Annotated in this window: 51 protein-coding genes, 1 tRNA gene and 1 other RNA gene (2 of these 53 cut by a window edge); 23 read left to right on the top strand and 30 right to left on the bottom strand. The window is 60.1% G+C overall.

The genetic code is table 11. The features are described 5' to 3' along the window. The 7 genes from C7378_RS10820 to hpnI all read left to right on the top strand — a co-directional run. Nucleotides 1-145, top strand: the final stretch of a protein-coding gene (locus tag C7378_RS10820; RefSeq protein ID WP_131996188.1) for a 30S ribosomal protein S1. Its footprint begins 1,727 nt before the window's first position; 145 of the gene's 1,872 nt are visible here — the last part of the coding sequence; its start codon lies off the left edge, out of view; its stop codon occupies nt 143-145. 98 nt (nt 146-243) lie between these two features. Continuing rightward, entirely contained in the window at nt 244-714 is a 471-nt protein-coding gene (msrA, locus tag C7378_RS10825) for a peptide-methionine (S)-S-oxide reductase MsrA (protein WP_131996191.1), read from the top strand. 119 nt (nt 715-833) lie between these two features. After that, nucleotides 834-2,252, top strand: a complete 1,419-nt coding sequence (lpdA, locus tag C7378_RS10830; protein WP_131996194.1) for a dihydrolipoyl dehydrogenase — start codon at nt 834-836, stop codon at nt 2,250-2,252. Nucleotides 2,253-2,321: 69 nt separating this feature from the next. Further along, nucleotides 2,322-2,546 carry a hypothetical protein gene (locus C7378_RS10835; RefSeq protein WP_131996197.1) on the top strand — a complete coding sequence of 75 codons (225 nt, stop codon included), beginning with the start codon at nt 2,322-2,324 and terminating at the stop codon, nt 2,544-2,546. A gap of 89 nt (nt 2,547-2,635) precedes the next feature. Next, nucleotides 2,636-3,934, top strand: a complete 1,299-nt coding sequence (locus C7378_RS10840; RefSeq protein WP_131996200.1) for a DNA polymerase Y family protein — start codon at nt 2,636-2,638, stop codon at nt 3,932-3,934. Nucleotides 3,935-3,954: 20 nt separating this feature from the next. Next, nucleotides 3,955-4,803: a tRNA glutamyl-Q(34) synthetase GluQRS gene (gluQRS, locus tag C7378_RS10845; RefSeq protein ID WP_131996203.1), complete on the top strand. Its 849-nt coding sequence runs from the start codon at nt 3,955-3,957 to the stop codon at nt 4,801-4,803. After that, nucleotides 4,803-5,960, top strand: coding sequence for a bacteriohopanetetrol glucosamine biosynthesis glycosyltransferase HpnI (gene hpnI, locus C7378_RS10850; protein ID WP_131996206.1), 1,158 nt, complete (start codon nt 4,803-4,805; stop codon nt 5,958-5,960). The genes gluQRS and hpnI overlap by 1 nt, the downstream gene beginning before the upstream one ends. A 19-nt stretch (nt 5,961-5,979) precedes the next feature. On the opposite strand, the gene C7378_RS10855 is transcribed toward hpnI, so the two are convergent. Further along, nucleotides 5,980-7,386, bottom strand: coding sequence for a glycoside hydrolase family 30 protein (locus C7378_RS10855; RefSeq protein ID WP_131996209.1), 1,407 nt, complete (start codon nt 7,384-7,386; stop codon nt 5,980-5,982). 120 nt (nt 7,387-7,506) lie between these two features. On the opposite strand from C7378_RS10855, the gene pheS reads away from it, so the two are divergent. From pheS to C7378_RS10875, 4 genes are all read left to right on the top strand, one after another. Continuing rightward, nucleotides 7,507-8,610 carry a phenylalanine--tRNA ligase subunit alpha gene (gene pheS, locus C7378_RS10860; RefSeq protein ID WP_131996212.1) on the top strand — a complete coding sequence of 368 codons (1,104 nt, stop codon included), beginning with the start codon at nt 7,507-7,509 and terminating at the stop codon, nt 8,608-8,610. Then, a complete protein-coding gene (pheT, locus tag C7378_RS10865) occupies nt 8,607-10,706 on the top strand; it encodes a phenylalanine--tRNA ligase subunit beta (RefSeq protein WP_131996215.1) in 2,100 nt (699 codons plus the stop codon). The genes pheS and pheT overlap by 4 nt, the downstream gene beginning before the upstream one ends. 185 nt (nt 10,707-10,891) lie before the next feature. Then, nucleotides 10,892-11,173: a hypothetical protein gene (locus C7378_RS10870; protein WP_131996218.1), complete on the top strand. Its 282-nt coding sequence runs from the start codon at nt 10,892-10,894 to the stop codon at nt 11,171-11,173. A gap of 26 nt (nt 11,174-11,199) precedes the next feature. Continuing rightward, the gene (locus C7378_RS10875) at nt 11,200-11,547 is read left to right on the top strand and encodes a cell division protein ZapA (RefSeq protein WP_131996221.1); all 348 of its coding nucleotides are present in this window, start codon (nt 11,200-11,202) and stop codon (nt 11,545-11,547) included. 90 nt (nt 11,548-11,637) lie between these two features. Here the strand turns inward: C7378_RS10875 and C7378_RS10880 are convergent, their stop codons facing one another. The 5 genes from C7378_RS10880 to folK all read right to left on the bottom strand — a co-directional run bounded on the left by C7378_RS10880 (nt 11,638) and on the right by folK (nt 17,471). Continuing rightward, nucleotides 11,638-12,897, bottom strand: a complete 1,260-nt coding sequence (locus C7378_RS10880) for an ABC transporter permease (RefSeq protein WP_131996224.1) — start codon at nt 12,895-12,897, stop codon at nt 11,638-11,640. A 9-nt stretch (nt 12,898-12,906) separates the two neighbouring features. Beyond that, a complete protein-coding gene (locus C7378_RS10885; protein WP_131996227.1) occupies nt 12,907-14,133 on the bottom strand; it encodes an ABC transporter permease in 1,227 nt (408 codons plus the stop codon). A 103-nt stretch (nt 14,134-14,236) separates the two neighbouring features. Further along, nucleotides 14,237-14,689, bottom strand: an RNA gene (rnpB, locus tag C7378_RS10890) — RNase P RNA component class A. A gap of 36 nt (nt 14,690-14,725) precedes the next feature. Continuing rightward, on the bottom strand, nt 14,726-16,933 hold the full coding sequence (locus C7378_RS10895; protein ID WP_131996231.1) for a TonB-dependent receptor: 2,208 nt from the start codon (nt 16,931-16,933) through the stop codon (nt 14,726-14,728). Between the two features lie 16 nt (nt 16,934-16,949). Beyond that, complete coding sequence (gene folK, locus C7378_RS10900; protein ID WP_131996234.1) at nt 16,950-17,471, bottom strand: 2-amino-4-hydroxy-6-hydroxymethyldihydropteridine diphosphokinase; 522 nt, start codon at nt 17,469-17,471, stop codon at nt 16,950-16,952. Nucleotides 17,472-17,556: 85 nt separating this feature from the next. Between folK and nadD the strand changes: the two genes are divergently transcribed. The 3 genes from nadD to C7378_RS10915 are packed head-to-tail and all read left to right on the top strand — an operon-like array spanning nt 17,557 to nt 21,002. Further along, a complete protein-coding gene (gene nadD, locus C7378_RS10905; protein WP_131996237.1) occupies nt 17,557-18,264 on the top strand; it encodes a nicotinate (nicotinamide) nucleotide adenylyltransferase in 708 nt (235 codons plus the stop codon). Nucleotides 18,265-18,305: 41 nt separating this feature from the next. Next, nucleotides 18,306-19,955, top strand: coding sequence for an AsmA family protein (locus C7378_RS10910; RefSeq protein ID WP_131996240.1), 1,650 nt, complete (start codon nt 18,306-18,308; stop codon nt 19,953-19,955). A gap of 18 nt (nt 19,956-19,973) precedes the next feature. Then, nucleotides 19,974-21,002: a hypothetical protein gene (locus C7378_RS10915; RefSeq protein WP_131996243.1), complete on the top strand. Its 1,029-nt coding sequence runs from the start codon at nt 19,974-19,976 to the stop codon at nt 21,000-21,002. Here the strand turns inward: C7378_RS10915 and C7378_RS10920 are convergent. From C7378_RS10920 to C7378_RS10940, 5 genes are all read right to left on the bottom strand, one after another. Beyond that, complete coding sequence (locus C7378_RS10920) at nt 20,980-21,234, bottom strand: GlsB/YeaQ/YmgE family stress response membrane protein (protein ID WP_207901405.1); 255 nt, start codon at nt 21,232-21,234, stop codon at nt 20,980-20,982. The two genes, C7378_RS10915 and C7378_RS10920, sit on opposite strands and share 23 nt — an antisense overlap. A gap of 109 nt (nt 21,235-21,343) precedes the next feature. Further along, nucleotides 21,344-24,904 (bottom strand): TonB-dependent receptor, encoded by a 3,561-nt coding sequence (locus C7378_RS10925; protein WP_131996246.1) that lies wholly within the window; start codon nt 24,902-24,904, stop codon nt 21,344-21,346. Between the two features lie 134 nt (nt 24,905-25,038). Then, nucleotides 25,039-27,114: a VWA domain-containing protein gene (locus C7378_RS10930; protein ID WP_131996249.1), complete on the bottom strand. Its 2,076-nt coding sequence runs from the start codon at nt 27,112-27,114 to the stop codon at nt 25,039-25,041. Between the two features lie 3 nt (nt 27,115-27,117). Next, a complete protein-coding gene (locus C7378_RS10935; protein WP_131996252.1) occupies nt 27,118-30,402 on the bottom strand; it encodes a TonB-dependent receptor in 3,285 nt (1,094 codons plus the stop codon). A 10-nt stretch (nt 30,403-30,412) separates the two neighbouring features. Continuing rightward, entirely contained in the window at nt 30,413-31,051 is a 639-nt protein-coding gene (locus tag C7378_RS10940; RefSeq protein WP_131996255.1) for a DUF5666 domain-containing protein, read from the bottom strand. 100 nt (nt 31,052-31,151) lie between these two features. On the opposite strand from C7378_RS10940, the gene C7378_RS10945 reads away from it, so the two are divergent. Further along, complete coding sequence (locus C7378_RS10945; RefSeq protein WP_131996258.1) at nt 31,152-31,868, top strand: VIT1/CCC1 transporter family protein; 717 nt, start codon at nt 31,152-31,154, stop codon at nt 31,866-31,868. Here the strand turns inward: C7378_RS10945 and C7378_RS10950 are convergent. Genes C7378_RS10950 through mutY form a run of 3 tightly spaced genes read right to left on the bottom strand, consistent with a single transcriptional unit; the run spans nt 31,833 to nt 35,205 of the window. Beyond that, entirely contained in the window at nt 31,833-32,360 is a 528-nt protein-coding gene (locus tag C7378_RS10950; RefSeq protein ID WP_131996261.1) for a hypothetical protein, read from the bottom strand. The two genes, C7378_RS10945 and C7378_RS10950, sit on opposite strands and share 36 nt — an antisense overlap. A 20-nt stretch (nt 32,361-32,380) precedes the next feature. After that, nucleotides 32,381-34,054 (bottom strand): M28 family peptidase, encoded by a 1,674-nt coding sequence (locus C7378_RS10955; RefSeq protein WP_131996264.1) that lies wholly within the window; start codon nt 34,052-34,054, stop codon nt 32,381-32,383. 41 nt (nt 34,055-34,095) lie between these two features. After that, nucleotides 34,096-35,205 carry an A/G-specific adenine glycosylase gene (gene mutY, locus C7378_RS10960; protein WP_131996267.1) on the bottom strand — a complete coding sequence of 370 codons (1,110 nt, stop codon included), beginning with the start codon at nt 35,203-35,205 and terminating at the stop codon, nt 34,096-34,098. 57 nt (nt 35,206-35,262) lie between these two features. Between mutY and C7378_RS10965 the strand changes: the two genes are divergently transcribed. After that, nucleotides 35,263-35,550: a Dabb family protein gene (locus C7378_RS10965; RefSeq protein ID WP_131996270.1), complete on the top strand. Its 288-nt coding sequence runs from the start codon at nt 35,263-35,265 to the stop codon at nt 35,548-35,550. Between the two features lie 23 nt (nt 35,551-35,573). Here the strand turns inward: C7378_RS10965 and C7378_RS10970 are convergent, their stop codons facing one another. From C7378_RS10970 to ribH, 3 genes are read right to left on the bottom strand one after another with little or no spacing between them, the layout of a single operon-like run. Then, entirely contained in the window at nt 35,574-37,151 is a 1,578-nt protein-coding gene (locus tag C7378_RS10970) for an acyl-CoA mutase large subunit family protein (protein WP_131996273.1), read from the bottom strand. Nucleotides 37,152-37,174: 23 nt separating this feature from the next. Continuing rightward, nucleotides 37,175-37,600: a transcription antitermination factor NusB gene (gene nusB, locus C7378_RS17840; RefSeq protein ID WP_131996276.1), complete on the bottom strand. Its 426-nt coding sequence runs from the start codon at nt 37,598-37,600 to the stop codon at nt 37,175-37,177. After that, nucleotides 37,597-38,463, bottom strand: coding sequence for a 6,7-dimethyl-8-ribityllumazine synthase (gene ribH / locus C7378_RS10980; protein WP_131996279.1), 867 nt, complete (start codon nt 38,461-38,463; stop codon nt 37,597-37,599). The genes nusB and ribH overlap by 4 nt, the downstream gene beginning before the upstream one ends. A 127-nt stretch (nt 38,464-38,590) precedes the next feature. On the opposite strand from ribH, the gene C7378_RS10985 reads away from it, so the two are divergent. From C7378_RS10985 to C7378_RS10995, 3 genes are all read left to right on the top strand, one after another. Continuing rightward, complete coding sequence (locus C7378_RS10985) at nt 38,591-39,202, top strand: hypothetical protein (protein ID WP_131996282.1); 612 nt, start codon at nt 38,591-38,593, stop codon at nt 39,200-39,202. After that, nucleotides 39,202-40,077 (top strand): 16S rRNA (cytidine(1402)-2'-O)-methyltransferase, encoded by an 876-nt coding sequence (gene rsmI / locus C7378_RS10990; protein ID WP_131996285.1) that lies wholly within the window; start codon nt 39,202-39,204, stop codon nt 40,075-40,077. The genes C7378_RS10985 and rsmI overlap by 1 nt, the downstream gene beginning before the upstream one ends. 76 nt (nt 40,078-40,153) lie before the next feature. After that, nucleotides 40,154-41,311 (top strand): M24 family metallopeptidase, encoded by a 1,158-nt coding sequence (locus tag C7378_RS10995; protein WP_131996288.1) that lies wholly within the window; start codon nt 40,154-40,156, stop codon nt 41,309-41,311. Nucleotides 41,312-41,392: 81 nt separating this feature from the next. Here the strand turns inward: C7378_RS10995 and purD are convergent, their stop codons facing one another. The 7 genes from purD to C7378_RS11030 form a co-directional block, all read right to left on the bottom strand. Beyond that, nucleotides 41,393-42,667, bottom strand: a complete 1,275-nt coding sequence (gene purD / locus C7378_RS11000) for a phosphoribosylamine--glycine ligase (protein WP_131996291.1) — start codon at nt 42,665-42,667, stop codon at nt 41,393-41,395. Nucleotides 42,668-42,736: 69 nt separating this feature from the next. Then, on the bottom strand, nt 42,737-43,249 hold the full coding sequence (locus C7378_RS11005; RefSeq protein WP_165876760.1) for a nuclear transport factor 2 family protein: 513 nt from the start codon (nt 43,247-43,249) through the stop codon (nt 42,737-42,739). A 171-nt stretch (nt 43,250-43,420) separates the two neighbouring features. Then, a complete protein-coding gene (locus C7378_RS11010) occupies nt 43,421-45,349 on the bottom strand; it encodes an ABC-F family ATP-binding cassette domain-containing protein (protein WP_131996297.1) in 1,929 nt (642 codons plus the stop codon). A gap of 73 nt (nt 45,350-45,422) precedes the next feature. Continuing rightward, a complete protein-coding gene (locus tag C7378_RS11015; protein ID WP_243648195.1) occupies nt 45,423-46,631 on the bottom strand; it encodes a glycosyltransferase in 1,209 nt (402 codons plus the stop codon). Between the two features lie 29 nt (nt 46,632-46,660). Next, nucleotides 46,661-47,836: a hypothetical protein gene (locus C7378_RS11020; RefSeq protein WP_131996303.1), complete on the bottom strand. Its 1,176-nt coding sequence runs from the start codon at nt 47,834-47,836 to the stop codon at nt 46,661-46,663. Nucleotides 47,837-47,985: 149 nt separating this feature from the next. Further along, nucleotides 47,986-49,008, bottom strand: coding sequence for an LLM class flavin-dependent oxidoreductase (locus tag C7378_RS11025; RefSeq protein ID WP_131996306.1), 1,023 nt, complete (start codon nt 49,006-49,008; stop codon nt 47,986-47,988). Continuing rightward, nucleotides 49,009-50,001: an ATP-grasp domain-containing protein gene (locus tag C7378_RS11030; RefSeq protein ID WP_131996309.1), complete on the bottom strand. Its 993-nt coding sequence runs from the start codon at nt 49,999-50,001 to the stop codon at nt 49,009-49,011. A gap of 73 nt (nt 50,002-50,074) precedes the next feature. Here C7378_RS11030 and C7378_RS11035 point away from each other — a divergent pair, with 73 nt between their 5' ends. The 3 genes from C7378_RS11035 (at nt 50,075) to C7378_RS11045 (ending at nt 52,684) form a co-directional block, all read left to right on the top strand. Further along, nucleotides 50,075-51,007, top strand: a complete 933-nt coding sequence (locus tag C7378_RS11035) for a VOC family protein (RefSeq protein WP_131996312.1) — start codon at nt 50,075-50,077, stop codon at nt 51,005-51,007. Between the two features lie 226 nt (nt 51,008-51,233). After that, entirely contained in the window at nt 51,234-51,434 is a 201-nt protein-coding gene (locus C7378_RS11040) for a cold-shock protein (RefSeq protein WP_058187212.1), read from the top strand. An 83-nt stretch (nt 51,435-51,517) separates the two neighbouring features. Then, the gene (locus C7378_RS11045; RefSeq protein WP_279388588.1) at nt 51,518-52,684 is read left to right on the top strand and encodes a BaiN/RdsA family NAD(P)/FAD-dependent oxidoreductase; all 1,167 of its coding nucleotides are present in this window, start codon (nt 51,518-51,520) and stop codon (nt 52,682-52,684) included. On the opposite strand, the gene C7378_RS11050 is transcribed toward C7378_RS11045, so the two are convergent. Further along, on the bottom strand, nt 52,681-53,883 hold the full coding sequence (locus C7378_RS11050; protein ID WP_131996315.1) for an ATP-binding protein: 1,203 nt from the start codon (nt 53,881-53,883) through the stop codon (nt 52,681-52,683). The two genes, C7378_RS11045 and C7378_RS11050, sit on opposite strands and share 4 nt — an antisense overlap. 167 nt (nt 53,884-54,050) lie before the next feature. Here C7378_RS11050 and C7378_RS11055 point away from each other — a divergent pair, with 167 nt between their 5' ends. Next, entirely contained in the window at nt 54,051-54,983 is a 933-nt protein-coding gene (locus tag C7378_RS11055) for a hypothetical protein (RefSeq protein WP_131996318.1), read from the top strand. A gap of 6 nt (nt 54,984-54,989) precedes the next feature. On the opposite strand, the gene C7378_RS11060 is transcribed toward C7378_RS11055, so the two are convergent. The 5 genes from C7378_RS11060 to C7378_RS11080 all read right to left on the bottom strand — a co-directional run. Beyond that, nucleotides 54,990-55,715 carry a DUF72 domain-containing protein gene (locus tag C7378_RS11060; RefSeq protein WP_131996961.1) on the bottom strand — a complete coding sequence of 242 codons (726 nt, stop codon included), beginning with the start codon at nt 55,713-55,715 and terminating at the stop codon, nt 54,990-54,992. A 39-nt stretch (nt 55,716-55,754) separates the two neighbouring features. After that, complete coding sequence (locus tag C7378_RS11065) at nt 55,755-56,573, bottom strand: DUF4350 domain-containing protein (protein ID WP_131996321.1); 819 nt, start codon at nt 56,571-56,573, stop codon at nt 55,755-55,757. A gap of 118 nt (nt 56,574-56,691) precedes the next feature. Beyond that, nucleotides 56,692-56,766, bottom strand: a tRNA-His gene (locus C7378_RS11070). An 82-nt stretch (nt 56,767-56,848) separates the two neighbouring features. Beyond that, entirely contained in the window at nt 56,849-57,229 is a 381-nt protein-coding gene (locus tag C7378_RS11075; RefSeq protein WP_131996324.1) for a hypothetical protein, read from the bottom strand. Nucleotides 57,230-57,377: 148 nt separating this feature from the next. After that, a protein-coding gene (locus tag C7378_RS11080) for a hypothetical protein (protein WP_131996327.1) crosses the window boundary here: on the bottom strand, nt 57,378-57,671 show its end. The gene runs 372 nt beyond the window's last position; only the last 294 of its 666 coding nucleotides appear in the window; the start codon falls outside the window, past its right edge — the gene reads right to left on this strand; the stop codon is at nt 57,378-57,380.

A 57,671-nucleotide genomic window follows, 5' to 3' on the forward strand; every position in this document is an offset into this window, starting at 1 on the left:
GATGAACCAGGACGAGAAGAAGGTCGGTCTCAGCCTTCGCGCAGTCGGCGAAGAGGCCAGCCGCGCGGATGTCGAGGCATACAAGGCCCCGGTATCGAGCTCAACCACGACCCTGGGTGACCTGATGAACTGGAAGCGTCAGTAAAAGCTCTACCGCTTTACGCAGTGAACAGATGCCACTCCTCGCGGGGTGGCATTTTTGCTGCACAGCGCGAGGCCTAAAATAGGAAGCAGGAGAAAATCATGGAAAAGGCGACATTCGGCGCAGGTTGCTTCTGGGGCGTGGAGCTGCGCTTCCAGCAGGAGCCCGGCGTCATCGAAACTGCGGTCGGTTATGAAGGCGGCAAGCTCGACAGTCCCACGTACCGGGATGTCTGCAGCGACAGCACCGGCCATGCAGAGGTGGTGGAGCTGACCTTCGATCCTGCCAAGACCAGCTATGAGCGCCTCCTGGCGCTTTTCTTTGAACTCCACGATCCGACCCAGCTCAACCGACAGGGGCCGGACTGGGGCACGCAGTACCGCAGTGTCATCTTCTTCCACTCGCCTTCGCAGGAGGCCGAGGCACACCGGATGATCGAGCGGCTGACGTCTGAGCAGCGGTTCTCAAAGCCCATCGTGACGCAGGTCGTTCCTGCCCAGACCTTCTGGCGCGCCGAGGATTACCATCAGAAATACCTTGAGAAGCGCGGCGCAGCCAGCTGCCACATCTAGGTTCAGGGCGAACGGCTCCTCATCCTCCAGTGAGGCAATGTGAGCGGGCGTTCGCCTGAAACCTTCCAACTCAACTAGAATCAAACGTTCGACGGATATTCAGTAAAGGGAGCTTTTCCTTGGCAGACACAATTTACGACTTGGCGATTATCGGCGGCGGTCCTGCCGGTTATACCTCGGCGATTCGCGCCGGGCAGTATGGTTTGAAGGTTGCGCTGATCGAGCGCGAATCGAAGCTGGGTGGCACATGCCTGCACTGGGGCTGCATCCCGACCAAGTCGCTGCTCTTCAACGCCGAGATCTACGACCATTTCAAGCATGCCAAGGAGTACGGCATTGAAGGTCTGGGCGAAGCGAAGATCAACTGGAAAACTATCCTCGACCGCAAGAACCAGATCGTCGCCAAGCACGCGAAAGGACTCGACTTCCTGATGCGCAAGAACAAGGTCACCGTCGTGCCGGGCTTCGGCAAGCTGACCGGCCCTGCCAAGGAAGGCATCCACTCGGTGGAAGTCTCGAATGACGGAAAGGCGCAGACCATCAAGGCGAAAAATGTAGCCGTCGCCACCGGCTCCGATGCACGCATGCTGCCCGGGCTCAAGGCGGACGACCGCATCCTGACCAACATGGAGATCCTCAACATCAATGACATTCCCAAGTCGATGATCATCATCGGTGCGGGCGCGGTCGGTGTTGAGTTCGGCTCCATCTTTCGCAGCTTCGGCTCTGAAATCACCATCGTTGAGTACCTGCCGCGGCTGGTTCCCAATGAGGATGAGGATGTCTCAAAGGAGCTTGCCCGTACCTTCAGGAAGCGCGGCATTGACATCAACGTAGGCGCCAAGGTCGAGACCGTCGAGCGGACGAAGACCGGCGTCAAGGTCACCTTCACCGCATCAGATGGCAAACAGGTCGTCAAGGAAGCGGAGAAGGTTCTGGTTGCTGTGGGCCGCTCGCCGCGTACGGAAAATATCGGGCTTGAGAATACAAAGATCAAGCCGGAGCGCGGCTTCATCAAGACGAACGAGTGGATGCAGACCGATGAGCCGGGCGTCTTTGCCATCGGCGATATCGTGATGGGCCTGCCGCAACTCGCGCACGTCGGCGCAATGGCCGGTGTGGTCGTCGCTGCCAGGGTCGCGGGCAAATATGCACGCCCGATTCGCCGTGAGCGCATCCCGGGCTGCACCTACACTGAGCCGCAGATCGGCAGCGTGGGCCTCACTGAAGCGCAGGCAAAGGAAAAGGGTCTGCAGATCAAGGTTGGCAAGTTCCCGTTCTCTGCCAACTCCAAGGCCTCGATCATCGATTCGCACGAGGGCTTCATCAAGGTCGTTGCAGATGCCAAGTACGGCGAGATCCTCGGTGTACACATCATCGGCCCTTCGGCAACGGAGCTGATCGCCGAAGCTGTGCTGGCGATCGAACTCGAATCGACCATCGAAGACCTCATGTTCACGATCCATGCGCATCCCACCCTCGCCGAAGGTATGCTCGACGCCTTTGGCAGTGTGGAGAACCTCGCCATCAACGTTTAATGCTCCCGCACCTCCTGCTGCGAGCCCTGGGGCTTCGCAGCAGGAGTACCACTCCCGAAGCCTCCTTCCATGAACGAACCCATCCAGGTGAGTCAGCGTTTCCGCCGCATCGTCGAAGCTACCGTCCGCGAGTTGCTCACGAATGCCGCCAGCGATGAGCGTCTCATTCCGCACCTTGAGAACGCAGACCATCGCCGCAGGCAGGCGCTGCTCGTCAGAAAGCAGCTGGAGAGAGCCTTTCGTCTGATGGAGTTGCTCGGCGCTGCCCGGACAGACTCCGACCGCGCCGCTTGATCTCGATGGTTTGGACCACCCGCCGTCCTTCGTCGTAGTTCCTCAAAATCCTGATTGCCTGCAGGCAAAGGAAAGACGAAGATAGAGGGATGCAGGCAGCAGCCACAGCCGGTGAATCACCCCGCGTGAACTGGCTCTTTCTCGATCTCAACTCCTACTTCGCATCGGTAGAGCAGGAGCTGCGTCCGGAGCTGCGCGGAAGGCCCATCGCTGTTGTCCCCGTCATGGCGGACACGACCTGCTGCATCGCTGCCAGCTATGAGGCAAAGGCCTTCGGTATAAAGACCGGCACTCAGGTGGGCGAGGCAAAGCGACTTTGTCCCGGCGTCGAGCTGGTCGAGGCTCGTCACGAAATCTACGTCGAGTATCACAACCGGATCACGAAGGCTGTCGAGCTGTGCGTTCCCGTTGCGGCAGTCCTCTCCATCGACGAGATGGCCTGCAGGCTGATCGGACGGGAGCAGCCGCTGATCGCCGCCCTTGATCTTGCTGAGCGCATCAAGGCATCCATCCGCAAACACGCAGGTGAAACCCTGCGCTGCTCGGTTGGCCTCGCGCCCAATCGCTACCTCGCGAAGATCGCCTCCGATATGGAGAAGCCCGACGGCCTGGTTGCGCTCACTCCGGATATTCTTCACGCAGCCCTCTCCGGGCTCGTCCTGCGCGATCTGCCGGGCGTTGGCGCACGCATGGAGCGGCGGCTGAACGACTGCGGCATCCGCACCATGGCGCAACTGCTCGCGCTCGACCGTGAAGGGATGAACCAGGTCTGGGGCGGCGTCAACGGTGAGAAGCTATGGCACTGGCTCCGAGGTGAAGACTTCAACGATCCAGCGCTCGAGCACCAGAAGTCGATCAGCCAAAGCCACGTCCTGCCGCCCGAACTGCGTACCGCGGAGGGCAGCTACGCCGTCGCCCACAAGCTGCTCCACAAGGCCGCGATGCGGCTGCGCACGGCCCGCCTGTGGACGACTCATGTGACCCTGACCATCAAATATGCCGTGCCGAAGGAGGCTGCGCTTAAGCGGCATTACTCCGGCATTCCGCAGAGCGGCTGGTCAGCCGGCACCAGCGTGATCGAGTGCCAGGACAACCAGACGCTCGTCGAAGCTCTGCGAAAGCTCTGGGAAGGACGGCCTCGCAGCCAGTATCACGAGAAGCCGTTCTATGTAGGCGTCTGGCTGGGCAACCTGGTCCCTGACCATCTGCACACGCTCAGTCTCTTCTCCGGGCTCGAATCGGAAAACCGCCGCACCCGGCTCTCAGTCGTCATGGATTCGCTCAACCATAAATACGGCCTCGACACTCTGGCGCCTGCGAGCATGCTGCTGGCGCGCGCCGCTGCGCCGACGAGGATCGCCTTCACCAGCATTCCCGACCTCTTCTGAGGAGGGATATTCTCAGGAGAGTGACCAGCTCAACCTACCGCGGACGCATCGCGCCATCGCCCACAGGGCTGCTCCATCTCGGCCACGCGGCGACCTTCTGGACTGCCTATCAACGCGCCCTCGATGCAAATGGCGTGCTCGTCTTCCGCGACGAAGATCTCGATCCGCATCGCTCGCGCCCCGAGTTTGCCGTGGCTATGATCGAGGACCTGCAGTGGCTTGGCATTCGCTGGCAGGAGGGGCCACTCCGTCAGAGCGACCGCCGCGAAGCCTACCTCTCTGCCTGGCGCACCCTCGTCGAACGCGGCTTCGTCTATCCCTGCACCTGCTCACGTCGGGAGCTGGCGCGTAGCGCACAGGCTCCGCATGAGGAGGACGACGAGCCGCTCTATCCCGGCTTCTGCCGCATGCGTCAGCTCGATGCGGTTCCGGCTTCGCCCATTGGCTTCAACTGGCGATTTCGTGTGCCGGATCGCGAGGCAATCGTGTTCGAGGATGGCGCCGTCGGTCGCCGGAGCTATCTGGCAGGCGCAGACTTCGGCGACTTTCTCGTATGGCGTCGCGATGATGTGCCGGCCTATCAGCTCGCGGTGGTGGTGGACGACGCGGCCATGCGCATCACCGAAGTCGTGCGCGGGGCCGACCTGCTCAAGTCCACAGCGCGGCAGCTGCTCCTCTATCGCGCTCTGGACCTCAGGCCGCCTGCCTGGTATCACTGCCCGCTACTCACCGACGAGCGGGGCCAGCGCCTCGCCAAGCGCCACGATGCGCTCTCCCTCCGCGCCTTGCGCGAGCGGGGCATGACCCCTGAGGAGGTGCGCTCACTTTTCGTCGATGCGCCCAGCCGCTCCGCTACACTTGAGCATTGATGCTCCCAATCGTCGTCGAACTCCTCACCACCCTGCTTGCGCTCGCCGGCCTCGGCTTCACTCTGGTCGCACTCTGGAGTGCCCGCTCCTGGTCGCGACAGCAGCGGGCCGTCCTGCCCTCCTATGCGCCGCCGGTTAGCATCCTCAAGCCCGTCAAGGGACTCGACCACGAGATGTACGCCGCCTTCGCCAGCCATTGCGAGCAGGACTACTCCGGCGACTATGAAATTCTCTTCGGAGTCAGCAGCCTGCAGGATGCAGCCGTTTCTGCGGTCAGGCAGCTGCAGCAGCAGTATCCAGAGCGCGCCATTCGCCTGATCCTCTGTCCAGAGATCCTGGGCACCAACGGCAAGGTCAGCAACCTTACGCAAATGCTGCCCGAGGCCCGCTTCGATCACATCCTCGTCAATGACAGCGATATCAAGGTCTCGCGCCGCTATCTCAGCCGGGTGATGGCCTGCTTTGCTACACCCCGGCAGCGCGTCGGCATGGTTACGGCTCCTTATCGCGGGCAGGCCCATGCGACGCTCTGGTCAAAGATGGAGGCGCTGGGCATCGCCACCGATTTTTTCCCCGGCGTACTGACGGCGCTAAAGCTCGAAAAGGGCATCCGCTTCGGCCTGGGGTCCACGCTCGCCATGACGCTGGAGGCCCTCGACGCGATTGGTGGGTTTTTCCCGCTAGCCGACTCGCTCTCTGATGACTATGAGCTCGGCGCCCGCATCGCGGCGGCGGGCTATGACGTGGCTCTGTGCGCGGAGGTAGTTGAGACATGGCTGCCCCCCTACGGTTTTCGCGCCTTCGTCGATCACCAGCTTCGCTGGCTGCGCAGCATGCGCGACTCGCGCAAGGCAGGCTACGCCGGACTGATCTTCACCTTTGCGCTGCCGTGGGCGCTTCTCAACGTAGTGGCGTCAGGAGCCAGTGCCGAGAGCGTCGCACTTTTGAGCATCGTGTTGACCGCTCGCGTCTCCCTCGCGCTCGCCGTTGGCGTCGGACTGCTCGGAGATACGCAGGTGCTGCGCGACTTCTGGATGTTGCCGCTGCGCGATCTCTGCGCCATGGTGCTGTGGGTCTGGAGCTACGCGAGTGACACGATCCTGTGGCGTGGTGAGCGCTTTACGTTGAAGAGAGGCAGGCTGATCCGCAAAGCCTGAGGCGGATCAGCCTTCCTCTTCACCAGACGTAAGTCGCCACCGCTCCAGCCGGCAGGCTTGTCGCAAACGAACGCCCATGGCTCTGAACGCGGAAGGCCTGCGGCGAAGCGCCGCTGTTAGCTACGATCAGCACGCTCTTCCCTCTGGCGGTCTTGAAAGCGACATTTTCGAGCGAGCCGGGCTCATTCGATCCCACCCGCACCGATCCCGGTCCAACAAATTTCGAGGCATGCGCCAGCGTATAGTAGGCGCGGTTGCGGCCTACCTTGTTGCCGTCGAGGGTAATGGCGCCCTGGCAGACCGGGCAGCCGCCGTTGTTGGTGTGCGGCCCATTCTGCGGATCGGCAGCCAGGTTCCACAGCAGCACATTGCGGCTCCAGTTGCGCGTTGCGCCGATCACGATTCGAGATACGGGCCCGGCAATATTCTTGCTTGCCGTATCTCCCGAGTCGATCACCATCTGCTCGGTGAAGTAGAGGTTCTTCGCTGGAAAGGCGTCATGCACCTTGGTGAGTGCATCGATCGTGCCTTCGTAAAGATGAAACCCGGAGCCGTCGACATATTTGCTTGCGCCCGGATCCTGCAGAATGGAGAGCGGGTAGTCAGGCCGGTCGCAGTTGTGGTCATAGAGGATGATCTTTGTCTCAAGACCGGCCTTCTCAAGCGCCGGGCCAAGGTCTTCGCGGATAAAGCGGCCTTCGTCTGCCGCAGGCATGAACATGCTGGGCGTGTTCTTGGGGTTCAGCGGCTCGTTCTGCACGGTCAGGGCGTCAATCTTGATTCCCGCCTGTTTCATCCCCGTCAGGTATTTCACCCAATACTGGGCGTAGGCCGGGTAGTATTCAGGCTTGAGTTCGCCGCCCTTGGCATTGTCGTTGGTCTTCATCCACGTTGGCGGGGACCACGGCGAGGCGAGCAGTTTCATCTTCGGATTGATGGCGAGAATCTGCTTGACCACAGGGATTACATCGGCTTCGTCCGGCGCCAGGCTGAACTTCGCCAGCGTGGGATCGGTTTCGCCCGGGGGCAGATCGTCGTAGGAGTAAACTCGCTCGTTCATGTCCGAGGAGCCCACCGTCAGCCGCAGATAGCTTACCTCGATGCCGTTGCCCTTGGGCGCGAAGAGCTCGTGCAGGATCTTTGCCCGGCTTGCGGAGTCCATCTTCATCAGCAGCTGGGCGCTTCCGCCCGTCAGTGCGTAACCGAAGCCGTCGATGGTCTGAAACTTCTGCCCGTCCTCCACGTTGATCACCGCGCCTGCGTCGGCTGACCGTGAGAAGTGAATCTTCGCCTGGGGCGCCAGCAATGCCGATCCGTCCGAAGTGGTGAGCCACTCCGAGACCTTTCCGGCGTGCGCGGCCCCTGGCAGCAGAGCGAAAGCAAAGGAAGCAAATGTGATCAGCGGACGAGCGAATTTAAAGTGCACAGTATCTCCGGTGTTATTCGATGCATAAATGGCAAACCACTTCTGATTCTATGCGTGATAGCTTCGCGGGACGTCGCCGGGGGCCCTCCGGGGTGCGCCTGATTTATCCTCAAAGAGACCATGTCGCAAGAAGCCATCCCACAACTGGCGGCCTACAATGATGCCGCTCTGGACGCGGCCTTTGCCGCGCTTTCGCAGGAGCTTGATGCTTCCGCGCAGTCCCTCACGTCCGCCGAGGCGGTTGAGAGCTTTCGTCTGCACTGGCTGGGCCGCAAGCAGGGCCGGCTGAAGGCCATCAGCGAAGCCTGGCTCAAGTCCGCCCCGGTCGAAGCAAAGAAGCAGATCGGCCAGCGCTTCAACCAGTTGAAGGCGGAGATTGAGCAGCGCCTCGAAAGCGCAAGCACCGGCACAGGCTCTGGCGCGCTTGACGCCGAGGCCATCGACATCACGCTGCCCGGCACGCGCCGCGCGCTCGGCGCCGAGCATCCGCTCATCAAGACCATGCACGAGATGGTCGCCGTCTTTCAGCGGATGGGCTATTCCGTCGGCGTCGGCCCCGAGGTCGAGACAGATTATTACAACTTCGAGTCGCTCAACTTCCCGCCCGGTCACCCGGCTCGCGATACGCAGGACACCCTTGTAGTTGCCAACCAGGAGCGCAAGCCTCTGCGCGACCGCCTGCTGATGCGCACCCACACATCGCCGGTACAGATTCGCACCATGGAGCAGCAGCCCCCGCCCGTGCGCATCGTCATCCCCGGCAAGGTGCACCGCAATGATGCCGCGGACGCCACTCATTCGCCGATCTTCCATCAGATAGAGGGCCTTTGTGTCGATACGAACATCACCTTCTCTGACCTCAAGGGCACGCTCGATCACGCGATGAAGGAGTTCTTCGGCTCAAACGTGAAGACGCGCTTCTTTCCCTCCTTCTTTCCGTTTACTGAGCCGAGCGCGGACGTGCAGATCTCCTGCCCCTTCTGCGGGGGCAAGGGCTGCCGCAAGTGCAAACACTCGGGCTGGATCGAGCTGCTGGGCTGCGGCATGGTGAATCCCGCGGTCTTCGGCTTTGTGCAGCAGAAGCAGCCTGCCTATGATCCGAAAAAGATCAGCGGCTTCGCCTTCGGCATGGGTGTCGATCGCATCGCCATGATGAAGTACGGCGTCAGCGACATCGGCCAGTTCTACTCGGGAGATACGCGCTTTCTGGAGCAGTTCGCATGAAGATATTGACGCAGTGGCTTCGCGAATACGTGCCGGGAATCTCTGTCTCGGACAAGGAACTGGCTGACGACCTCACGCTGCGCGGCATTGCCGTAGAAGGCGTCTTTGATCTAGGCTCCCACGGCTCGCTCTTTGACATGGACATCACCACCAACCGCGTCGATGCGATGAACCACTACGGCATTGCGCGCGAGGCGGCGACGATCTACGGTCTGCAGCTGCAGCCGCTTGAGACCGCGCTGCCAGCGGGCCGACCAGGCCATATCTATCCCGTCAGCATCGAGGAGCCTGCGCTCTGCGGCCGCTTTACAGCGCGGGTGCTGCGCGGCGTCACCATTCAGCCTTCCTCGGGCGGCGTGGCCGAACGCTTTCGCCTGCTCGAGCAGAAGCTCATCTCGAACGCAGTTGATGCCACCAACTATGTCACGCTTGCGATGGGCCATCCTACGCACGCCTTTGACCTGGACAGGCTTGAAGGCGGCATCATCCTGCGCCGCGCCCGCAAGGGTGAAAAGCTGCGGACGCTGGACGGCATCGAGCGCACGCTCGATACGGAAGACCTTGTCGTTGCCGATGAGAGACAGGCGCTCGCCCTCGCTGGCGTAATGGGCGGCTGGGACTCGCGCGTCACCGAGGAGACGAAGAACATCCTCGTCGAAGCAGCGTGGTTCGATCCTGTCTCGATCCGCCGCAGCTCCAAGCGTCACCTTATTCACACCGATGCTTCACACCGTTTCGAGCGTGGTGCGGACTTCAACGCACTGCCGGTGGCTTCGGCGCTCGTCAGCAGGCTCATTCTCCAGGCAGGCGGCCATCAGGAAGGTGAGATGGTTGACGTCGTCATCCCTGAGGCCGCGGCGCGCACTGCACACCGCTCCAGCATTGCTTTCTCCGTCGGCGAAGCGCGGCGCATCCTTGGCGCGACGGAAGATCCGGCAGGCATTACAGCCGGGGCTGCCGAGACCATCCTGACCGGCCTCGGATGCACGCTTCAGAAGCAGGTCCAGTCCGATGAGGCCTACCAGGTCACGCTGCCCAGTTGGCGCCTCGATCTCGCAGGCGAAATCGACCTCATCGAAGAGATTGCGCGGGTCTACGGCTATAACCGCTTCAGAAATACGCTCCCTGCTTTCGCCGGAGGGGTCGTCGAACTGCCCTGGGCCGCACGGGAAGCTGTCCTGCGCCGCACCCTGCTCGCGCTGGGCCTGAGCGAAGCCGTTTCGAGCACCTTCGTCGCAGCCGGCGATGCCGCAGCCTTTGCACCGCAGCCCGGCTCGTTTGTTCCGCTGGGTAATCCGCTCAGTGAAGAGGCCGGCGTCCTGCGGCCATCTCTCGCGCCCGGCATGCTCACGATGCTCACGCTCAACCTCAATCGCGATGTTGAGAATGCGGCACTGTTTGAGATTGGCACGGTCTTCGGAGGCAGCACCGATCGTGTCGAGGAGCGGCCCGCGCTGGCTTTCGGCATCACCGGCAGTACCGGCGCGCATGGCCCTCATCAACCCGCGCAGCCCGTCAGTTTCTATGATCTCAAGGGTGTGGTTGAAGAGCTGCTCGCGAAGTTCGCCTCCAAGCTCGTCTACTTTGACCGCTTCCCGGGGGAGTCTGGCCTCATGCCCGCATGGCTGCACCCGGGGCGTTCAGCCCGCGCAGTCGTCGATGGCGCAACCATGGGGTATTTTGGCGAACTGCATCCTGACGAAGCCCGCCGCCGCAAGCTGAAGCAGACCATCTTTGTGGGCGAGATTTATCTCGACCGCCTCTATCGTCAGGGCCTGCGCCACCCCATGGCGCGCGAGCTCTCGCGCTTCCAGCCGGTGCGCCGCGACTTCTCCTTCATCTTCCCCGAGAGCGTGCCCTATGCGCGCATCGAGCACGCCATCGCTGCTCTGGGCATTCCGGAGCTGCGCTCCTTTGCTCCCAGGGAGGTCCTCCGTGATCCGCAGGGCAAGCTGGTCCCCGTGGGCCACTACTCCCTGCTGCTTGGCGCCGTGCTCCAGTCCGCCGAGGGAACCATGCGCGAGGAGCAGCTGCAGGAGACGGCGCAGAGAATCATGACAGCGCTGCACGCTGCAGGCGGTAGCCTGCGCGGTTAGCAAAAGTTTTTTTAAGCGGCTTGCATCTTTTGCTTTCTACTGCACCAAGAGATGCAAGCAGTTAGAGGTATGTGAACAATCCCTGTTACCTCCTGCAGGGCTTTTTGAGCTTTTCCTAGGCTGCGAAAGCGCTATACTGCCGGGAGAACAGCTCGAAATTCCCCCCGAATGCTAAAGAGGTCCTGATGTCCACGCTGGCTATGAATGAAGTTGAAATTTCCATCAACGCTGATGATCTGAATGCGCTTGAGCAGCGCGTACTGCGCACTGTTGACCTGCTCAAACAAGAGCGCGAAGCACGCGCCAACGCGGAGCAGAACTCGAACACCCTGCAGCAGCTTCTCGATGAGCAGTCCGTCCAGCTTACCCAGACGCAGGAGCAACTGAGGGCGCTTGAAGGCGAGCGCGAGCATGTGCGCCAGCGTGTGGAGCGCCTACTGAAGCAACTTGATGAAATCTCTGCCTGAGCAAAGACTCCGCGAAGAGGTAGCAGATGAGTGAAAATTCGAATGCGTCAAACAGCTCTCCCCAGGCTGTAACTGTTGAAATTTACGATCAGACCTATCACCTGCGCGGGCATGACCCGGAGCACATCCAGCGGCTCGCCGCGCTGGTGGACTCGAAGATGCGCGCGGTAGCCCAGCATGGCACCACTGTCGATTCTCTGCGCGTAGCCGTGCTCTCTGCGCTTAACATCGCAGACGAGCTGATCGCTCTCCAGCATCGCTATAACGCCCTCACAGGCACGGTCAAGGAGAGCCAGAGCAGTCTGCGCAACCGCGCTCATTCGCTCAGCGGCTTGCTCGACTCTGTGTTGACGGAAGAACGAAAAATCGGCTGAATCAGCTTCTACGTATCAAAAGGCGCTCGCTGTCACTGCCTCATGGCAGAAACAACGAGCGCCTTATTGCAGGTGCAGATCAGCAGCCGGTTATTCGTAGCGCAATGCTTCGATAGGGTCGAGGTTCGCAGCCTTCCACGCCGGATAGATACCGAAGACAAGGCCGATTGCCAGCGAGACGGTGAAGCCGATGACCGCCCAGAGCGTGGACATAGAGGCCGGCAGCGCTGCGCCCATCGCAAGCCTTACCGCCAGGGTAATCAGCGCACCGGTCGTAATGCCCAGAACCCCGCCCAGCGCGCATAACGTAATCGCCTCGACCGTGAACTGAACCATGATGTTGCGTTTCGTCGCTCCGATCGCTTTGCGCACACCTATCTCCTTCGTGCGCTCTGTAACGGAGACGAGCATGATGTTCATCACGCCCACGCCGCCAACCATCAGGCCGACGCTTGAGACTGCAATCATGAAGATGACCAGTCCCGAGGTGATCTGACTCCAGAGTCGCGAAATAGAGTCGGGGCTGAAGATGGCGAAGTTGTCCGGCTGTTCGACTCGCACACGGCGGCGTGCCCGCAGTAGCGAACGAATCTCCTCCTCGACGATCGATTTATTGGCCGGGTCATCGTATTTCACGCTGATCCATACATCCTGGACCTCGCGGTGGATCTTGCGGAAGGTGACCAGCGGAAAAATGGCGATGTTGTCCTGGGGATTCTTCCCGCTGCCAAACGGCTGCTTCGCCTTACCTAAGACCCCGATGACGGTAAACAGGTCGCCATTGATCTCTACTTCTTTGCCCAGCGGGTCGGTATTTCCGAAAAGTGTATCTGCAGTGTCGTACCCAAGGACAACAACATCGGCCGCCCGATCCTCATCCATCTGATTGAAGACCCGGCCTTCGCGCAATTCCACATCTTGCACCTTGGAGTAGGACGGCGAATCTCCCTGGAGAGTGGTGTGCTGTATCTTTTTGCTGCCATATTTGACGGCAACACTTCCTACGCCGAGGGCGAAGTCCTGGTATTGCTGGGAGGGATCGACGGCGACCACATGTGGCAGCTTACGAATGGCATCGGCATCATCGAAGGTCAGCTTCTTGCGAGCCAGCATTGCAGCCGTGGGCCGCACATTGATGACCGGCATGTGAAAGACCCAGATGACATTGGTTCCCAGCGAGTCCACAAACGTCTGGAACTTGTTATTGACGCCATTGATGATCGACGAAATCGCGATGACTGTCGCCACCCCGATAACGACGCCCAGAATCGTCAGCCCGGAACGCAGTTTATTGCCCCGCAGCGTCTCCATGGCCATCCGGACAGATTCGCGTGTGTCGCTGATCGCCATAACTGCTCCTTACATTTCCGCGCGCAATGCCACGATTGGGTCGAGCATGGCAGCTTTGCGGGCCGGGTAAACTCCAAAAAATATTCCCACCCCGCCTGAAACGAAAAGGCCGAGCAGAACAGACCAGAGCTTGATGGCAGAGGGCCAGCCGATCGCCAGCGTGATTGCTTCGGCCACACCAGCTCCCGCCAGCACGCCTATCACTCCCCCCACGAGGGCCATCGTCGCCGACTCGATCAGGAACTGCATCATCAGGTCATGGCGGCGCGCTCCCAGCGCCTTCCGAATACCGATCTCCCGCGTCCGCTCCGTCACTGAGACAAGCATGATATTCATGATGACCACTCCGCCGACAACCAGCGAGATCGAGGCAATGCCCACGACCACTGCAGCGAAGGTTTGGGTGAGCTGCTTCCATAGATCGACGAAGGTGCTGTTGGTTTCGATCGTGAAGCTGTCCGGGCTCCCTGGCGCGTCATGGCGGCGTCCCCGCATGATGGCCCTCACCTGGTCCGAGGTGGCATCCAGGGCGCCGGGCGCAGTTCCCGCTTTCGCAAAGATGTCGATCGACTGGTGAGCGCCATGTGAGTTCATGTAGGTTGAGAGCGGCATATTGACGTAGTTGTCCTGGCTCTGCCCAAGCGTGGTTCCCTGGCGCTCGCCCACTCCTACTATGGTGTAAACCTCTCCATCCACACGGACTTCCTTGCCGACCGGATTCTCGTGCGGGAAGAGATTATCGACAATGTCATAACCCACGATCACAACGTGGGTGGCGCGATCATCGTCCATCGCGGTAAAGGCGCGGCCTTGAGCGATGTTCAGATTCATGATCTCCGGCATTGTCCATGTCCATCCGGCGATGTTCACCTTATCGGCACTCTGTTTTCCGGAGACGACTTTTCCCTGGGAGCTGAGCGCCGCGCCGGTCATACGGCATCGCGTGCAGTCCGCAGCAATGGCCTTGTAATCCTCAATGTGGATGTCTTTGCGCTTCAGATATCGCAGATACTCTTCCGCGCTGAAGATCACGTTCGGCATCTTGACTACATTCAGCGTATCGGAGCCGTAGCCGGAGATCTTTGTCGCCACATAGCGGTTCGCGCCGTTGACCATCGTAATGACGGCGATGACGGAAGAGACGCCGATGACGACGCCGATCAGTGTGAGCACAGAGCGAAGCTTATTCGCCCAGAGCGACTGCAGCGCGATCCTGAATGCTTCGTAGAAACCCATAAAAGAGAAAAAGCAGCCTGGCAGCCAAGTTTATCAGCCGCAGACTGGCCCTGCGCAAAATACGCACCGGGCCAGCTTAAAGTTCCATTGGAGCAAATTAAGGTGTTGCAGGCAGCCTGTAAGCCGAATTTTGTCGAGGACGGCCATTCCTCTAGGCGACGCATTACTGCGCCGCTCAAGCGACCTACCCGGAGGTTTCCGCTCCACGCGATGGCCTGTTGGCCATCCGTCTGGAGGATCCACGTTGGCGCGCCGGGCCGGCACGCTGCGCAGCTGTCTGGACCTGGCTGCGCATTCCTCCCTATTTGGTCTTGCTCCGTGTGGGGTTTACCCTGCCCCCGTGCGTTGCCGCCGGGGCGGTGCGCTCTTACCGCACCTTTTCACCCTTACCTGCGTCCTTGCGGACGCGGGCGGTATCTTCTCTGTGGCACTAGCCGTCTTCAGGCCTTGAAGCCTGAATCCCGGACGTTATCCGGCACACCGCCCTGTGGAGTTCGGACTTTCCTCTCCCGGCGAACGCCTGCGCGACGCCGGCAGCGGCCGTCCGGCTGCCTGCAGTCTTTATCTTAGTTGATTTTTCCGTCGTCCGGCTTCAGTTCCAGTGCAGGCGAACCCCAAAGCGCGCCAGTCTTGGCGTGCCCAGCGTCAGAATAGGAGTGCGGCCGACTTCAATTGCCCGATCAAACAGGTTCTCCGCCGAGGCAAAGAACTCCGCATGCCGGCCAAACTGCCGCGATGCGTATACGTCCAGCCGGAAATATCCATGCAGCAGGTAGAAGTTCCGGTCATCGTCAAACTGGCGTCCACTCAATCTCCCCTGCAGGCTGAGCAGGCCAAGCCTCGGATTCGAAAATCTTACCTGCGTCGTAGCCATATTCCGGGCAACCTGCGGAATCCACTTCCCGACCAATGCCGGTTGCTGCTGAAACTTGGTTACCGTCGCATCGGCATACTGGTAGCCGCCATCCAGCGAGAGCCAGCTGCGAGGCGCTGATTCAAAGTCGATGGAGACGCCGCGGCTCTCAAACTGGCCCAGATTCGCGCGTTGCAGCAGCGTTTCGGTCGGCGTAACGCTCAGCGTCAGCGCGGTGATGGGCCGGTTTACCTGGGTCCAGAAGTAGCTTCCGCGCACTGTCGAGTTCCACCGTTCCAGATTCAGCACACCGCCGGTTTCCCAGCCGGTGGCGCGTTCTGAGCGCAGGTTTGGGTTCGCCAGCGTAATCTGCTGATTGATCTGGCCTTGGCGATAAAGCTCATTGATGGTCGGCGCACGAAAGGCGCGGAAGGCGGAGGCGTTGAGCGCAAAGTCTTTGGTGATCCGGCGCGTGATGCCCAGGCGAGGATTGAAAACCGTCTCGCTGGTAGCTGGCTCCGCGGTGCGGACTGCGTTTTTATATTGCGCCGCGTCGAAGTTTGAAAAGTGGTCGATTCGTGCCGAGCCACTCAAGGTCCATCGCGCCGGCGTCAACAGTACTTCTCCGTAGAAGCCCGTCTGTCTCTGCCGCGCCGTCGTGTCTAACCTGATGCCGCCTGCGCTCACCAGCAGCCCGTTGTCCGAGCCCCGCACGTCATGAGTGTCCGCACCGGCCAGCGCCAGCATGTGCTCTCCCATTGCGTGCCGCCAGTGGAGCTGTGCCCCCAGTTCGGTGGCCGGGTCTTGGGCAAAGCGGGTCAGCTTCTCCGAGGCGCGTCCCGGTGCGATGGCTGAGAAGGTCTGCCTGTAGTGTTCGCTGCTGCCGTAGAGGCGCAGCACGAAATCCTCCCAGTCCACGCCGCTCGAGAAGCGCCAGAGACGCGTGGCATTCTTCTGAATAGGCGTGCCGTTGTCGCGCGCCTCATTGAATCCGTTGCCACGCAGATAGATGCGCCCGTTATCGCGAATCCGCCGTTGGAGCAGCACGAGCCCATTCTCCGCATGATCGTTGTAGGGCGTGTCGATCGGTCCTCGCAGGTTTGGCGCGACCAGCGTGTAGCCATCGGTACCGAGGATGCCCCCGGTGGCGAGGCCGCTCCATGCGCCACGCACCAGCGAGCCGAAGAGCGCATCATCGTTGGTGTTGTCGCCACCGTGGCTCGACGAGACGATAAAGCTGTCGCCCGTCGGCTCCACAGGATTCAGGCTGACGACCCCGCCGATTGCGCTCGAACCGTACAGATCGGACGCGCCTCCCCGCACCACCTCGGCCGAGCGGATGGAAAGCTCCGGCAGCTCCTCCCAGTGAATCCACCCGCCGAATGGATCATTGAGAGGCACGTCATCGGAGACCACCAGCGTCCTGCTGGCCGCCGTCGAACCCAGCCCGCGCAGGGAGATGCCCTGCGATGTAGGGTTGGAGATCAGCGAGCTTGTCCGCCGGAAGAGCTCCACCCCCGGCACCTGGCGCAGTTTTCCGTCCAGAGCTGGCGCGGCGCCCTGCTGCAGCTGGCTCTGTGTGAGTATTCGCGTGCTTGCGGGAGAATCCATGGCTGCAAGGGGCGTTCGATAGGCCGTTACCGTGACCGACTCCTGCCGTCGCGCCAGCGTTACCCGGAGCGCAGGCTCCTGCTTCTCATTCACGGTAGCCGTGACAAACCCGGCCGCCTCGATCCGGAGCGATGCCTCCGAATGCGGCAGGGTAAACACCCCGTCCTTGCCCGTCGAGCCCAGGATGCTGCCGCTCGGGTCGCGAATGATGGCTCCGCGAATCGGAAGGCCCGTCGGATCCTGCACCAGAACGCGCATCGGCTGCTGTTGCGCGTGGCCCGGATATGCACAGAGTAGGACTACGAGGAGGGTAAGAAGGCCGCGGAAGCGAAACATTCTTCCAGTGTAGTAGCTAAATATTGTCCAACCGGCGCACAGCGTCTGGTCGATTCGCTCCCCGCGCCGGCAGCGCGGCCAGCAGTTCCGCTATTGTGCCTCCGAGCAGCGGATGCCGCGCTTCCGGCGCTATCTCTGCCAGGGGGGCCAGTACGAAGCGGCGGTGCTCCAACTCCGGGTGAGGCAGCGTCAGGGTCTTCGTCCTGAGCACGATTTCTTCCATCATGAGCAGGTCGAGGTCGAGGGTGCGTGGCCCCTTGGGCGGGGCCTGTATACGGTCGCGGCCCAGTTCCCGCTCAATCTGCAGAAGTCCCATGAGGAGCGCCTCCGGCTCCAGCTCTGTGCGAAGAGCAATAGCTGCGTTCAGAAACACCGGCTGCTCCTGCAGACCCACCGGCTGCGTCTCGTAAATTGCCGAGCGCGCCGTGATCTCCCCCAGGCGATTCATTAGCCCAAGAGCATGATCCATGGTCTGCCGCGGAGTCCCCACCGGGGAGTCAATATTCGAGCCCATCCCTATGAGCGCCAGCCGTTTCATGATGTAAGTGTAGTTCGCCTCGCGATTCGGTCCTTTCGATGCCGCCGCATTTCTCCCTCCGATCCATGTTGCCTATTATCTGTACATGCGCATTGCCCTCTTTGGCGGCAGCTTCGACCCTCCTCATCGCGGCCATCTTGCCATTGCCCGTGCCGCGCTTGTGAGGTTGCAGCTTGATCGTGTGCTTTTTGCCCCAGTCGGCAGCCAGCCGCTCAAGCGGGGCACTCACCCCGCCAGCTTTGAAGATCGCGTCGCCATGGTCAACCTGGCCATTGCCGATGAGCCGCACTTTGCGCTCTCTCTGGCCGATAGCCCGCGTCCTGACGGCAAGCCGAATTACACCATCGACACCATCGCTCTCGTTCGCAAGGAGCTCTCACCCGCAGATGAACTCTTTCTGCTGCTCGGCGCCGACTCTTTCCTGAGTATCCGCAAATGGCATCGCGCGGGAGATCTTCTGCTGGCCTGCCCGGTCATCGTTGCTTCGCGACCCGGCTTTAGCCTGATGCAGGCCCTCCGTGCTCTGCCGGCTGGCATTACCGATGAAGGCGAGGTCTCGGCTGGGGATGTCACAGCGCGGCGGCTGCTCGGCCTCGGCGGTCGCACATCAACCCTCTATCTGCTGCCCGATATCGAGGAGGAGGTTTCAGCGACGGCCATCCGCAACTCTCTCGCTCGCGGCGCCCAGCCTGACTCGACAATCGCTCCACAGGTCAGGGATTATATTCTTCGTCGCGAACTCTACCGCGCAGAACCGGCGCGGGTTGCCCGCCATACGCATCCGGCATCATAACTGCGCAAGGCTATTCGTCCGTCAACGGAATCGAGGAAAGTATGAAACCGTGGCTTAAAGTTGCTCTGGCAGTGGCAGTTCTCCTCATGGTCGTAGCAGTCGCGACGCCATTTTTTATCAATGCAAATACTTTTCGCCCTATGCTCGAAGGGCAACTTTCCCAGTCGCTGGGGCGCCAGGTCAAGCTAGGCAATCTGAGTCTTTCCCTGTTTTCCGGCAGCCTCGTTGCCGACAACATCGTCATTGCTGAGGATCCCGCATTCAGCACGACGCCGTTTCTGCAGGCCAAGTCGCTCCACATCGGAGTCGAGATGATGCCTCTCCTGCTCCACCGCACCCTGCGCGTTACCCGCATCAGTGCAGACCAGCCGCATGTCAATCTGATTCATAACGCCAGCGGCGCATGGAACTATTCCAGTCTGGGCCGCGGCGCCGCCGCGCAGAAGCAGCCGTCGCAGCAGTCAGGCATCCTGCCTGGCCTCACCGTCGGCAAACTGAGCATCTCCAACGGCAGCGCTTATGTTACTGATCTGCCGCCGGCAGGCAAGCCGCTCTTCTACAGCAAGGTCAATCTGACCGTCGATAACTTTTCCTTTGCCAGGCAGTTTCCCTTTACCCTGTCCGCGGCGCTGCCCGGCGAAGGCACACTGACGCTCGTCGGTAAAGCTGGCCCCATCAACCAGACCGATACCTCCGACACGCCGTTTGACGCGAATCTCACCTTGAAGCATTTCGATCCTGTGCAGGCTGGCGTTGCCGATCCAGCTCAGGGTTTTTCCATGCTGGCCGATATCGCAGCACACGCGGCCTCTGACGGCGCTACGCTGAGCACCAATGGAACTGCGCATATTCAGAACCTCAAGCTCGTGCGCAACGGTGTACCTGCGCCGCATCCCGTGGACCTGAACTTCCGCGCCTCGCAGGATCTGAATACCCGCGCGGGACAGGTGCAAGCCCTCACCATTAAGACAGGCAATGTTGTTGCCCAGGCGACCGGCGGGTTTCAGTTGACGCCGCAGCAGACGACCCTGAAGATGCGCTTTACAGGGCAATCGTTGTCGATCGATCAGATTCAGGCATTGCTGCCGGCCGTGGGCGTCAAGCTGCCGAGCGGCTCCGCACTCCAGGGTGGCACGCTCACCACGACACTCGATATCACCGGGCCAGCGAACTCGCCCAACATCTCCGGTCCGCTCGACATTGAGAACACTCGCCTGGCAGGTTTCAATCTCGGCTCGAAACTCAGCGGTCTCGCCGCACTTGGCGGCATACAGACCGGCAACATGACCGATGTACGCAGCTTCCGCGCCGATCTCAATGCGAATGCCGACGGCGTCCGTGCCCAGAACATCGCCGCCCTTGTGCCTGCGCTCGGTTCGGCCACCGGCCAGGGCACAGTCTCTGCGGCTGGTGCGCTTAACTTTCAACTGATCGTCAAGCTGAATACCACGAGTGGCGTCGGCGGCACGGCTATGGGCGTGCTCTCCGCCCTCCACGGGGTCCTCGGCCAGACAGCACAGAGTGCAGTGAACCGCGGCATTCCCATGACGGTTACGGGCACAACGAGCGATCCTCACTTCGACATCAACGCAGGAGCTCTTCTTGGCGGGCGCAATCCGTCGCAAAACCGCAACCAGCAGCGACTGAACCCCGCACAGGTGCTGGGAAACCTCTTCGGCAAGCCGCAATAGCATTTATGCTGGCAGCGTATGCAGCAAACTTTATCCCGGCGGTCTCAGCTACAGCAGTCCCTGTGGTGGCTCATCTTTCTGCTCGCTACGACACATTTCTGCCTCGCCTATATTCAGAATGATCGGTTGTTTCTGTCCCCGCTCGATGCCTACATGCAGGGACATGCGATGCTGCCCTATCAGTCGCGTGTCCTCATGGCGTGGGTTCTGAACGCCACAGCAACTCTGCCAGCGCTGGCGCGTCTTGCGGCGCACCTTCCCGATAAGCTGAGCAACCCGCGAATGTTAGTACTCTTCATCGCTTCCTGGATGAGCCTCGCCGGGTCGGCATTGTTCGCATGGCGGGTGCTCGTCAGACTCACCGGCAATGAAGAGTACAGTCGATGGGCCTCTCTGCTGGTCATCTACATGGCCTACTTTCAGTTCCCGCTGGTTTTCGGACTCGATTTCCTGCTGCCCTATGATCTGCCAAGCCTCTTATTCTTCAGCGCATGTATCTATGCGGTCATCTGCGACCGGATGTGGCTCTTTTATCCCGCCTTCTTTGTGGGCACATTCAATCGCGAGACAATCTGCATGGCTACTCTCTTTCTGGTCTTATGGCGTTGGAAGCAGATGTCTCAAAACAGGAAGCATCAGCTTATCCTCGCAGCGCATGTAGCAGCGCAGGCTGCACTGTGGCTCGCGGTCAAGCTTTATCTGAGGCATAAGTTTGCCAACAATCCCATTGAGCACGGCAGCGAACACTTCTACTACAAGCTGGCCTATAACCTGCGCGAACTGAGCAAGCCGCAGCAGTGGCCGGTCATCTTCAGTATCTTTGGCTTCACCACTCCACTCGTGCTGGGATGGCGTCGCGCCATGCAGAACCCGGCAATGGAAGCTGGGATCTACATGGCAGCGGCGTGGGTAGTGGTTATGTTGCTGGTAGGAGTGGTTGTTGAGATCAGAGTTTTCACTGAACTAATCGCCTACATGGCGCCCGCAGCAGGGCTCATCCTGTATCGAAAATTCTTCAGTCCAACTAAGCTGCACGGCGGCCTGTAACCAGCCGGAGCAGCAGGGTCAGAATCACCGCACCAATGACTGCCACGATGATTGTGTAAATCATTCCGCCTTGGCCGGAATAGCCAAGCGAACGCATAATGAAACCACCGATCACAGCGCCCACGATGCCGATCACAATATCCATGATCGCTCCATAGCCGCTGCCCTTCATTAGCTTGCCAGTGATCCAGCCTGCTATGAGGCCTACGATAATCCACCACAAGATGAACACGCGAATTCCTCCTCTTTTTCGTTCAAGTCGCCCGCAGAACGGACAGAGCGCGTCAGTGTGATTCCTCCGCGTCAGGGGGAGTTGTCCCCCCGACGCTAGAACTCCGACGCTAGAACTCGAATCTGGCGGTAAACTCGACCACCCGTCCCGAGTCGCTTCCCGGCGCTATCCCGAAGTCTGGATTCTCGACGGTGGTATTGTTGGTCCCGAAGTTGAAGGGTGCAAGGTCCGTCGTATTGAAGACGTTATAGGCATTCGCCTGGAAGCGTACCGTTACCGGTCTGCCCCCCACCGGCAGCACCTGCTGCTTGGCCACGCTGATATCGGTGTCGTAGTAGCAGGGCCCGCGGAAGGAGTTGCGACCAATGCCCGGCACGTAGGCCTGGCCCGCAGGAGGCTGGCTGATGTTGAAATACTCCTGACCTCCCGTCAGAGTTCCCTTGTTAGGGAAGTTGCCGCCGTTGATGAAGAGGCCATTGCTGCAACCGGAAACCGCACCGCCATAATAGGCCAGCGGACGCGTCGGCGAAAGCGTAGCTGCACTCGTTACCGCCGCTGTCGTGACTAGCTTCTGCGTAACCGGCGTCCAGGGGAAACCGGTGTGGAAGGTGAAGATACCGTTCGCCTGCCAGCCGCTCAACACCTGCCCCAGCAAGCCGTGGCCCCCATGATAGTTTGGCGCCTGGTATAGCCCTGAAGCAGTCACGCGGTGACGCACGTCGAAGTCAGACGGCCCGTATTCAGTGGCCGGATCGGCTGGGTCCGTCTGATTGCTCAACGCGCCGGGCCCCTGGCTGCTCACCTGGTCCATGCTCTTTGAAAAGGTATAGATCACATCGAATTGGACTCCATTCGCAAATCGCCTCTGGCCATGCACATTCACGCCGTTGTAGTTCGTGTAGACATCGGGCGTGGGAACATACGCGGCAAAGAACGGGGTCTGATTGACTCCGTTCACGCACTTCGAAGTACCGTCGAGGCATCCGCCCGACTGCGCCGCATGCAGGAAGTTCTGGTTAACCAGCCTGACAAAGCGGTGACCTACACTGCCCTGGTAGCCCAGCGTCGCGACAAACTGGTGAGGAAACTCCTTCTGCGTCTCCAGCGTGTAGGAATAAATATAAGGATTCGGGTTATAGCTCTTTGCTCCGTAAGTCTCCACCTGAACGGCATTTCCATTGAAGCTATTCGGTGTGTTCGTGAGCGGATCTACCCCCGTCGCAAGCGCCGGGTTAACAGGATAGCTGTTAGGAGAGTTGGAGCTGCCAAAGTGATAGGAGATTTCGCCGCCTGCCAGAGGCGTTCCGAAATCGGAAGATGCTGTCCCGCAGCAGATGTTATAGACAAAGTAGCCTGGACCATTTTCGACAGCGTTGCTGAAAAGAATGTCATCGAAGCGGTCGTAAGCCATTCCAAATCCGCCGCGGAATACCAGCGTGTTATTAAAGTGCGCGGGCGTCCATGCAAAGCCGAACTTGGGCGCCCAATTTCGATAGTCTGCCTGGAAGAAATGATTAACTGGCTGCAGCGTTGCATTGATCAGGTAGTTTGAACCCGCCGCAAATTGCGGCTGGTTGACCCGCATGCCCTTGTTGGCGAGCGGCGAAAAGTATTCCCAGCGCATACCCAGGTTCAACACCAGCGAGGGAAGAACCTTCCAATCATCCTGCACAAAGCCCGCGAAATCGTGGCTGCGGAGATAGCGCTGTGCGTCCGCTGCGCCGCCCGTGTTTGGATTGGCAGAGATGCCTTCATAGATCGGCGCATCGTTTACATAGTTCCATGGACCGTAGAAGTTATACTGCGGACGATTGAATCCAGCCTGATTATTATTGTCCTGCTCAAAGCGGAACTGCGCGCCGTAACTTATCGTATGGTTTCCGACGGTAGAGGTGAGCGTATCGCGCACTTCATAAGTATTCTGGGCAAGAAGCGCTGGAGTAGTTGATCCCTGTGCAATTCCATACTGAATCTGTTGTTGCGTTGGCAGATCCTGGATAGCAAGCCGCGGGAAGCCATAGTTCACGTTATTGCCGGAGTCATTGATCTGGTTATCGGCAAAGCGCGTGTAGTTAGCCCGCAGCTCATTGATAAGTTTGGAATTGAAGGTGTGGATGTAAGCGACCGTTCCGGACTGGTTCAATGGTTTGAATGGAATGTCGGAATCCGGCCGCGCACCTGTAGAGATATCGGTGCCATTCTGGTCCAGCTTGGATACGAACTCGCTGAAGAAAAACTGATCACGCGGCGTGAAATAGAAGTCGACGCGGCCATGATACTGATTGCCGCGCTGCGTCGCCGGCGCCTGCACCTGGGCGTACCGAATGTCCGGGATTCCATCGAATCCATCACCGACAAAGGCGTACCCTTTGGCCGGGTTTGCCTTTCCGTTGATAAGCCCCAGCGGCGCGTAAACTCCCTGCCCGCCTGTAGGTGAGCCGATATCGAGACCTCCATCCGGTGTCTGCTGGCAGAAGGCCGATGGATCGTTATTGAACTGCGGCACGTTGTAAAATTCGCAGCCCGGCGCGGTGAGCACCTTGACCACTCGAGGGGTAAGACCCGGCGACACTGAAACAGCCGCCGCATTGCTGTTTGGCCGTACCTGTGTAATCAGCTGGTCAAATTGCGGTGTCTCGATCCATTGATTTCCATAGGAAATATTGCGCTCGCCATAACCTTCATAGGAGAGAAAGAAGAATGCCTTGTTTTCGTAGATAGGTCCGCCGAGACTGGCAGCGTAGTCGCGCGATTTGTTCTCGTCTCGCGTAGGCAGTGCGCCGTCAGGGCCGCCATAGGAGTTATACGCGTTCAACCCCGGCTCATCGTAGAGGAATGAGCCAGTCCCATGGAAATCATTGGAGCCCGCCTTCGTGACGGTCTTGATCACCAGGCCTACATTGCGTCCATCCTGCGCGCTGAAGTTGGTCGAGATGGTGTTCATCTGATCGACTGCTTCCTCACTTGGAGTAATGACAGCAGCGCCGCCATGGCTCAACGAATCCACACTGACGCCGTCCAGCAGGTAAGTGTTCGACGTAGGACGCTGCCCGGCAGCCGATATCTGCACCTGGTTTTCCGTCTGGAAGATGCCTGCGTTTGATTGCCCTACGCCGCCAGCGCCCTGGTTCGGAAGAAAGTTGGCCGTGTTACTTCCACCCGAACGTGAGCTGTCTCCTATCACCCCCACCGTCAGCCGCAGCAGTTCGTATGGGTCGCGCCCCGTCGTCGGCAGGCGATGAATCTGCTCCGTCGATATCGTGCTCTCCACATTGGCGTCCCCTGTCTGCAGCAGAGGAACATCGCTACCATTCACCGTCACCGTTTCTGAAGTTGCTCCGGGCGCCAGGGTTACATTCAGAACACGCGGTTGTTCCGCAAGCACCGCTACCTTTTGATAGGTCGCCTTCTTGAAGTTAGCCGCGTCTACCTCAACCGTATAAGTGCCGGGCGGCAACACGCGAAAGTCATAGTAGCCTTGGCCATTGCTGACCGTGTTGTGGACGACATGAGTTGAGCCTTCCGTTAGCGACACCTTTGCACCGGGAATGACAGCTCCTGAGCTATCTGTAACTGTACCAGTTACACTTGCGCTGAACTGCGCCCAAAGCGCTGCTGGAAGCAGCAGGAAACATAAAGAGAGGAGTGGGACGAAGATGGCTTTGCGCATAGCGCCTCCCAAAGAGATGCGCTTCAGGGTGGACTCCTGTCGTGCATGGAATCCTGACCTGAAACGAACAACATTACAGTTGGTGGCGATGTCGAGGGAAGGGTTGCCTAATTATTAACTTTTTATGAGTTCTATTACTTCGATATTGGCTGGTTTTCTAGTAATGGCTGCTTCACCAGCAGCGCCATCCGTGGGAAGGTAAAATTGCCGCCTGCGTCATCAATTACATTGATCTGGCAGGTATAGAGCCCCGGCTGCAACTGCGCCGCAGGCACATCGAACTGAAACGCAACTGCGCTTCGTCCGGGAATGTTGAGGCGGGTCGCCTCCACGAGGGGCGTTTCATATACCTTTTGCCCGCCGCGCAGAAACTCGATGCTGGTCAGTACCCGCACTGCAGAATCCTTCTTCTGCTCCTCAACGCGAGTCGGTCCATAAATCTCGTAGAGAAAATATAGGTGCTGATTCTGATAGAAAACATGCTGCAGGTTGGGCACCAGCTGCATTCCGTCCCGCACCAGCGGGCTTGCCTCCTTCTTGTTCGGCTCCGGCACTCGTTGCGAGGCCAGTACAACCGAGCTCATCCTCACCGGCTGCTTTCGCAGATCGGGAACAATGATGTCGCTTTCAAATGAACCCATTCTTCCGGTCTCGTTCTCGCGCACCACAAACTTCAGGTGATACTTTCCCGGAGGCAGCGTAAAACTGGTCGAGTATTGGATATTCTTTCGCCTCACCTGCTGCGCCTGGTCGACTGCGAGCTTCACCGTCTCGCGTGCATTCCCGATCACGTGTCCCGTCGCATCTTTAACTTCTCCTATGATGTCGAGGGTGGCCTTATCGCGATCCCCGCCCTTCACAAATGGAATCTGCGATCCCGGTACAATCATCGACACGGGAATGTAATAGTGATTTTCATCCATGCGGAAGTAAAGCGCGTCAAGGTAAACAGCAACGTCGGTAGCAGGCAGGTCGCTCGATAGCTGCTCGTCCAGTTCACGCTCGCGATCTGCGCGGTTTGAGTGCTTGAAATCTGCAGGAGCATAGTAGCCGGGGCGATATTCAAGCTTCACATCCTTGCGGTCAACTCGGATTGCAAGTTTGCGATAGCGCCCGTCCCGCCGCGCATCACTCGAGCGAAACCCGATTCCATAGTAGGCGCTGGTGTCCTGCTGCATTCGCGTAAAGGCTGGCGAAAAATCATTTGAATCGAAGAATGCCTTGCCGCCCGTGTCGGAGGAGAGCGTTGCCATCACCTCCTGCGTATTAAAGTTTGCATCCAGGTTGTTCTGTAGCGCGGCGCCTGTATACGCGCTCGTTCCGCGCAGACTTCCAGTAGAAGCGTCACCCAGCGGAGAGATAGCCTCCAACCCCCGCGTATCAACGCTATAAATCGAAAGATTGGAGCGCACCGCTGCATTTGTCGCGGCGCGCAGCGACGCCTGATTTTCTATGCCGTCGCGCTGGATGCCGCCTGAGAAATAAAGCAGAGACTTCTTTTGATTCAGGTAGGAGAGAGATTTTGAAATAGATGCGATCGCAAACAGCTCGCGATCCGTATTGATGTCGTTGTACTCGCTCTCGTCCGGCGTGTAGGAGCTCGTATCTTCTGCCTGGTTCGTTGTGCTGACTGAGCCAGGCTGATAGCCAGCCCCCTGCGTTCCCGAATAACTATCGATTGCTTTAAGAAGTAACTGGCGATTCGCCGTGAAGTCCTGGTCAAGCGACAAAGTATTGTCGAGCGAGACTACGGATACCAGATCAGCAGGCTGCATCTGCTTGTTGATGTAGTTGCGTGCGGCTGCCTGCGCGCGATCAAGGTCTTCCGGCTGCATGGATGTAATGTCGAAGAACAGGATGATCAAGCGATGGTCGCGTAATTCTTCAGGCTTGGCTGTACCCGTCTTCCCCAGCACAATCGGCGCTGCATCGCCGCTAACGGTCACCTCGTTCAGGGGTACCGCCTGATCGACACTTTCGAAATCAAAGGTGCTTATCTGCTGCTGCTTGCCATTCTCAAATATCGTAAAATCCTTCTGTGTAAGTCCGCGCACAATATCGCCCGTCTTCCGGTCGCGCACCACTACATTTGTAAGTACCAGTTCGCTATTCACCCGTAGCACAAAAGGTTTCTGTTCAGGCTCCTGCTGTGCAGATAGAACAGGAACGCTAAAGATGAACAGCAATGCAAGCGCGATAGCTCCCTTCATTGGTTAGTACCTCATCCGTGCAAGAAAGGTGAACTGCCGCATCGCTGCTGCCGCGACTACTTGTCCATAAGTCCCAGATCCCAGCGAAGTATCTACCCCGGAATACTGCACTGTATTAAAGACATTATTCGCGGTTGCCCGCATCTCAAACGAACGCGTCTCTCCAAACCGAATAGTTTTCGAGAATGAGCTATCGAAGGAAACAGTGCCCGGACCCGGGATGGAATAGCGTGAAGCCGTCCCGTATACATTTGCCGGCTGAGTAAAGGCTGCTGTGTTGAACCAGTGGCGAAGGGTGCCACTTGCCTGCTGAATGCCTTGTCCAGCCACGCGATCGGGTCGTAACGAGCCTGCACTGCCGCGAGCTACATCTGTCACCGATGCCAGATAGTGTGGCGTAAGAGGCATCCCGGTTGCGAAGTCAAAGTTTGCGGAGATGGATAGATTGCTCAGCGTATGCGACAGCCAGCTGCCGCTTGTGAGCAGATGAGTATCAGGTCCAAAGGGAAGTTCATACACAAAGTCGCCTTTGAGCTGCTGTCGTATATCAAAGCTGGAGTTAGACTCCTCCGCCAGCAGGTTCTGCCAGTTCTGCGCGACAACCACTCCCGTACCGCCATTTCCTCCGATGGAGCTGGCATTATCAATGGAGTGCGCGTAGGTATAGGTTGCGCCCAGCGCCACGCCACTTTGCATACGCTTCCGCAATCTCACGCTGAGAGCGTTATAGTTTGAGAACGCTACCGAATCTTCGTAATCATAGAAGAAGCCACTCAGCGATTCCGTTGCTGTGCGTCCGGGCGCGTCGACAATATCGAGCCGCGTACCCTTTGATCCGCTGTAGCCAATATTCAAGAGAATGCCAAGCGGGAACGTCTTCTGTATGTTCAGGTTCCAGACCTGCACATAGGGTAGCTTGTAGTTCTTATTGACAGCATAGTTGCCGATAGTCTGCGGCGCAGGAAATCCGTTCGCAAGCGTTATAGCTGCACCCTGTGTAGCTTCGTTTGTCTGCACATCGGCAAAGGGAGGCTGGAATGCGAAGTTCTGTACGAACTTCACATACTGGCCGTTTGCGAAGTTAATGCCATAGCCCCCGCGAATCACAATATCGTGATGGCCGCTCCACGCGAATCCCACGCGAGGAGAAACATTGCCTCTCTGGGGATAGATGAGCGTTCGTGGATACTTGCCGGAGTAGGGCCCAATGCCATTCGACAAAACCGTTGCCACACTTGCAAAGTTATTGCCTGTGTCCAGGGTTGCCAGCCGGTCATCTTTCTCGGCATAGGGAGAGAAGTATTCCCACCGCAACCCCGCAAGTAGAGTCAGATTTGGCAGCGCGCGCCAGTTATCCTGTGCATAGGCATCCCATGTGTTCTGGCGCAGGTAGGACTTCTGGTATGGTGCCTGCAATGCAGTTTGCTGTGGCAACCCCAGCAGAAGGTCGGCCAGAGAAGAGCCGGAATCAGGCAAACCATTATTGCCCGTATTGCCGACGCCATTCACGCTGCTGGAGCCGGGCTTCTCCGTAAAGAAGCCGGTAAAGTAATAAGTCCCCGTCGAGTTAGTCTGCCCGAGTAGATCAAGATGCACGCGCCTGGCATCACCACCGAACTTGAAGTTATGTTTGCCATGAATCCACGAAAGCGAATCGGAGATGGAGATAGTCTGGTTAGTCTGGAAGTTAGGCTGCTGCTCGCTGAGTCCGGTGAACTGATTCAGCGTGACGTTAGGCAGACCATAGTTGATAGGGTTGACGGCTGCACCATTGAAGATATTCAGACCTAGCTGCCCCGCGACATCGTTCACATTAGTGAAGTAGTTTCGCAGTTCAGTATTGGTGCGATTCCATCCGCCAGTCAGGTTATTCGTAAGCTTGCCTTTGCCGAGCGTGTAGCCCAGTTCCAGCGAATACTGATGTGTCTGCTCCTTGCCGCCTAACTCCGGCAGTATGTTCAGTTGGTCAGAGGCTGCGTGGCTGTAGTTGAAGTTGGCATTGATGTTCTGCCGCAGGCCATTGCCGCCCTGTCCGAGATATTGCCGTATCAGCGAAACAATCGGAGAACCGCCCGACCCTGCGCCAAAGCTGCGAACATAGCGCGCGCCAATCACGGTCGTGTTCGCTTGAGCGGTGGTTAGCCGCTGATAGTCTTCGTAGTCGCCCGGCAGGTTAGGCAGCGGAACGTAGTTCAGCAGCGCCTGCGCCTGCGGCGAGATGCGGCCGTCGGGAATCACATTGCCGGGAAAGGGCAAACCCGTTTTCGGATCATAGAGGGTGATCGGAGTGCCGCTCTGCGTCGCCAAGGTTGAGAAATCGCCGGCACGCTGCGCCGCGGTCGGCACCGTTCCATATTGGTCAAAGGGAGAGGACGACCGCTGCCCCGAGAGGGTGAGAAAGATGAAGTCCTTTCTGTCATGAGTGAGCAGCTTCGGAATATAGGGAGCGCCGAGAAACGTCAGGCCGAATCGATTCGTCGCATAGCCGGGTTGCTCGATCTGCTGGCCGCGGATCGCAAAATCTTTCGCGTCCAGTGCCGAATTCCCTCCGTTCCAGAAAAATGCCCCATGCGGCTGGTTCGGATTGAAGTGGCGAAAGTTGCGCGGGCCACCTCCGAATCCACCTCCGCCAAAACCTCCGCGGCCGCTTCCTCCACTACCACCCGGTGATTGTGAGAGCGACTGGTCAAGCTGATTGGCCTGCATATTCTGGCGAAGCTGCCCCATATCCAGCCCTGCGAAAGGGCTGGTCGTGCCGCTCTGTCCGTTTACGGCTATCGATTCTCCTGAGAAGTCCTGGTTGGCAGCTAACGACGGCAGCTGCGCACCCGAGCTGGCCGCGGCCGCTCCTGCAGCGATCAGGTCGGCTGCGGACCCCAGCAGTCCCAGGCTCTGTGCCCCTGCGCCGCTATATTGCCGTAGGCCCCGGGCTGTTGCGTCGGCGGCCTTTGCAGCGCGCGACGCCAGCACCAGTCCAAAATCGGCAGTCTGTTCGTGTGAGGCAGCATTGAGCAGCGCCTCCTTCGTTGTTGGGGCAAAAGCAGCCAGCTCCGCCCGCACCACATAGCGGCCATTTTGCGGAATCGTCAGCTTGTATGCGCCGTCAATACCGGTTGCGCCGCTATACTTCCGGCCGGTCAGCGTGTTCGTAGCCGTTATTGAAACGCCAGGCAGCGGTACCGCGCCCGACTTTACTACTCCTCGTATTGTGCCGCCGCTTTGTTGCGCCGTAGCTGAAGCAAGCGCCGCAAGCGACAACATCATCCAGAGAGCGATTGACCTCAGCATGACGTCACTCCTACGGCCGCGCCGCTGGATCGCCGCGTCTCTGGTTCGGGTCGACGACCGTCAGAATGCTTGCCATAAACAGCCCGTTCTGTAGCGCACCTCGTGCATAGACGCGATCGCCGGGTTTGATGTCGAGCAGCGTGATGCTGTCATGCCGCTTTCTGAACGAGGTATTTTCGTCCACTGCGATAGTCGCGGCCTTCTTGTCCGGCCGCTCGATCGTGATCTTCAGATCGTTGATCGCTGTCACCTTTCCTGCCAGCCATGTCTTGCCAAAGTCTGCCCGCCGCTGTTCGATCTCTTTTGCCTGCGCGGGGTCAATCACTGCCAGAAACACAGCGCCTACCGTTTTCGCCTTCTGGTCGACTTCTCCTCCGGCAACGATTGCGTCACCAATATGAATGTCGGCCGGCTTGATGGGGTCGCGCTGCTTTCGGAAGAAGGTGTTGACGCCGGTAAATACCTTCCAGGTCGCGCCGCCCTCTGTCTTCACCTGGTAGGTTCCTCCCTCCACGCCGGTGACCGTACCTTGAAGGATGTCTGCCCCGGCCGGAAAAGTCGCGGGCTCGGCGCTATCCTGTGAGCCGGCGAACCTTGCGGTCCCCATCGCGAGCAGCAGCACCGATACAAGTTTGAGAACCAGGCGCACGTTCAACTTCCGGCCAATACCTGCCCCATGAGACGCGCCAGCCTGACAGGAAGTCGCATTCTTCCACATTCGCGGTTGTCTTGCGATAAACTTCCCGCACATGCCTACAGAATATGTTCACGCCCACAAAGAGGCGCATTTTGAGTCGAGTGACGTCGTACGCGACGTTGTCATCGGAATGTCCGACGGACTCACTGTCCCATTCGCACTGGCTGCAGGACTTTCAGGAGTGGTCGGTTCGAGCCATGTAGTCGTCCTTGCTGGCCTCGCTGAAATCGCGGCAGGCTCCATCGCCATGGGCCTCGGCGGCTATCTCGCCTCCCGTGGAGACTCCGAGCACTTTGCCAGCGAACGCCGTCGCGAGGAGCGCGAGATCGTGGAGCGCCCTCATGACGAAGAAGAGGAAATCTACGAAATCTTTGAGGAGTATGGCGTCGAGCGCGTAGAAAGTGCGTCCGTGCTGACGGCGCTCAAGCGCAATCCGCAAGCCTGGGTCGATTTCATGATGCGCTTCGAACTGGGTCTGGAGGAGCCTCAGGCAAATCGGGCGCGTCAGAGCGCCATAACCATTGCCGTGTCCTACATTGTTGGGGGGCTGATTCCGCTCCTGCCCTACATTGTCCTGACTACAAGCTCAATGGCGCTGCCCGTCTCGGTAGTGATCACGCTTCTCGCGCTGCTCGTCTTCGGTGCGGTCAAAGGTCGTATGACGGGAGCCGGTACGCTTCGCAGCAGCATGCAGACCGTCATGATCGGAGGCCTTGCAGCCGGCGCAGCTTACCTATTGGCACGACTCCTCAACACAGGTGGGCATTGATTTCAGGCTCACCTTGCGAGGCGTCGAACGGGAGCCGGAATACTCCGTGAGCGTACCGGCGAGCAGGTAGTAGCCCTCATCGTCGCGCTTGCTGCCCGGCCCGCGCACGATCGTTCCTTCAAAGGCATACCACTGATCGTGCAGCTTCTGCGTTGTAAAGCTGAACCTTCTCCCTTCGACCGTGACCGCGGCAAAGAGGAAGGTCATGGGCGCACTCTTTTCGCCTGAACTGCTGTGGATCCGCGAAAGATAACCGCCCAGGTGGCCGCCATCCAAGGTGATCTCGATGACATCCTCGCTGTTCAGCTCATATTCGCCTGACGCGTCGTCGGGCAGCAGGCTGACACCGGAGGAGAGGACGGGCAGCGTCTGGTCCGCTTCCTGATCCGTCTCCTCGCTCCGGTGGTGTAGCACAGGCCTCTGCTGCTGTTGCTCGGCGCTGACGCCCAGCGTCAGCAGCATCATCATCATCAGGCAGAGTATGAGGCGCACTGGTTTCCCCTGCCCCGCAGCTACCTGCCGCTCTCGCTCTTCTGGCGTGCGGCCTCGAACTCATCGCCACTCTTCCACTCGACCGAGTGCGGCATGGCAGAGGCCTCCCATCCGAGGAGAAAGCCGAACTGCGCCATCTTTGCATCCCCGCGGAAATCCATCGAGGGGTGGTATTCGTCCGATGGCTGGTGGTAGTGGTGCGCGTTGAAGTCCTTCTGTTGTTCGGTTCCCCATTCCGGAGTGTGTCCCTCAAACAAGGTTCCCTGGCCAATGGAGAAAGAAGGAATGCCTACACGCGCAAAACTGAAATGGTCCGAGCGATAGTAGTGCCCTGCGCTGGGGAACTGGTCCGGCTGGATCGTCAGGTTAAAGTCCTTGGCCGTCTTCTCGACCTCGGGATAGAAGCTGGTGCGCTCCGCACCCGCAACTTCAACCGCAGTCGGTACGCCGATCGGGTTCAGCATGTCGTAGTTCAGGTCGAGCGCGATCTGCGATGCAGGCACAGGAGGATGCTCGCCAAGATATTGCGATCCGAGCAGCCCCTGCTCCTCGGCGGTCACTGATGCGAAGTAGACATCGTGCGGCGGCTTGATCGAGGCCTGCGCATAGGCGCGCGCCATCTCCAGCAGGATGCCGCAGCCGGTGGCATTGTCCGCTGCGCCGTTGTAGATGTTGTCCCCCTTGAGGGTGGGATCGATGCCGAGATGGTCGTAGTGCGCGGAGTACATCACCGCATGCCCAGGCGTTGCATCCGCGCCCGGCAGCTTCGCAACGACGTTGTCAGACTGATAGTGGCGCACCTTGCTGACCACCGTCGCCTTGAGGCGTACCGGCAGCTCCACCGGGCGAAAACCGGGCTTGCCCGCAGCCTCGATCAGCTTGTCGATATCGCCCTGGCCCGCGGCAGCGAACAACTTGCGCGCCACGTCATACTGGATCCAGCTGGCCGCCTTCAGCGTCGCCGTCGGGTCGTCCTGCAGGTAAGACTTTTCAATGGCCTGTGAGTTCTCGACCACCGCCCACGGATAGCTGGCCAAGTCGTTGCGGTGAATGATCAGCACACCCACTGCGCCCAGCCGCGACGCCTCTTCATACTTGTAGGTCCAGCGGCCGTAATAGGTCATCGCTGCCCCTTTGAAAAACCTCTCGTCGGTCGACGGTGGCTCGTTCACGATCACCAGCAGCACTTTGCCCTTCACATCCACGCCCGCATAGTCGTTCCACTTATACTCAGGCGCATCGATGCCGTATCCGACGAAGACGATCGGCGCATCGATCGTGGCAGACGTGCCGCCTGTCTCATCTTTCGTCACGTAGTCCGTTCCGTAGGTCAGCGGAATAGACGGTCCGCTTGCCGGCGACAACGTAAAATTCGTCTGGTCCTCGACCGTATGCACCGCATAGAGCGGCACATGCTGGAAGTAGGTGCCGTTTTCGCCGGCCGGCTTTAGCCCATCCAGGGCAAACTGGGTAGCGATGTACTGTGCGGCAATCTCTGCCCCGCGCAGTCCCGGGCCGCGGCCTTCAAGCAGGTCGTTGGCCAGAAACCGCACATGCGCCCGAATCTTTTCGCCATCGATGCTGTCCGCCGCGGCGACTGCGGCCTTGGGCACGCCGCTGATCGCGGGTACCTGGGTGAATGCCGTGGATGCGGCAACGACTGCAAAGGCAAGTGCGAGCGGCGTTCTCTTCATGGGTTTGAGTACTTTCCTTGTGGCAAAGTTCTGTCTGATTTCTATATCACGATTTGGTCCAGTCCTTCGCCGGGAAGTAGAACCGGTACCGATCTGCCCGAGTAGCCCGGCCATAGCTTGAGCCGTTTCAGCGCCTTGCGCGCCAACCCGGTCAGCGGCATATCCGGAAGCTCATTCTGCGTCACCCAGCGGCGTTCCGTGCCGGACCCTCCCTCGCCGGTCAGTTCCGTGGCCTGCGTCTCGAAGAAGTTCGCGTAGTAATTCGTGTTGGTGATCGCATGGCGCAGGCTCAGCAGTGGCAGCTTGCCGCCTGCACCTTCCGGATGCTCAGGGATCTGCGGCAGCTCCCACATCCCCGCCATCAAGGACGCGTCCTCAGGACGGCGCTCCAGCAGCAGCTCTGTGCGCCTCAGCCCGTGCCGCAGCCGGCCTTTTCTCTTAACGACGGCATACGTGATTCTGCGGCTGAGCATCTGTTTTGCCGGAGCAACCTCGTGTTCGCCGCGGGTATGGCAAAACTCATGGACCGGGCAGTGGGTGCATTGCGGCTGCGACGGCAGGCAGATCAAGGCTCCCAGCTCCATCATGGCCTGGTTAAAGTCTCCGGGACGTTTGCGGTCAAGCAGTCGCTGTGCCAGGGCGGGCACCTGCGAGGCAGCTGCCTTCGGGCCGCCTTCCAATCCCTGCAGACGGGTCATCACGCGCAGTACATTCCCGTCCACCACGGCGACAGGCTCTCCGAAGCCGATGCTGGCAATCGCGGCAGCCGTGTAATCTCCAATGCCGGGCAGGCTGCGCAGCTTCTCTGCTGTGCCGGGCAGCTTGCCGCCACACTCCGCCACCACAAACTGTGCAGCCTTCCGCAGCAGCCGCGCGCGCCGGTAGTAGCCCAGCCCGCTCCAGTGCGCCAGCACCTCATCCTCGCTGGTGGCTGCCAGCGTGTCCAGTGTCGGAAAGCGGGCCATGAAGCTGCGATAGTGTTCGAGCACGGCGGCCACGCGCGTCTGCTGCAGCATAATTTCAGAGACCCAGATTGCATAGGGGTCGCCGGTGCGCCTCCACGGCAGATCGCGCCGGTTGCGGTCGTACCACACCATCAGGGCCTCGCGAAGGTCGCGAACCTGTTGTGCGCTCAGTTTGCCCGTGCTCATTAAGGCGATTCTAAACCGCACTACACTTGATGCTGGAACTTTTCATCCGGAGAGCTAATGTACATCCACGTATTCGCATTTCGCTGGAAACCCGAAGTAACCGCTGCGCAGAAAGATCGCGTCATGGCTGAAATCCAGGCGCTTCAGGGAAGAATCCCGGGGCTGCTCGAGACCCATGTTGGCATCAACATTTCGCCCCGGGGGCAGGGCTATGAACTCGGCGGAGTCATGAAGTTCGAGAGCAAAGAAGCGCTCGAAGCCTACGGACCACACCCGGTTCATCAGGAGCTGGTGAGCTGGCTCATGCCCCTCATCGAGCCCTTGGAGGTTGATTTCGAGGCATAACCCGAGAGTCTGCGCGACCGCTCTTAGATCACCACCGATTCCCGGTACTCCCCAAAAACCTCTCGCATCGCCCCGGCGATTTCTCCTACGGTCGCGTAGCTTTCCACCGCTTCGAGGATCGCCGGCATCAGGTTTGCGCCGGACCGGGCATGCTCCTTCACCCGCGAAACCGCCTCGGCCCATCGCGTGGCGTCACGCCGTGCCCGCAGCGCACGGAGGCGCTCCACCTGCCTGCGCTCCAGTTGTTCGTCGATGCGCTGGATCGGGATCCCCGGCTCATTTTCGCGGCTGAACCGGTTCACTCCCACCACTACGGCTTCGCCCGAGTCCACCGCCTGCTGATATTCATAGGCTGCGCTCTGAATCTCCTGCTGCACCCAGCCCTTCTCGATCGCCCGCCGCATCCCGCCCATTGCATCGATGCGCTCCAGGTAGCCGCGCACCTCCCGCTCGATGCCATTGGTCAGCGATTCAACATAGTAGGAGCCCGCGAAGGGATCAACCGTCTGCGCCACGCCCGACTCCATGGCGATGATCTGCTGCGTGCGCAGGGCGATCCGCGCCGCCTCTTCTGTCGGCAGCGCGAGCGCTTCATCGTAGCCATTGGTGTGCAGCGACTGCGTGCCGCCCATCACTGCGGCCAGGGCCTGCACCGCCGTACGCACAATGTTGTTTTCCGGTTGCTGCGCGGTCAGTGTGGAACCCGCCGTCTGCGTATGAAAACGCAGCATCAGCGAGCGCGGATTCGTCGCGCCGAAGCGCTCGCGCATGATGTGCGCCCACACCCGCCGAGCGCAGCGAAACTTCGCAACCTCTTCAAAAAAATCGTTGTGAGCGTTGAAGAAGAAGGAGAGCCGCGGCGCAAAGCGGTCTACTTCCAGGCCTGCATCGAGTGCCGCCTGCACATAGGCCATGCCGTCGGCCAGGGTAAAGGCGACCTCCTGCGCAGCCGTCGAGCCTGCCTCGCGCATGTGGTAGCCGGAGATCGAAATCGTGTTCCACTCCGGCGCCTCGGCATTCGCCCACCCAAACATATCGGTGACGATCCGCATCGCATCGCGGATCGGGTAAATGTAGGTTCCCCGCGCGATGTACTCCTTGAGGATGTCGTTCTGCACGGTGCCGGAGAGCTTCCGCACCTCTGCTCCCGTGCGTTTCGCCACCGCGACATAGAGTGCCAGCAGGATGCTCGCCGTCGCGTTGATGGTCATCGAAGTCGAAATCGTGTCCAGCCGGATTCCGTCGAAGAGCCGCTCCATGTCTTCCAGCGAATCGATGGCTACCCCCACCTTGCCAACCTCGCCCAGAGACATCGGATCGTCGGAGTCGTAGCCGATCTGCGTAGGCAGGTCAAAGGCGACCGAGAGCCCGGCCGTTCCATTCGCCAGCAGGAACTTGTAGCGGCGGTTGCTCTCCTCGGCATCTCCCATGCCCGCATACTGGCGCATCGTCCACAGGCGCCCGCGGTACATGGTCGGCTGGATGCCGCGCGTGTAAGGAAACTCGCCCGGAAAGCCAAGATCGCGCAGCGGGTCGAAGCCATCGGCCTCGAGATCGGCACGGGTATAGAAAAGCTTGCGGGGATCAGCGGGCTTCTTCATTGCGACCCCCGAGTTTAGCGCATTCAGTCCTGGAAGCGCGTCCGCGCAATCGCATCGAGCACGCCGTTGAGAAAGTTGATCGACTCCGGCGCCGAGTAGCGCCGCGCCACCTCCAGCGCCTCGTTGATGATGATCGGCGCAGGCGTGCCCTTGAAGCCCAGCATTTCCGCAATCGCCATCCGCAACACATTGCGGTCCACTGCCGCCATTCGGCTCAGCTTCCAGTTTGCGGAGTGCTTCTCGATCAGCGCATCGATCTCTTCTTCCCGCGCGACCGCCACCCGGTAAATATCCTCGGCGAAGCCGCGCGTATCGGCATCCGCATCATCGCGTGCTTCCCAGAAGGAGCTGCGCACCTGGTCCGGCGTCTGCTTGCCCACGTCTCCCTGGAAGAGCATCTGCATGGCGAGTTCGCGTGATTTGCGCCGCTTGCCTGTCGTTGTGCTCATGCGCGTGTCTCTATCTTGCGGTGCAGCGAAACCATCTCGATGGCTGCCGATGCCGCCTCAAAACCTTTGTTTCCAGCCTTCACCCCGGCGCGATCGAGCGCCTGCTCCAGCGTGTCGCAGGTCAAAACGCCAAAAGCATGCGGAATCCCTGTCTCCTGCTGCGACTGCCCGATCCCCCGGGAAACCTCGTTGTAGATCGCCTCATAGTGCGCCGTTTCCCCACGCAGCAGGCAGCCGAGCGTAATGATCGCGTCGAACCGCTTCTGTTCGGCCAGTTTCCGTGCCGCCGAGGGAATTTCCCACGCGCCCGGCACTCGCAGCACTTCCACATCTTCCTTGCGCGCCCCGCTGCGGAAAAGGCAGTCGAGCGATCCCTGCAGCAGCCGGTCCGTAATCACCGCATTCCAGCGCGCCGTCACGATGGCAAAGCGCATCCCGGCTGCGGACAGGTCGCCCTCCAGCGCCACCGGCTTGCCCTGCAGCACGTCGGTCCACTCCCAGAAGGCAAAGCGTACGCCCGGCACCGGCTCCACCGTAAACAGGCGGCTCTTCCAGTTGGTCTCGGCAGTGTCTGAAATCCGTCCGGCCAGGGCATCTTCGCCCCAGGTCTTCTTGAGCCACGCGGCAGCGACTTCCCGCACGGCGTCCAGGGTCGTGACCTCGATGAAGATCTCCGCCTCGGCCGGCATCATGCCATCGATGAACTCGATATTGCCCAGCGGCGCGAGAAAACCCCGCCCGCGGCTGTACTCGTCGTCCCAGCTCTTGCCTGGCTCAAAGCCCAGCGCGGAAAAAAAGTCCGCAACCTTGTCGTAAACGGCCGGAGTGCTCGCCGCCCGCACCAGCGTAATGCCTTTGATCATGCTTTGACTTTATCAGCGCGGCGATACCCGGCGAAAGCGCCCTAATCCTCCTTCATTCGTCCAACAAGGACACACTTCGTTAATATGGGGTTTACGCATTTTTTTTGAACTTTCTGAGGAGTAAGTCGTGAAGCAATCGAAGCTGTTGGTTTTGGCGTTGGCTGGCCTGGTGCTCAGCTTCGCTGCAGTCCCAGTGCGCGCACAGAAGGCGCTGCACAATGATGATGCCGCACTGAGTTTCTTCGGTCAGTTCTCTAACAGCGTCAATGGCAATGGCATCAGCCTGCATTCCGGAGATTCGCTGGGCGTCCAGGGCGCCTTCCGCCACACCTATCACTGGTGGCTTGGCTATGAGGCCAATTATGGCTACACCCGCTTCTCTGAGTACTACTCCACCCACGTCTACTCCTTCCAGCACAACCTCCACGAGATTGGCGGCGCGTACCTCGTCCAGGCGCCATCGTCGTTCGCGGGGCTTCATCCCTTCGCCACCGGCGGAGTAAGCGTCCTCATCTTTTCTCCCACGCTCAACGGCGGCCAGCAGGCCCCGTGGCAGGCTCGTCCCGCGGTCACCTTTGGCGCTGGCGTCAACCACCCCATCCTGCGTTCCAACTTCGGCGTCCGCGCCCAGTACCGCGCCCTTTTCTACAAAGCGCCTGACTTCGGCGAAGCCAGCCTCAACACCGGCAGCTTCCGAATGACTTCAGAGCCCACCATAGGCTTTTACCTCAAGTTCTGATGAGTGACGAGAGACAAGCTAAGCTTGCACCCGGGCTTTACCTTGTCTCGACTCCCATCGGCAATCTTGAAGACATCACCCTCCGCGCCCTTCGCGTCCTTCGCGAAGCTGACCGGATTGCCTGCGAAGACACCCGCCAGACGCAGAAGCTGCTGAATCACTACGACATCAGCACTCCGACCGTCAGCTGCCACGAGCACAATGAGCGGGAGCGGGCCACCGAGCTCATCGCCGCCATGCAGGGTGGCGCCCGCATCGCCGTCGTCTCCGACGCGGGCACTCCCGGCATCTCCGACCCTGGCATGTATCTTGCGCGCGCGGCCATCGCCGCCGGTATTCCCGTCTTTCCCGTTCCCGGCGCGAACGCCGCCATCTCCGCGCTCATCGCCTCCGGTCTGGACACGGAGCGCTTCTTCTATGCAGGCTTCCTGCCGCCCAAATCAGGCGCCAGACGCGACGCACTGGAGCAGCTGGCAGCCAGCCTCACCGGCGCGGCCACGCTGGTTTTCTATGAGGCCCCTCATCGCATTCTTGAAACCCTGGCCGATGTGGAATCTGTCTGGGGCTGTGCTGCGCGCGTCGTCGTCGCGCGTGAGCTTACCAAGCTGCACGAGGAGTTTGCGCGTGGAACCGCTGCCGAAGTCGCCGCCTTCCTCAAAGAAAAGGATCGGATCCGCGGCGAAATCGTCCTGCTCGTCGCAGCCGCGCCACGAAGCGCCGCCAGCGCGACTGCGAAGCCTTTGCCTGCCCGCCTCGCTGAACTGATGCAGGCCGAGAGCCTCACCGAGATGGAGGCCCTCAAGCGCATTGCCCGCGAGCGCGGCATCTCCAAGAGCGAGGCCTACCGCGAACTCCAGCGCTCCCGCCCCCGCTGAAAATTCCCTCCCCGGCAGACATCGATTTACACCCAGACGCCCTCTCACCCACTAGTTCCGGGCGCGACGAGTCACGATGAGCGAGGTCTCTCAGGAGTTAATCCGATCAGCCATGGCCGGCAAGGGCCTCGACGCACTTGTGTGCGCTCTGCCTATGCATGTGCTGATGCTCACAGGCTACTGGCCGATCATGGCAAACAGCATCGCCATCTTCACAGCAAAGGAAGTGGAGTTGATCGTCCCCGCCGACGAAGTCGAGAACGCACGGGCCTACACCAGCATTCCGCTCCACGCCTTTGAGCCCGCTGCTCTTGACCGGCTCGTCAATCCTGTTCATGCAGTCACCGAGCCGCTCATCGCTCGACTGCGCGCTCTCGGGCTCGAGCACGCCCGCATCGGCCATGAGTCTGAGCAGTTTCTGCAGCCCGCGTCCTACCTCACAATGAACCTCTACAATTCCGCTCTGGCACAGTGCATTGAGAAGGTGTTCCCCGAGGTGAAACTGCAGAGCGCGGATCGGATGCTCGAAGAGCTGAAAGCCCGCAAGACCGAACGCACTCTCGCCCGGTTACGTCGCGGTTGTGAGGTCGCGAAACACGCCTTTCTCAATGGAGTGAAGGCGATTGAACCAGGCTATACGGAGCGCATCGTCGCATCGCTCTTTGAGCTGGAGCACAGCCGCTCCTGCAAAGGGCAACCCTTCGACAGGGTTGAGTCCTTCTTCTTCTGCATGTCTGGACCAAATTCCGGGCAGGCCGATTCCGCCTACGCACGCACCCGCCACAGACTGATCGATAGCGGGGACCTGGTCATGGTCCATTGCAACTGCTCCTATGACGGATGGTGGACGGATATCACGCGGACCTTCGTGGCCGGAGCGATTCGTCCGGAGTATCAAAAGATGCGTGACGCAATTGCGCGTGCTCGCGATGCAGCCCTTGCCGCCATCCGGCCTGGCGCCACCGGCAGGGAGGTTGATCGCGCTGCCAGGCAGGTCCTTGAGCGTGCTGGTTACGGACCAAACTTCACCCATGGGGCGGGTCATGGAGTGGGATATGCCGCCGCCAATCCGGATGGCCGCCCTCGCATTCATCCCTGCTCAGACGACGTGCTCGAAGAGGGAATGACCTTCAACCTTGAGCCCGCTATCTATTTCAAGGGCAGGTATGGAATGCGTCACTGCGACATGGTCGCGATCACCGCCAGAGGCGCGGAGCTGCTGACGGATTTCTGACGGGCAGGTATGCAGCGTGCTCTCGGAGAGCTGGGGCAAGGGCGTCCCGCGACTTCGGCCGCCCAGCCCCGTGTGATTGCATCACTTCTTCTTGAGCGCGCGATAGCCGATATCCCGCCGGTAGTACATTCCCTCGAAGTGGACTTTCTTCATTGCTTCATACGCCAGGTCGAGCGCTGTCCTCAGGTCGGCTGCAGCCGCCGTCACCCCCAGCACTCTGCCGCCACTGGTCAGGAGCTCTCCTCCAACCAGTGACGTGCCGGCGTGGAATATCTGAACGCCCGGCACCCTCGCTGCCTCTTCGAGTCCAGTGATCACCCGTCCGTTGGTGTAGCTGCCGGGGTAGCCTTCGCTGCTCGCCACCACGCAGGCCGATGCTCCCTTGCGCCAGCGGAACTCGGTGTCGCTGAGCCGGCCTTCCACGCATGCCTCCAGCGCCTCCACCAGGTCGCTCTCCAGCCGCATCAGGATCGCCTGTGTCTCCGGATCGCCAAAGCGCGCGTTGTATTCGAGCACCATCGGCCCGCGCGCCGTCATCATCAGCCCGCAATAGAGTACCCCGGTGAAGGGCGTCTCTTCCGCTGCCATGCCGTCGATCGTAGGCTGGGCAATATGGTGCAGGATCCAGTCACGCATCTGGTCGTCCACCATCTCATCGGTCGAGTAGACGCCCATGCCGCCCGTATTGAGTCCCGTGTCTCCTTCGCCGATCCGCTTGTGGTCCTGCGCCGGAACCAGCGCGGCCGCATGCTTTCCGTCGCTCAGCAGCAGGAAGGAGATCTCCTCGCCTTCCAGAAACTCCTCGATGACGATGCTCTCCTCGATGCTGCCCAGCAGCTTCCCGTTGAAGAGACCCTCGATCGCCTCCTCTGCCTCTTTTTTCGCATTGCAGATCAGCACGCCCTTGCCTGCTGCCAGGCCATCGGCCTTGATGACCACCGGCAGGTGAAAGAGGTCGAGCGAGTCAAGCGCCTCCTGGTGCGACGAACACACGGCGTAGGCTGCGGTGGGGATATTGTGCCGCTGCATGAATCGCTTGGCGAACGATTTGCTCGTCTCCAGCATCGCTGCAGCGCGCGTCGGTCCAAAGACGGCCAGGCTGCGCCGGCGAAGCTCGTCCACCAGTCCCAGCGACAGCGGCAGCTCCGGCCCCACCACGGTCAGGTCCGGCGATTCGGCTGCAACCACCCGCAGCAGGTCGCCCAGATCTTTCTGGTTCACATTCACGCAGCGCGCTACGCTCGCAATGCCGCCATTGCCGGGCGCGCAGACAACTTCAGATACACGGGGGGATTTGGCGATACTCCATGCCAAGGCATGTTCGCGGCCGCCGGAACCAATCACGAGAACTTTCATTTGTGGTCGATATCTCCTTGTTCTGAAGTGAGGCTACAGGAGCAGGGATTCGCCGCCAAGGGGGCAGGCTTAGTGCTTCGAGCGGGATGAGGCGTCGTGCACATGGCTGGCCTCGAAGCTGACAATCTTCCACTGGCCGAAACGGCGGTTGTAGACCCGTGTGTAGCGGTACTCGCCGCTGACATCACTCTCGCCATTCGTTCCGGTCAGCTCCGCCCGCGACGTCACGACAGCCGTATCGCCATACACCCGCACTTTGGTATCCGTGAAGTCCAGTTGTTTGATCTCGAGTGTGCCCGAGCGGTGCTGCGCCAGGATCTCTGCCTTGGTTTCGATGGTGCCGTTGGCGCTGATGCCGATGTAGTCGTCAGCCAGCAGGCGGTCCATCGTCTTCACATCATTCGTAATCTGGGCCGTGCGCCATTGCGCCTCAAGCGCCTCAACCTCTTTCTGCGCCCGGTTTTCCCGGTGAGGCATCGCCGCGTGCGCAGGCATGGAAAGGGCACACATGCCAAAAAGCAGCAGCAGTAGGCATGCGCCTGTGGCCTTGAGCGGCTTCCGGAAAGAGGCTGGTCTCTGCATGTGCGTACCGGATGGTAGTCCGGGCGGGAATCGCGAGTCAAAGAGAAAGAGGCGACTGGCGAATTCTTTCCTCGAACCTCCTGTACCCCACCTTAGACGGGGCCATCCACTCACGCAAGTAGTGCGGCGTGTGGTCGGGAGTGCAGCGCAAATCGTCTCTGCCGTCATGATCTACCCGATCGCCGTCTGCTCCTCAACCTGCATCATCAGCTCTTCCCACTCTGCCGTGAGCGTCGCCTGCTGCTCTCGCAGTGAGTCGAGCTCCGTTGCCACCCGCTGCGACTCCTCCGCACTGATGAAGATGCCCAGCGACTCTTCCGCGGCGGCAATTGCCGCCTCAACCCGCGGCAACTCTTCTTCCACAAACGCCAGCCGCTCCTGCATCTGCCTCAGCCGTATGGGATTCACCCGCTTCGTGCGCTCTTTCTCCTGCTGCACCACGGGGGCGCTCTCCACCTGCTGAGCCGCCGCCGGCGCCGCCTGAGCGGCCGGGGTTAAGCCCTGCTTGCGATAGAGGTAGTCCTCATAATTGCCTGGATAAACGTGAACATGGCCGCCCTCCACCTCAAAGACCCGCGTCGCCAGCCGGTCAATAAAGTAGCGGTCGTGCGAGACAAAGATCACCGTCCCGGTAAAAGAGGCAATCGCCTCCAGCAGCACATCCTTGGCGCGCAGATCCAGGTGGTTGGTCGGCTCATCCAGCAGCAGAAAGTTTGCCGGGCTCACCAGAATCCGGGCCAGCGCATACCGGTTGCGTTCCCCGCCGGAGAGTACACCGAGCGGCTTGTAGACATCGTCGCCTGAGAACAGGAAGCAGCCGAGCAGGCTCCGCAGGTCAGTGTCCGACACCCGCGGCGCGATGCGGCTGATGTCGTCCAGCATCCGCGCCGCCGGGTCCAGCACCTTGTATTGATCCTGCGCAAAGTATTCTGCAACCGCGTTATGCCCCAGCCGCAGCGTACCCGAGGTCACCGGCTCGTCGCCCGCCAGCATCCTGATCAGCGTCGATTTGCCCGCGCCGTTCGCGCCTACCAGGGCCACGCGGTCCCCGCGCTCCACGGTAAAGGAGACATTCTCGAGAACTCGCTTCTCGCCGTAGTTCTTGCCCACCGCCGTTGCTTCAATCACAGTGCGGCCCGAGGGCGGCGGCTGCGGAAAGCTGAAGTGAATCGCCTGCTCCTCCGGAGGAATCTCGATGCGGACGATCTTTTCGAGCTCCTTGATGCGGCTCTGCACCTGCTTCGCCTTGGTCGCCTGGGCGCGGAAGCGGTTGATGAACGCCTCCAGGTGTTCGATCTGGAGGCGCTGGTTCCGATACGCCGCCTCCAGTTGGGCCCGGCGCTCGTCCTTCTGCCGCAGGTACTTCTCATAGTTGCCCGCGTAGAAGTGCAGCCCTTTGTTCCAGATCTCTACCACCTTGCTGACCGTCGCATCCAGAAAGTAGCGGTCGTGCGAGATGAGAATGAAGCCCTTCGGATAGGTGCGAAGATATTGCTCCAGCCAGTTCCGTGCTTCCAGATCGAGATGGTTCGTCGGCTCGTCCAGCAGCAGCAGCTCCGGCTGCTCCAGCAGCAGCTTCGCCAGCGCGATACGCATCTGCCAGCCGCCGGAGAACTCCTCGCACTGTCGCTGCCAGTCCTCTTTTGAGAAGCCAAGCCCATCCAGCACCGCGCCCACGCGGGAGTCGAGCGCATAGCCATCGTGCGCCCGAAAGCGGCTGTCGATGTGCGAAAAGCGGTCAGCGGCAGCAGCATACTCGGGGCTTTCGTGGTCGAGTTCCGCCAGTGAAACCGACAGAGTCTCCAGCTCGCGCTCCATGCTCCGCAGTTCGTCGAAGACTGACAGGCACTCTTCAAAGAGAGTGCGTCCGGCCAGCGCCAGCCCGTCCTGCGGTAAGTAGCCGACAGACATCCCCCGCGTCCGTTCCAGCTTGCCGTAGTCGAGCGAGTCCTGCCCGGCCAGTACCTTCAGCAGCGTAGACTTGCCCGTGCCGTTCGCGCCCACCAGTGCGGTGCGCTCCTGGGCTGTAATGAGCCAGCTGGCCTGCTCAAAGAGCAGTTTGGCGCCAAAGCGCTTGCCGGCGTCCGTGAGTTGCATCATGCTTCCAGTGTATCGAGAGAGCCGTCAATCGCGTGCCATCCTTTTGTTGCCCCGCGCTTCTTCAGGGCGGACTTCAGCCTTTGCTCCGGACCGCAGGCACTCGCTGCTTTCCGGCAGCCGCGCGCCGCTGCTTCGCCCGCCGCGCCGGTGTGGCCAGCATTGCGCTGTACCCGGCATAAACATTGTCGAAGACAGCGTCCCAGGATGCTCCCAGCGCATCCTCCCGCGCCGCCAGCCGCATCTGCGCGTGCAGTTCAGGAGCGGTCATCAGTCTCGCCACCGCTGCCCCAAAGCCATTGTCATTGGTCACGATCCCCGTGATCCCGTCGCGTACGATCGTGCACGGACCGCCATCGGCGGTCACGATCGCCGGCACTCCTGAGGCCAACGCCTCCAGCACGACGTTTCCAAAGGTGTCGGTATGCGAGGGGAAGACAAAGGCATCCATCGAGGCAAAGGCCTCGGCCAGAGCCCTTCCGCGCAGCACTCCCGTGAACCGGGCTTGTGGCAGGTGCTCGCGAAGCCACGCCTCCTGGCCACCCTGGCCCACCAGCAGAAAGCGCACATTGTTAAAGCCGCGTGCCTTCAGCTCGGCGTCCATCCGCCCCAGCAGGAAGACATTCTTCTCACGCGAAAATCGGCCGACGTAGCCCAGCACAAACTCTCCGTCATCCTTCGGCCGCTGGCGGTGGGTTGGCGAAAAGAAATCTGCATCCACGCCTCGCGCCATCAGGCGGCAGGGTCGTCCGGTCCGCTCCGCCAGCATCGCGCAGATCTGCGCATTCGGGGCAAAGAGTGTCTGCGCAAAGCTGTAGAAGCTGGTGAGCACTCCCAGGGAACCGGCCTCGATCAGCTTCGCCAGCCGTTCATTGTCCATCAGCTTCGTCGAGCGCCGCGCCGCGTACTCGTGCAGGTTTGTGTGCCATGAGGCGGCCAGCGGCACGCGCAGCCACTTCGCCAGCGCCAGGCCCAGTAAGCCCAGTTCGCTTGGCCCTGTCACATGGATGACATCAGGACGGAAGGCCTTGAGCGTACGCGCCATCTGCGGCAAATGACGAGCGAATCCGGCATCGAAGCGCAGGTCTTTCTCAAGCGCAATCGAAAGCCGCCCGCGCTCGATCTCCAGCGTTTCTACCCCGTTATCCTGCGCGTGGTGCAGTTCCCGCGTCCCTGCGCGCACACACAGGAAAGGCAGCCCGCGCCGCCGCGCAAACGCCTCAAACTGGCGGCTGGTGTGGGCCACGCCATTTATTTCATGAAAAGAATCCGGGAGATATGCCACCCGGAGAGGCCGAGTCTCCACGGCGGAGTTCAGGCTGTCTCTTCGCCGAGGGCGAAGCTGAGTTCATGCGACTCGCTCCACGCCATCCGCAGGCTGCGGTTGAGCGGCTTGGCGCCGAGCAGCCGGACAGCCTCGATGACCGCCTGCAGGTAGACGGGCGCTTTGCCCTTGGGCCATAGCTCGCTCGCCGGACGCATGTTGCCGTCCGCGTCCGGATGGAAGACTCGCTCATCCCACCGCTGCGATCCCTGCGGGAAGTCGGCATAGTCGCGGATGGAGTCGAGGGTTGAGGCCAGCAGGCGATGCTTCCATGGCTCCGCATACTGCGGCATGAAGAGCACATGGCTGCGGCCTTCGTAGCGCACCTCATGCACAAAGTCCGTGAAGCTCGTCGCGTTCGACAGGTTTATATTCGCATTCGGCTCCAGGCCATGCCGGTCACCGCCTGAGATCAGCAGCATGTCCATCCGCTGTGCCATCCGCTTCACCGCGCGGTTTTCTTCCCAGCCGCGCAGCCCGTTCAGCTCCAGCGCGTGCATAAAGCGTCCATTGCGGGCCATGAAGGCATCCAGCCTCTGCTTGTGCTTCGCCTCGCCGATCATATAGAGGTCCCACATCGGATGGTTGAAGACGATCAGCACATTCGGCAGCGCGTCGAGCGCCGCCAGTATCTCCGTAAGCCGCGCCTCGCTGGGCTGCGCCGTGAACTCCTCGAAGACTTTCATCCACGCCGCGCCGGTCTCGCTGGGCAGGTTGTGAATGCCGAGATGAAACGACTGGTCGTCGCCAAACGGCACGCTCCACTCCACCGACACCGGGATGTGCCGGGCCGCGGCGACCGTGCGCAGCAGCATGGGAGCCTGAATATTGTCGTGATCGGTCAGGGAAACCAGCGGCATCAACCCGAGCTTCACAATCTGGATGCTCTCCAGATCGAAGGCCAGACGGGGAGTCAGCGGCGGCGTCCAGTAGCTCGTCTCGTAATTCACGGGGATCTGGTGCCGCTCCCGCGACCGCCGCTCCACCGCGGCCATTACCGGCCGCAGCAGTCGATATTCGCTGCCCAGCTTGGCCAGAAAGTCCAGGGTTTCTCTGGATTGGTTTGTATGGCTGTGAAGGGAAACGCCCGTCGTGTAGGGAATGGATGCTTCCGGGGCTTTCCACTGGTATGAGATTCGCCGCAGTCCAGCCTGCACGTCTGCCATGGCTATCCTCCTCGCGCCTCACACTGATTGTCGTCTCGTCCTATGAACGGGAAGTTACGGAGAGAAGAAGAGAACTTCAATTTCAACCGGAAGAATCGAAAGAGGATACAGCCGTCCGTGCCATCCGGGCGGCCTGCCCTCGGCAGCGATCATGCCGAGGGAATCACCTGCGCCGCAAACCGCTCCATCTCTTCCCTCTGGGGACTGCTCTGCAGCAGCACCAGGTCGACACCCACTGCCGCAAACTCTTCCAGCCGCGTCTTCACCTGCTCCGGCGTGCCCACCAGGCCGCTGCGCAGCCCGCGGTTTGAGACGGAATAATCCTCGAGCGAGATTTTCTGCTCCAGCTTTGAACCGGTGATCCACTGCTGGTAGTTAGCGTAGCCGCGCGCCGACTGCTGCACGTCCGTGATCCGCAGCACTTCCTTGTGCGCCTCCTCGGCCGAGTCCCGGACGATCGCGTAGCCTGCCACGCCAAAGGTCATCGGCGGCAGCCCGAGCGCCTCGCGCCGCTGCTTCAGGTCGGCGATCTTGCGGCCCACCGTTGCGGGATCGTCGCCGTGCATCAGATAGGCGTCGCATTTCGACGCAATCAGGCTTTTGGCCGTCTCTGACTCGCCCCCCGCGTAGAGCGTGGGCCGCGGCCTGCTCAGCGGTTTCGGCGAGAGCACGTTTTCGTCCACGCGGTAGTACTTGCCCTGGTAGCTGAAACCCTGCTGGCTCCAGCATCCATTCACCACATCCAGCCACTCTGCGGTGCGTGCATAGCGGTCATCGTGCTGGTCAAACTGGATGCCGTACTTCGTCGCCTCATCCGCCCACCAGCTGGAGACGACATTCAGCGTCAGCCTCCCGCCGGAAATATGGTCGATATTCGCCGCCTGCTTCGCCAGCAGCGCCGGATTGTGAAACGTAGGCCGCACCGCGACCATCAGTTCCAGCTTCTTCGTTACCGCTGCCAGCGCCGCCGTGGTCGACCAGGCGTCGAGCGAGGGAGCCTCAACGCCCTTGATGTCGTTCAGGTTCAGCTCGGCGATCAGCGTCAGATCGTAGCCGATCTCCTCGGCCCGCTGCGCCAGCTGGCTCACGTACTCCCACGTCGGCGGCATGCCTTCGTCTTCCACATTGCGGAGCCACCCGCCAAAGACCGGCAGCCAGAAACCGTAGCGCATCTATCGAGCCTCCGTCGTGGCGAGCGCAGGCTCATTGGCTGCGGCTGCTTCCGCTTCCAGCCAGTCCACCAGCCGGGCAAACGGGTCAAAGCCCACCACCCGCGGCCCGTCCGCAACAAAGTTCGAAAGCGCATTGATGTCGTAGTAGAGCCTCTGGCCATCGCGGTCATCCGTGATGTACTCGATGCCGCCCAGCTCGATTCCCGACTCGCGCATGATCCGTTCCACGTCGGCAATCACTTCCTGCGGCGGTTCATACCCCTCGACGCTGATGCCCGTCTTCGGTGCATCCACCGGGCAGGCCGCGCGATTCAGGTCTACGCCGCTCGTGGTCTTGCAGATGTCCGCCGGGCACAGATCAAACGTCTCCCCGGTGATATGCACCTTGATCGCGTAGAGAAATTTCCCGTTCAACACCTCGCAGCGAACAATATGAGAATCCCGCGCCGGGATAAACTCCTGCACCAGTGCCGTCGAGTCCATGCCGAAGGCCAACTCCCCTGCTGTCGCCGCCGCTTCCAGGGCCTCCAACGTGTCAAAGCGCTTCACCCCCGCGCCCGAGCCGCCAATGTTCGGCTTCACCACCACCGGCCACCGCAGCCCGGTCGTGGCGGCTGCCGCCTGCGAGGCCCGATGTATCACCCGCGCCTTGGGATAGGGCAAGCCAAGCTCATCGAGCAGCGAAAGCTGCGAAGCCTTCGACAGCTCCGCCCGAAACGCCTTCAACCCGTTGATTACACGCACGCCGCGCCGCTCCAGCTGGTCGAGAAAGCCCAGCGTGTAGAAGATCGCATCGCCATGCTCACGGTTCCACGCCGAGGGACTCATGCGGTTCACGACCAGTGCAAATCGCCGCTCCGGATGCTCCTCGATCGCATAGGCATGAGCAATGGCGTCCAGTTTGACGTACTCTGTCCCGCGGCGGTCCAGCTCCGCAAAGAGTGGTTTGAACCAGTTCGGCTGCTCGTAATAGATGGCAATGGGCTTCGGCATCAGCTCTCCTGCAAACCCTTATTCTAGCGCCCTGCTTGGCTGGCAGCCCTACGACGGAGTATCTTGAAGTCCGATGAAACTCCGACTGGTTCTACCACTCCTCCTGGCTCCTCTACTCGCATCGCTTCCCTCCACGGCACAAACTAGGCCGCCCCTTACCGGGATCTCTCACATTGCCGTTTATGCCAGCGATCCGGCCGCCGCGAGCCACTTTTACGTTGATATCGTGGGCTGCCAGCGGGGCAGCGATCCTGAGAACCCCGCCGGAGCGCGCTACTACGTCAACTCCACCCAGTTTGTAGAGGTTCTGCCGTTGCCCGCCAATGCAGGCCCGGATCGCCTGGATCATCTCGCCTACAAGACGGCGAATGCCGCGGCGCTCAGGAAATATCTCGCCGCCAAAGGCGTCAGCGTTCCGGCCACCCTTGAAAAGGGCTCCGATGGCAGCCACTGGTTCAGCGTCAAGGATCCCGAGGGCAATACTGTCGAGTTTGTCCAGCCTCCCGCGCACCCCGCGCCCGTCAACGGCGCCAACCTTGCCGGACACCACATCATTCACGTCGGCATGCTCGTCCGCAGCCGCGATAAAGAGGATACGTTCTACAAGGCCATCCTCGGCTTCAAGCCTTACTGGTACGGAGGCATGCAGCCGGACAAGATCGATTGGGTCTCGCAACAGACGCCTGAATCCCACGACTGGCTCGAATACATGCTCACCAGCGGGCCGTCCGGCAGCGGAATCCCCACCCAGATGTCGCAGCGCCAGCTCGGCGTGCTCAATCATCTCTCCATCGGTGTCGTGAATATGCAGAAGACCTACGACATGCTCAAGGCTGCCAACCGGCTTGCGCCACCCGATGCGCACACCCAGATCGGCAAGGATGGCAAGTGGCAGTTGAACGTCTTCGATCCCGACCAGACCCGTCTCGAGTACATGGAGTATTCCAACGTCCGGCCTCCATGCTGCTCCAGCTTCACCTCGCCCAACCCCACCCCGGCGCGATAAGCGGGGGCAGTTGCAGGCTTGAATCTGCTTTTTTCATCGGGCGACCAGAATTTTACTGGCCGCCTGATGACGATTTAGCTTGAACTTTCGTCTAAATCTGCTAGACTGTAGGGGCGTTAGTTCAGAACCGGGCTTGAGCAGCACCTTGCCCTTCATCAGTCGCTTGTTTCTGCCAGCAGTGGCTCCGATTCAGTCCCGGCGCAATTCAAACTAGGAAATAGCAACAATGGAACAAGGTACTGTGAAGTGGTTTAACGACGCGAAAGGTTTCGGCTTTATCTCCCGCCAGAATGGGGAAGATGTCTTCGTGCACTACTCTGCCATCAACGCAAATGGCTTTAAGAGTCTGCAAGAGGGTCAGGCCGTACAGTTCAACGTCGTCAAGGGGCCAAAAGGCTGGCAGGCAGCCGACGTTCAGCCGCTGTAGTAGCTGAATCAGTGACGCGCAAAAATACAGAAATACCACAAAGGGGCAGGCATTTGGTCTGCCCCTTTGCCTTCTCCTGAGCCGTGACCAGCCACTTTGATGCAGTTGTGATCGGCGCAGGCGCTGCCGGGTTGATGTGTGCCATGGAAGCGGGCAGCCGCGGCAAGACCGTCGCCGTGCTCGATCACGCCGATCAGCCAGGCAGGAAAATCCTGATCTCCGGTGGCGGACGTGCCAACTTCACCAACCTCCACTGCCGCCCGGACAACTTCCTCTCTTCCAATCCTCACTTTGCCAAGTCTGCTCTCGCCCGCTTTACCCCGGAAGACTTCCTCGCGCTCGTCCGCAAACATCGCATCCCGTTTCACGAGAAAAAGCTCGGGCAGCTCTTCTGCGACCGTTCCGCACGCGACCTTCTCGATATGCTGCTCGCGGAGTGCGCCGAGGCTGGGGTGCAGCTCTTCCTCGGGAGCTCTCTCAGCGAGATCACCCGCCCGGACGGCTTTCACATCCGCACCAGCCGGCAGACCTTTACCGCGCCTGCGCTGGTAGTCGCCGCAGGCGGTCTCTCAATTCCCAAAATCGGCGCCACCGGCATCGGCTACGACATCGCGCGCCAGTTCGGAATCAAAGTCATCGAGCCCCGCGCCGCCCTGGTGCCGCTTACCTTCAGCGCGCGCGATCTTGCGCAGTTTCAGGAGCTCAGCGGCGTCTCAACCGAGGTCACAGCTTCCGTCGAGGGACAGGCCTTCCGCGAGAAAATGCTCTTTACCCACCGCGGCCTCAGCGGGCCGGCCATCCTGCAGATCTCTTCCTACTGGCGTCAGGGCGGTGCGATTGAAATTGATTTCGCTCCCGGCGAGGAGCTGTTTGCTCCGCTGCGAGGCAGAAATGCGCGGCGCGACCCGGCTTCAGCGGAGGCGGCTCTGCGCTCGGTGCTGCCGCAGCGGCTCGCCGCACGGCTCATTGAGACCGCGCCGCCCACCGGTTGGACCAATGCCGCCCTTGACGAGGCTGAGACCCGTCTGCATCACTGGCGTTTCCTCCCCGCCGGCACTGAGGGCTTCAGCAAAGCGGAGGTCACCGCAGGCGGCGTCGATACCGATGCCCTGTCTGCCAGGACGATGGAGTCCCGCGCTGTACCGGGTCTCTATTTCATCGGCGAAGTGGTGGACGTGACCGGACACCTCGGCGGCTTCAACTTCCAGTGGGCCTGGGCCTCAGGCGCTGCCGCCGGGCGGGCCCTTTAGGGTGCTTCCTGCAGGCTCTGCGTCTGTTGGCGACGCAAGAAGCCATCAAAGAGTGGCACAGTGAAGGCATTATCACCGTGTGCAGGGCTGTAGATCATGCCCTTCCGGATCAGCGAGCTTCTGAGAGGACCGATCGACGTCACCTTAACCCTAAGTTTTTCTGCGATATCACCCGATCTTGGCTGGCCACCGCCAACTTCTACCATTGCGAACAGGTAATCCTTCTCACGCTTGGTCAGTCGGTCAAAGCGTACCCGGAAAAAGCTCTCATCCAGCTGGCGGATTGCAGAGATTGTTGCATGTCCAACATCCTCGAGGGTTATTGGTGATTGCTTTGCGGAGTTCCAGGCTTCATATCCCCACTGCTGCAGAAAGTAGGGATAGCGCTCTGTTTTTCTCAGGATTTCGGCAAGGGCTTCGTCCGTGAATCGGACATCCCGGGCCTCGACGGGAAGCTCCAGCGCCCTTCTTCCTGCTTCATTCGTCAGCACTCCGACGGACGGAAATTCAAAGAGGCGTTCCGAGTAGGACTTGGAGCGGCCGGCAAGCCCGAGGATCAGTGGCAGCCCCGCTCCAACCAGCACCAGAGGTAGCCCACGCTGGGATACCTGGTGAAGCGCCATGATGAGCGCGCTCATCTCCTTTTCATTCAAATATTGGATTTCATCGACAAGCAGACATATAGCGTCTCTTCTTTCCTTCGCTGCTTCTGCGACTGCAATTAGCGTCTCGGCAAGATCGTGCTCCAGATCTCCGCTGTCCGCGGTGCCGCGCTCGGGTTCGATGCCCAGCTCGAGATCCAATTGTCCACTAAGATTGACTTTAGCCTTCAGGCTGCCGGTAAAACTTTTCAAAACACGAAGAGCACGCTTAACCTTTTCCGACAGCAACGCACCGGAGTCCAGTGCTAGAAGGACCCTTCGCAACGGAGGAATGAGCAGGGAGGGCAAGCTCTTTTCTTCGTGTGCTTCAATCATCACGGCTCGGAATTTTTTATCTTCGGCAATTTCGCGGATGCGATTTAGCAGAACCGTTTTTCCAACGCCTCGAAGTCCCACTAGAATCATACTTCGGTGCGGCATGCCATTCCTCAGCCGTTCAAGCGCGAGGGCGGCATTTCGAAGGATTTGATCTCTACCTGCCAGCTCAGGGGGAGGGGTTCCAGCACCGGGTGCAAAAGGGTTTTGAATAGGGTTCATTAGTTATAGGGATATTATCAGGCTATTGGAGTTTCTTTATATAATTATATAAATTCCCTATATGTGAATATTTTGTGTTTGCTCCTCTACACGCGCTTCAAGCGAGAGTCGAGCCACTCAAAGCGAATACACCGATTAGAATGAGATCGAGACTTGCGAATTTAACTATGAGCATCGACGCCGCCAACGACCTGATCACTACGCTTTCCACTGCCGCCCGCGAGGCCGGCCTCTCTGTCCTCTCTAACGAGCAGAGCACGGACTACAACCAGCGCCCGACCACCCGCTTCGTACTGGCTCTCACGCCTGATGCTCCCGCCGAGCGCCGCCTTCAGCTGGAGCTGAGCGAGGCCTTCGATTTTCATAAGCCGGACCTGCTGCCGGAGATGACCAGCCATCTGCGCGAGGCTGCGCAGCGGCTGCGTAATCCGCGCCCGGATGCTTATGTTTCGCTGGCCGGCCTGCCCATCAGCTACAGCGATTTCCGCTGGCCCTTTCACCGCTCGACCTCCGGCGCCGACACTTACATCGTGCATGGCATCGTTCGGCTTGAGGATGGCAGCGCATCGCCACTGCACGCAAAGATCTCCGCCAGCATGACGGTCACCTTTGCCGAGATCGTCCCTGCGCCCGAGCAGCCCTATGCGGAGACCTTCATCTACAACGCCGTGCGCAAGACGCTCGATCAGGGGCAGCTGGAAATGCTGAAGAGCGGCAACCGCCAGCCCGTGCCTGTGACCACGCGCTACTACAGCCGCTGGCAGAAGAAGTTCTTCTTCACCGACACCAACGACGCCTCGCGCATCGAGTTCCTCGCTATGAAGGTCTACTGGCTTTCCGGCGTCCTCGGCGGCAGCCAGCCTGTCTGGATCGCCGACCCGCGCGATGCGCAATATCTCAACACCACTCCACAGGAGCTGGCCCGGATGGCGGCTGACCTCAGCTCGCAGGGCCTGTTCACTCTGTCAGGCGAGTTTGCCGCAGCGACTCCCTCGCTGCTGGCGCGAGCTGAGCAGTATCACGCAAAGATGCATGCGGCCTTGGATGAAACCAAGCCAACCTTTAATGAGGACATGCGCGGCGGCCACACGAATATGTAGTTTCCATCACGTTGAGGAGATCGATTGCCGCACCGCCGCAGCACGCAGTGCGCCCGTCGGCTCCTCTTCGTGTTTGAAGTAGGCATAGACATCGCCCATCCCCGCATTCTTCCTGAGCTTGGCCGCAACGGCTGCAAGGTCCTTTTCCGAGTAGCTGGATTTGCGCAGCCGGTAGCAGTGGAAATCCGCTGTTGCGACCTCCGGCGTCGCTAGATCATCGCTCTCCGCAGCGCATAGCGCTGCACCATGGCCTCGCAGCAAGCCGTAAACATCCTCCGTAAACCACGAGTCATCGCGAAATTCAAAGGCCAGCTGCAGTCCGAGCGCTGCAGCGTCCGTGAGGAAGGCATCGAGCCGAGGTACGTCCGCTTTGAAGTTCGGGGGCAGTTGAAAGAGCACGAGGCCCATTCGCCCGCTTTCCACAACCGGACGAATCGATTCGCCGAACGAGTGCAGCAGCGCGGCGCAGTTTTTCAGGCGCGCAAAATGGGTGATCCGCTGCGGTGCTTTGAATGAGAAGCGGAAGTCTTCGCCCGTCGCAGCCAGCCAGGATGCGGTGATCTTCTCCGTCGGCAGACTGCGAAAGGTGTAGTTCACCTCGACCGTATTCAGCCGCGTCGCATAGTACTCCAGCATCTTTTTGGCGGGCAGCTTTGCAGGATAGAACTCGGGCTTCCAGCTTGCGTAGGCCCAGCCCGAGCAGCCGACGTAGACGTTGCCTTTGGCTTTCATGGTCAGCACAAGTATGTCACCGCGGGCAGCGGGGTGGCTTTACTGGCGAAGCCTGCCGTGGGGTGCCTGCTCGATCAGCCAATGCACCAGTTCTTTACCTGCGGCGAGATTGTCATATTCCGCAGGAAGCTTATGGCCATCTGTGTACTCGTTGTAGAGCCACGGATCGGCGACAGCGAAGACCGTCCCCTTGCCATACTTCGTGGTGGCCATAATGATATCGCCGCGATCGCGCAGGACGGCAACCGCAGGGCTCTGCAGTGAGATGGTGCAGGTGTCCTTCATGAAAATCGTGTGAGGCTGGTGGAAGACAGGTCCGTTGCCGCTGATCTTCATTCGCCCCATTGCATAGTTGCTGCCGATGACATGGTGGCTCAGCACGGGATTGAAGTGGATTCCGAAGCGGTCTGCGAGCAGGTTGAAATGCTCGATATCCGCGTTGGCGGGATCGTTTTCCATCATCACAAGCACGCCGCCCTGATGCACCCACTCGGCGATCTGGGCAGCGTCGGAGGCGTTCATGTAATGCGGATGAGGGTTCTTCGCAGGGATGTCCGGCGACGCGATGATGTAGAGCTGGGCCGCCTGAAGACTGGACAGAGTCGGCTCACTGGCGAGGGTTTCCGTTGCCACTCCATCGTTGCGGAAGACCTCGCCCAGCAGGGAAAAGCCGCTGTCGGTTTTGTCGTTCCACTTGTAGTGATAACTTTCGCTTACGCCGGCTGCGTTGATGCGCTGCTGGCTGTTGAACCAGGCATCGACAAATACGGTATTTCCGCTCTGGGCGGCGTTTGCGGCCCCGCTTCCAAGCAGAATTGCGGCCGCGAAAAGAGACCAGATTCCGGTCCGGATAAGCACTATTTGGTCTCCAAAAGAGGGTTTTCGAGGCGCAGAACGATAATAGTTATCATCGGAGAATCATTATCGCTTGTTGGAGGGGATTGCACCAGAAGCGGGGCATTTCGAAGGGGTTGATTGGGGCGGCTAGTGGGGGTCGAACCCACGACATCCGGTGCCACAGACCGGCGTTCTGCCTCTGAACTATAGCCGCCGTACCAGACTGGATTATAGCAAAGCTCAGCTGCGGTTCACCGAACAATGCAATCCAATCCTCCGCATGCGTGCGGACACGGTTACGGATGCGACGGTGGCTGATTGCCTTCGGACTTCTCGTCCGCCTTCTCCATGGACCGCTTCATCCGCCAGAAATTGTGCTGCTGCTCAGAGAACTCGGCCTTTTCCCAGTCGAGGATGCGCTGATGGGCATCCTGTTCTGACATTTCCACGACGCGGCTGACCTCGACATGGCGCACCTGATGCCAGGGATAGACGCGCTGGCCGCGAAGCAGGAAGCCGGACTCAGCCCAGCTCTCGAGGAGACTGGTGAACTTGCTTTTGACGTCGTATTCGTCGAGGAAAGGCAGCAGTTCAAACGACGCGCCATCGACGAGGGTTGCCGTTGCATAGGCTACGAGCACGGTTGGCGGGTACGGGTTTTCAGGGTTATCTTCCACGAGCGGACCTCCGAAAATTTTCTATTCAGAAGGCTTGGATGCGCTGTCGCGCAAGGAAGATGAGGATGGTGTTCTGAAGGCCGGAGCGGCAGGAAGGAAAGGGTGAAGAGGGAGTGCAGGCTGGAGCCTGCACTCCTGTTTGCTTCGGTTACTTCTTGAGCGAGCCCAGCTTGTAGACGATACCCGCGGTGCCGGCGAATTCATTCTGCCAGCTCAGCCCGTAGTGTGTCGGCTGCCAGTCGGTGGTGATGCGGACGGACCATTTGGGCGAAAGATTGTGGTCGTACCATGCTCCCACGGCAGAACCGAAGGCGAGCTTGTTGTTGTAGACGCCGATGATCTGCGGCTGAATGCCCGGCGGGAAGCCCTTGTCGAAGCTGCCGTAGGCGGCTCCGATGAGGGTGTGAAAGCCTGCCGCATAGTTCTGCTTGCGGATAAAGCG

Source organism: Acidipila rosea (genome assembly GCF_004339725.1).
Classification (GTDB): Bacteria; Acidobacteriota; Terriglobia; order Terriglobales; family Acidobacteriaceae; genus Acidipila; species Acidipila rosea.

Excerpts from the sequence above, each read along its gene's own strand:
- C7378_RS10870 (WP_131996218.1), top strand. The coding sequence starts at position 10,892 with ATGTCCACGCTGGCTATGAATGAAGTTGAAATTTCCATCAACGCTGAT.
- msrA (WP_131996191.1), top strand. The coding sequence starts at position 244 with ATGGAAAAGGCGACATTCGGCGCAGGTTGCTTCTGGGGCGTGGAGCTG.
- folK (WP_131996234.1), bottom strand. The coding sequence starts at position 17,471 with ATGAAACGGCTGGCGCTCATAGGGATGGGCTCGAATATTGACTCCCCG.
- C7378_RS11040 (WP_058187212.1), top strand. The coding sequence starts at position 51,234 with ATGGAACAAGGTACTGTGAAGTGGTTTAACGACGCGAAAGGTTTCGGC.
- C7378_RS11050 (WP_131996315.1), bottom strand. The coding sequence starts at position 53,883 with ATGAACCCTATTCAAAACCCTTTTGCACCCGGTGCTGGAACCCCTCCC.
- purD (WP_131996291.1), bottom strand. The coding sequence starts at position 42,667 with ATGAAAGTTCTCGTGATTGGTTCCGGCGGCCGCGAACATGCCTTGGCA.
- mutY (WP_131996267.1), bottom strand. The coding sequence starts at position 35,205 with ATGAGCACGGGCAAACTGAGCGCACAACAGGTTCGCGACCTTCGCGAG.
- C7378_RS10840 (WP_131996200.1), top strand. The coding sequence starts at position 2,636 with ATGCAGGCAGCAGCCACAGCCGGTGAATCACCCCGCGTGAACTGGCTC.
- C7378_RS10880 (WP_131996224.1), bottom strand. The coding sequence starts at position 12,897 with ATGGCGATCAGCGACACACGCGAATCTGTCCGGATGGCCATGGAGACG.
- C7378_RS11030 (WP_131996309.1), bottom strand. The coding sequence starts at position 50,001 with ATGCCGAAGCCCATTGCCATCTATTACGAGCAGCCGAACTGGTTCAAA.
- C7378_RS11025 (WP_131996306.1), bottom strand. The coding sequence starts at position 49,008 with ATGCGCTACGGTTTCTGGCTGCCGGTCTTTGGCGGGTGGCTCCGCAAT.
- C7378_RS11005 (WP_165876760.1), bottom strand. The coding sequence starts at position 43,249 with ATGCAGAGACCAGCCTCTTTCCGGAAGCCGCTCAAGGCCACAGGCGCA.
- C7378_RS11035 (WP_131996312.1), top strand. The coding sequence starts at position 50,075 with ATGAAACTCCGACTGGTTCTACCACTCCTCCTGGCTCCTCTACTCGCA.
- C7378_RS10835 (WP_131996197.1), top strand. The coding sequence starts at position 2,322 with ATGAACGAACCCATCCAGGTGAGTCAGCGTTTCCGCCGCATCGTCGAA.
- C7378_RS11055 (WP_131996318.1), top strand. The coding sequence starts at position 54,051 with ATGAGCATCGACGCCGCCAACGACCTGATCACTACGCTTTCCACTGCC.
- C7378_RS11020 (WP_131996303.1), bottom strand. The coding sequence starts at position 47,836 with ATGGCAGACGTGCAGGCTGGACTGCGGCGAATCTCATACCAGTGGAAA.
- pheT (WP_131996215.1), top strand. The coding sequence starts at position 8,607 with ATGAAGATATTGACGCAGTGGCTTCGCGAATACGTGCCGGGAATCTCT.
- C7378_RS10925 (WP_131996246.1), bottom strand. The coding sequence starts at position 24,904 with ATGCGCAAAGCCATCTTCGTCCCACTCCTCTCTTTATGTTTCCTGCTG.
- C7378_RS10970 (WP_131996273.1), bottom strand. The coding sequence starts at position 37,151 with ATGAAGAAGCCCGCTGATCCCCGCAAGCTTTTCTATACCCGTGCCGAT.
- nadD (WP_131996237.1), top strand. The coding sequence starts at position 17,557 with ATGCGCATTGCCCTCTTTGGCGGCAGCTTCGACCCTCCTCATCGCGGC.
- C7378_RS11010 (WP_131996297.1), bottom strand. The coding sequence starts at position 45,349 with ATGATGCAACTCACGGACGCCGGCAAGCGCTTTGGCGCCAAACTGCTC.
- C7378_RS11060 (WP_131996961.1), bottom strand. The coding sequence starts at position 55,715 with ATGAAAGCCAAAGGCAACGTCTACGTCGGCTGCTCGGGCTGGGCCTAC.
- C7378_RS10895 (WP_131996231.1), bottom strand. The coding sequence starts at position 16,933 with ATGTTTCGCTTCCGCGGCCTTCTTACCCTCCTCGTAGTCCTACTCTGT.
- C7378_RS10910 (WP_131996240.1), top strand. The coding sequence starts at position 18,306 with ATGAAACCGTGGCTTAAAGTTGCTCTGGCAGTGGCAGTTCTCCTCATG.
- nusB (WP_131996276.1), bottom strand. The coding sequence starts at position 37,600 with ATGAGCACAACGACAGGCAAGCGGCGCAAATCACGCGAACTCGCCATG.
- ribH (WP_131996279.1), bottom strand. The coding sequence starts at position 38,463 with ATGATCAAAGGCATTACGCTGGTGCGGGCGGCGAGCACTCCGGCCGTT.
- C7378_RS10875 (WP_131996221.1), top strand. The coding sequence starts at position 11,200 with ATGAGTGAAAATTCGAATGCGTCAAACAGCTCTCCCCAGGCTGTAACT.
- C7378_RS10955 (WP_131996264.1), bottom strand. The coding sequence starts at position 34,054 with ATGAAGAGAACGCCGCTCGCACTTGCCTTTGCAGTCGTTGCCGCATCC.
- pheS (WP_131996212.1), top strand. The coding sequence starts at position 7,507 with ATGTCGCAAGAAGCCATCCCACAACTGGCGGCCTACAATGATGCCGCT.
- C7378_RS10915 (WP_131996243.1), top strand. The coding sequence starts at position 19,974 with ATGCAGCAAACTTTATCCCGGCGGTCTCAGCTACAGCAGTCCCTGTGG.
- C7378_RS10885 (WP_131996227.1), bottom strand. The coding sequence starts at position 14,133 with ATGGGTTTCTACGAAGCATTCAGGATCGCGCTGCAGTCGCTCTGGGCG.
- C7378_RS10935 (WP_131996252.1), bottom strand. The coding sequence starts at position 30,402 with ATGCTGAGGTCAATCGCTCTCTGGATGATGTTGTCGCTTGCGGCGCTT.
- C7378_RS10945 (WP_131996258.1), top strand. The coding sequence starts at position 31,152 with ATGCCTACAGAATATGTTCACGCCCACAAAGAGGCGCATTTTGAGTCG.
- C7378_RS10930 (WP_131996249.1), bottom strand. The coding sequence starts at position 27,114 with ATGAAGGGAGCTATCGCGCTTGCATTGCTGTTCATCTTTAGCGTTCCT.
- C7378_RS10965 (WP_131996270.1), top strand. The coding sequence starts at position 35,263 with ATGTACATCCACGTATTCGCATTTCGCTGGAAACCCGAAGTAACCGCT.
- C7378_RS10995 (WP_131996288.1), top strand. The coding sequence starts at position 40,154 with ATGAGCGAGGTCTCTCAGGAGTTAATCCGATCAGCCATGGCCGGCAAG.
- hpnI (WP_131996206.1), top strand. The coding sequence starts at position 4,803 with ATGCTCCCAATCGTCGTCGAACTCCTCACCACCCTGCTTGCGCTCGCC.
- rsmI (WP_131996285.1), top strand. The coding sequence starts at position 39,202 with ATGAGTGACGAGAGACAAGCTAAGCTTGCACCCGGGCTTTACCTTGTC.